Here is a 57,671-nt window from a genome sequence, read left to right on the forward strand (position 1 = left end):
AGAAGAAACCGCAAAAAAATTTGGCGAAGAGCAAGTACATTTGTGGAGAAGGTCGATGAACGAACGCCCTCCTGCTTTAAAGACAACAGATATTCGCTATGAAGCTTCCAACCCTAAGTATAAGGAATTAGCTAAGGGACAATTTCCTGTAACGGAAAACTTAGCTGATACAGAAAAGCGGGTTCTAGAATATTGGAACGAAACTATTGCTCCTTCTATTAAAGCTGGCAAAAGAGTTATTATTTCCGCTCACGGTAATACGATTAGAGCTCTGATGCAGTATTTGGATAACATTTCACCTGATGGCATTGCGAACTTGAATATTCCCACAAGTGTGCCGCTTGTGTATGAGCTTGATGATAATTTAAAGCCCATTAGACATTATTACTTAGGCATCGACGGAGAGATTCCTACACATATTCCTTCTTCATAAAAAACGTGCCTAGATTGTAGGCACGTTTTTTTATGTGTTTGAACGAAAGTATTTTCTATACGCCCAGTGATTAGTAGGACCGTGTCCGGAACCAATTTCAAGCGTATGCTTAATCGCATAGTGAACAAAATCCGAGGCGGTTTGAACTGCTTCAACCACGCTTTTGCCTTTTGCTAGTTCAGCCGTGACGCAACCAGCAAACGTGCATCCCGTTCCGTGTGTATGCTTTGTATTCATCTTTTCATGCGTGATTTCAACGTACGTATGACCATCATACACTATATCAATCATATCTTGATGAGATTGATCATGTCCGCCTTTAATTACCACGTGCTTTACACCCAGCTCATGCATCTGTTTTGCCGCTTCTTTTCTGTCTTCAATCGTGTGAATTTCTTTACCCGTGATGACTTCCGCCTCCGGTATGTTCGGCGTAATGACTTCACAAAGAGGCAACAATTCTTTTAGAGCCTGTACAGCTTCTCTTTGAAGAAGAGATTGACCACCTTTTGCAATCATAACGGGATCAACTACAATATTTTGCAGTCCGTACTGTTTGATTTTACGAGCCACTGCGTAAATAATATCAGCACTGAACAACATACCTGTCTTCACTGCATTGGGAAATAAGTCAGTGGCAATTGAATCTAACTGCGTTTCAACTGCTTCTACTTCTAAAGGATAAACTCCTTGAACGCCAACTGTATTTTGTGCAGTCACAGCTGTAATAACAGACATGCCAAAAACGTCACGCTCTTGAAATGTTTTTAAATCTGCTTGAATTCCTGCTCCTCCACCGCTGTCTGATCCAGCAATGGTTAATGCTTTTGGTACTGTCATGCTTGAAACCTCCATCTCTTTCTTACCCAATATACCGATGATAAAGTGACTTTGCTTCTACTATATCGTTTGTTCCATGGACAAAGACTCGTCCATCTTGAAACATCACTAAACGGTAATCATCTACATAAAAAGAAAGCAGATACGGATTTTGTTCAATTTTATATCCTTTTTCTTTTAATCGTTCACCTAAAGACTGCAGCGGCTGCTTAGCTGATTTGCCCGGACGGATTTGTACCGTGTTTCTTCCGCATAGCACAGCTGTTTTCGTTTGATTTTCATATTGTAAAAAGGGATACGTTTGTTCACTGCCGCATGAGCGGCAAGCAGATTTGCGAAACACGTTCACATTGATGCTCGTATACTCATTTTTCCATACGTCAAACGAAACAAGTTCCCTTCTGAGCGCATTCCAGTCTCCGACTAATATTTTTAACACTTCTGTTACTTGATGAGCGACTACCATTTGTACAGCAGGACTAATAATCCCCACTGTATCACATGTTAACCCTCCAAGCGGTACAGACTCAAGCAAACAGGATAAACACGGTGTTTCACTTGGTATGATAGTATAACTAATTCCATAACTTCCGACACATGCTCCATAAATCCAAGGAATATCATATTTTTGTGATAAATCATTCATTACAAGGCGTGTGTCAAAATTATCGGTCGCATCAATCATAACATCTATCCCCTCAACAAGCTGTTCTAAAACTTGAGGGGTACCGTCTGCTACGTGCGCTTCTACTTTTACATCATGATTAATATCGTGAAGCCGTTTTTTAGCGGCAATTGCTTTTGGGATTCTTTTATCAGCATCTCTTTCACTATACAATTGCTGCCGCTGAAGGTTGCTCCACTCTACATAGTCCCGGTCAATGAGCGTTATTTTCTTTACCCCCGCTCGCGCAAGGGCCTCGGCGTTCCCTGTTCCAAGAGCACCTGCTCCTACAATCAGAACATGCTTTTCTTGAATTTGCTGCTGTCCGCCTTTTCCAATAGGTTGAAACAGTTCTTGGCGGGAATAACGATTAATCAACCGATACTCATCCCTTCTGTTGGACTGCTTGCCGTTGCATATTGTTTCTTTTCAATACGTCCTGCTTCAAATGCTGCTCTTCCTGCTTCAATCGCTAGCTTCATAGCACGAGCCATTTTCACAGGATCTTTTGCTCCTGAAACAGCTGTATTTAATAACACACCATCTGCTCCTAGCTCCATAGCTTGAGCCGCATCTGAAGCCGTTCCAATACCTGCATCTACAATTACTGGAACAGTTGATTGTTCAATGATAAAACGCATGTTCAACGGATTAATAATACCTTGACCTGAACCGATAGGCGAAGCTCCTGGCATAATGGCATGTACGCCTAACTCCTCTAAACGACGCGCAAGTAAAACATCATCTGATGTGTAAGGTAAAACGGTAAAGCCCTCCTTTAACAGCTCTTCACTAGCTTTTAATGTTTCAACTGGATCAGGAAGCAGCGTTTTATCACATCCAATTACTTCTACTTTCACCATGTCACAAAGTCCAGAAGCTTTAGCTAATTTAGCAATACGTACCGCTTCTTCTGCAGTTTTTGCTCCAGCCGTGTTAGGTAACAGAGTGAAACGCTTCACATCAAGCGCTTCTAGTAAATTAGGCTGATTTTGATCAAAAATATCCATTCGTCTAACAGCAAATGTTAAAATTTCTGTTTCCGACTCTTCTACCGCTTGACGCTGAGTCGTAAAGTCCGGAAATTTCCCTGTTCCTAATAATAAACGTGAATTAAATGTATATTGTCCAATTTTTAACATACTCTTCATCCTCCTCCTACAAATGAAACGACTTCTAATGTATCTCCATCTTTTAAACTTGCATCACTATGTTCTTCTTTTTGTAAAATGTTCTTGTTTAGCTCAACAATTACCACTCGTTCATGCAGGTTCTGAGCCTGCAACAAGTGCTCGACCGTTTCAATTTCATCTCCAACAGTAACGTTCTTACCATTAATGATTAGATTCAATGAACTCCCTCCATTACTCTCGTTAGCTGAAATGATGTAAAAAATGAATGATTCGGCTCTTTCCCTACCAAAGCATCAGCCATAATTTTTCCAGTTGCAGCACTTAATAAAATACCGTTTCGGTAGTGGCCAAACGCCATGTGTAGATTCGCTATTTCAGGATGCTCTCCTAAATAAGGCCAGCCATCATTTGTTTGTGGACGAAGACCTGCCCATGCTTTTTCAAATGTGGCTTCTTTAATAGCCGGCAGAAGCACAGCAGCTTTATCCAGCAGAAATTGAATACCTTGTGCAGAAACGGTCTTAGTAAAATCATGCTGCAGCTTAGTTGCCCCGATTACGATTCTTCCACCAGCCTTTGGCACTAAATAAAAACCTTCATCTAAAAAAATCGTTTTAGAAAGCAGCGGCTTATGACTTTGAAGAGCAATACACTCTCCTTTTACAGGAAATACCTGACCTAAATGTTCAGAAGAAATAAAACGTTTAGCCCATGAGCCTGCTGCGATCACTACTTTTCCTCCATAAAAAGAGCCTTTAGACGTCTGTACACCTTTTACTGTTTCATTTTCCGTAATAAGAGAATGAACGTCACAGTATTCAAATACATCTGCTCCGTGATACAAGGCTCCATGAGCAAGAGCATGTGTTAACTTAGCCGGAGCTAGCTGGCCGTCTCCAGGTATTGTAATGGCTCCGTATATGTCTGGAGAGAGCCCCGGTTCTAACAACCGCGCTTCTTTTACGTCGATCCATCTTACATCTTTGTCCCATTGATGATGCTGATCGGCTTTTTTCTTTAATACGTGTGCATCTTCTTCTGTTACAGCGACTTTTAATAAGCCTTTTTGAATAAGCTCTACGTCGATTGCCGTTTTTTCTTTTAGTTCCTTCACCAGTTCAGGAAACATACTTCTGCTCTTAATAGCAAGGTCTAAAAGAGGACCTTCTTCATCAATTTCAGCTTGAGCACCTAAAATACCAGCAGCTGCACTTGAAGCTTCACAACCAATTTGATTGCGCTCAAGAATGGCTACTGACGCTCCTTGTTTTGACAAATGATAAGCGATAGAAGAGCTAATTATGCCTCCTCCGACTAACAGTACATCATAATGCTGCTTCATTTTCTCCACCTCCAGATGTCCATATATGAGAATATTGTTTGATTGCTTTAAGCGGATCTTGCGCAAGCATGACACCAGACATCACAGCTATACCGTGTGCTCCTGTTTGCAGCACCTCTTTGGCATTTACAGGTGTAATTCCACCAATCGCAATAACTGGTATCTTCACAGCGTCTACTACTTCTTTTAACGCTGCTATCCCTCGGCTTTTTAATTCTTTTTTTGAATGAGTTGAATAAATATGTCCGTATAGAATATAGTGAGCTCCATCTTTTTCAGCTTCTAGAGCTTCTTCCACAGAGTGAACTGATTTTCCGACAATAAGAGAAGGAAATGCGTCTCTAACGCACGAAACGTCTAAACTATGATAGGCAAGCTGCACCCCTTTTGCTTTTAAAGCATGCGCTACATCAACTCGGTCATTTACAATAATTTTAGAGCGACAAAATGGCAGGCTTTCTAGTAAACATTGAATCTGCTTTGCTGTTTTCTTTTTTTCTCTAATATGAATGGCACCCGCAAAAGGCACGATAGCCGTTAAAATGTCCCGAACCTCTTCAATTGGCTGCTTATCTGTTGTAATGACATGAAATTTAGGAATATCCATATGATCGAAACCTTTCCATTCAGAATAAAGAGAAATTTCAATCACTTTATCTTGTGTAGAGGGCTTTATTACATACAAAAAAACCACCCTACAACGTAGAGTGGTTAGCATGTATCGTTATGTAAACATGATCGCCACTTCCCTACGCTGGTACAAACCAGATCAGGTTCAAAGGGTCCGAAATGCATTCGTCTCAGCTTCAAAAAGCTCCCCTAGTGATTGCTATTTATTGATTTTGTTTTTGCACTTAAAATTATAACACAACTAGATGTAAATACAATATCTCTTTATGCTCTTACGGCTCTCTTCCTTTTATAGATGTATCTTTTAAGCTTCTTTACTAAGAGGCCCGGCGCACCGCACCATTCTGCTTTTTATATGGTTAGTAATCGGTATAGTCGTCAAATTCTTCTTTGTCTTTTTCCTTTTTCCGATCCCATATAAACAGCAGGAGTAACATAATAAAAGTTAGAATATAAAAACCGTAAAAAATAAATGCCGCCACAACATTTATAAATAAAAATAAAAAACCGATGATCTGACCTGCAACAGCAACAATCAACAAAATGTATTTCCAAACTTCTGCTTTTCTATCCATTCTCTACTTCTCCGTCTTTTTGTTTTTCCCTACTAGAAACGTTCTCTTTATTTAAATAAAAACGTTCCTGCCAGTAAACCCACTGTAAATAAACCAATTGTTCCAAATGCTGAAATCCCCACGTACACCAACATTTTCTGATAAGATTTTTCTCGAATTAACTGCACGGTTTCCACACTAAACGTTGAAAAAGTGGTAAAAGCCCCGAAAAAACCAATGCCGATCATTAGAAATATTGAATCATTATAAGCATGACTCGGAACCTTTCCATAATAACTACCGTAAAAAAGACCAAGTCCAAACGCACCAAGCAAGTTAACAAACAGCATTGATACTGGAAAAGGAGGATTTGAAGCTGTTTTTGTAACCTTTAATCCCAAAAGATAACGGCATATGCCTCCAGCTGCCCCCCAAGTGCCAAGCTCACTATGCTCATTTACTTCACCTCATGTACTTTTACTAAATTTTTTCCTGCCGTTTCACCGCATAGATAGCCTGCTAAAGCAAAAAGGATTCCGCCTACTAAAGAGACAATGAAATAAATGGCTCCACCCCATAAATAATGCTGAGTGAGAGAAACGAAGTCTCCTGCAAACGTTGAATACGTGGTAAAACCGCCGCATAAGCCCACGCCTAGTCCAAGCTTGATCCATTCCTTTGGCTGTTTCCACGCAAAAAATCCCGTTAATAGTCCTAATATGAAGCTACCTAATAGGTTTTCAATTACTGTTCCTATTGGATACCCCGTATATAATAAGGAAAGATTTAGAAAATAACGTGCATACGTACCAGCGATAGCACCAAAGGCAATTGAGATTAAGTTTATGGCTTTCATCATATCGCTCCGTTTCATAAATTCTTCTTTAAGTGTACCATAAGGAATTTATTTCTACCTTAACATTTAACTATATGTTTATTGCACCAAAAGTCATGAAAAAATGAAAGAGAAAATCGTCGCATGAAACTTCCTTTTTACTCCTCGGATATCCCTTAAAAATCCATTTAATCCAAATTCTAAAATCTTTCTGTATCCTTATGACAAACCGTGTATAGAAGGTATATTTCCCTTATTTTAAGTCACATTAATCGTATAAGTTTTTTTTGTTGACTTTTGCTGTGTTCTTGTTTAGTATCACAGAGTATCATTTCCTATCAGAATACTAGGGGGTTTAGAAAATGAAGAAATTTGCTGCACTTTTGTCGCTACTATTAGCTTTCACAGTTGTGCTTGCCGCATGCGGTTCTAGCTCAAAAAATGAAGCAAACAATGGAGACAATAAATCTTCACAAGAGGATTTATATAATAAAGTGAAAAAAGATGGTGTATTAACAATTGGAACTGAAGGTACATACCCTCCGTTCACTTTTCATGATGACAAACAAAAGCTAACTGGGTTTGATGTAGAATTGGCTCAAGAAGTAGCTAAACGTCTTGGCGTAAAAGCTGAGTTCAAAGAAACACAGTGGGATGGCATGTTTGCTGGATTAGATGCTAAACGATTTGACATGATTGCTAATGAAGTTGGTATTCGTGAAGATCGTCAAAAGAAATACGATTTCTCTGATCCATACATCCAGTCAGGGGCTGTATTAATTGTTCGTAAAGACGAAAAAGATATCAAATCATTTAAAGATTTAAAAGGAAAAAAATCAGCGCAGTCATTAACAAGTAACTATAAAGACATGGCTCAATCTTATGGTGCAAACATTACGAGTGCTGAAGGTTTTGCTCAAGCAGTAGAACTAATGAGCGCAAACCGTGTTGATGCTACAATCAACGATAAATTATCGTTCCTTGACTATAAGAAAAAGCACCCTAACGCACCTATCAAAATCGCGGATGAAAAATCCGATGGTGCTGCAAGCGGCTTTATGTTTAGAAAAGACAGCGGTAAGTTAGTGGATGAAGTAAACAAAGCATTGAAAGATATGAAAAAAGACGGAACATACGCAAAAATTTCTAAGAAATGGTTTGGCGAAGATGTTTCTCCTAAATAATATTTTCCCTGATGGAGAGCGATTGAATCAATTGATTTCAATCGCTCAATCATCTCTCTTACCAATGCTAAAGGGAGCTATTCAATATTCTATTCCACTAACATTAATCACGTTTGTACTCGGTATCATTTTAGCTGTCTTAACAGCCTTGGCTCGTTTATCATCTATAAAAGTTTTAAATATAATTGCGCGCATCTATGTATCGATTATTCGAGGTACACCGCTGCTTGTGCAATTATTTATTATTTTCTACGGCTTACCCAATTTAGATATAACAATTGACCCATTTATCTCTGCTATTATTGGATTTTCATTAAGTGTAGGTGCGTATGCATCTGAAATTATCCGAGCAGCGATTCAATCTATTCCTAAAGGACAGTGGGAAGCTGGCTACTCACTTGGTATGACCTATTCCCAAGCGTTAAGACGGATTATTTTACCGCAAGCAGCACGTGTATCGATTCCGCCATTATCTAACTCTTTTATTAGCCTTATTAAAGATACGTCACTTGCATCGCTTATTCTTGTTTCTGAGATGTTCCGTAAAGCTCAAGAAATTGCTTCGACTAACTATGAATTTTTACTTCTTTATAGTGAAGCAGCGCTCTTGTACTGGATTATGTGTACAATCTTATCCATTATCCAAGGACGCATTGAAATAAGACTAGATCGTTACGTATCTAAATAACCGTTTCGAGTAGCTAAAGGAGTTTTTCATATGATTAATATCAAAAATTTGCATAAATCATTCGGTGATTTGCAAGTATTAAAAGGGATTGATTTAGAAGTTGAACAGGGCAAGGTAATTGTATTAATTGGTCCTTCTGGATCGGGTAAAACTACTTTTTTACGTTGCTTAAATCTTTTAGAAATCCCAACAGACGGCACGATTGAACTTGATAAAAAAAGCATGAATTTCACCAAACCTGTTCGTAAAAAAGACATTACTTCATTTCGAAGCCTAACAGGTATGGTCTTTCAAAACTATAACTTATTTCCTCATAAAAGTGCGCTTGAAAATGTTATGGAAGGTCCTGTAATTGTAAAAGGCGTTTCTACTCAAGAGGCAGAAAAAAGAGGTAAAGAATTGTTAACACGCGTTGGCTTAGGCGATAAGCTCGACTTTTACCCTTTCCAGCTGTCTGGCGGACAACAACAGCGTGTTGGCATCGCCAGAGCAATGGCGATGGACCCAAAAGTTATGCTATTTGATGAGCCTACTTCAGCTCTTGACCCTGAGCTTGTAGGAGACGTTCTTCAAGCGATGAAAGACCTGGCAAAAGAAGGAATGACGATGGTGGTGGTAACTCACGAAATGCGCTTTGCCCGTGAAGTAGCAGATGAAGTTATTTTTATGGATCAAGGTGTCATTATGGAAAGAGGTACACCGGATCAAATATTTTCAAATCCTCAACAAGAGCGGACACGTCAATTCTTGAATATGATTCATTAAAAAGGTTGCACATTTTCACGTGCAACCTTTTTCTTTATTTGGCTACTGCTTTTTTCATTAAATCTGTAATGTACGCAAAGAATGCTTCAGCTGTGACGTCATACACGACGTCTACAGGTCGTCCCTCTTCAGAAATTTCTGTTCTTCCTTGTCTTGGTGTTTCTGTATACACAATACTCGAAACGGTTTTTACCTTCACAAGTGTTGAATTCCCTGTAAATGCTGTTGTGAGTACATCCCACAAATAATAAGTCGAATTGGTTTCAACATGCACAAGCGGTGGGCAAGCCGCGTAGCACTGCCCTACAAAGTCTACTCCTTCATACCTGCGAAGTGAAGCCCACATTTGGCGAATAGCCGGCGTTAATGGAACTTGATTCGTGCTTTCTAAAGCAACCATCTCAATTTTAATGCTGCTTTCCCATACTTTTGCTACTGCTTCTGGATCCCAAAAAGCATTCCATTCCGCCGTTCCATCATGTTCAGGCTCCTGCACATTTCCTACTTCTTGAAATGTACCGCCCATCCACACTAACTTGTCAATTTTCTCTTCTATTTCCGGCGCTTTTTCAAGTGCTCTTGCCAAATCAGTTAGCGGTCCTGTAAATAATAAAGTCGTTTTTCCGTCGGTGTGCTGCAATGTTTCAATTAAATGATCATGAGCAGGAAGCTGACTTATTTTTGTTTGCACTTTCCCTTTTTCATTTAAAATCGGGAGCGCATCTACATAAAACGTATGCATGCGCCATTCTTTTGGAAATGGATTCATACCGCGTGACGTAGATTTGGCTACCTCGATATCATAACTTCCAAAACGATCAATAATTTTTTGGCTTGCGCTGATACCTGGCTCTAGATATCCGTCAGCAGGAATAACAGATACCCCCGTTACCTTTACATCATCCATTTGCAGCAGTAAAAAAAGCGATACTAAATCATCAATGCCTGCATCATGGTTAAAATATACGTTTGTGCTCATGTCTCTTCTCCTCTTTTCTATGTATTGCTAACTAATAGCTATACCGCTATTTTATAATGAAATGATCTCTTTCGTAATCAAAGTATTAGGAACTTCTTTTACTATTTTCTATAATGGGTATAGAAATAAGGTAATCTATGTATAGATGTATACATCTCAGTATAGAAAGGAGAAATAAAATGGAGCAATCATTTTCAGCATTAATAGTAGATAAAAAAAGTGAAGACCAAGTGGAGGCGTCTGTCCAAGAACTGACGCTAAACGATTTGCCAGAAGGCGATGTACTTATTCGCGTTCATTATTCAGGGGTGAATTATAAAGATAGCTTAGCCAGCATCGCAAACGGCAATATTGTGACAAGCTATCCATTTGTTCCAGGTATTGACCTAGCAGGAATCGTTGTATCTTCTGACAGCCCTGATTTTAAAGAAGGTGATCGTGTCATCGCAACAAGCTATGACATTGGCGTATCACACTTTGGAGGCTACAGTGAGTATGCGCGCGTACCCAGCGAATGGATTGTCCCTCTTCCTGAAAATTTAACGTTAAAAGAAGCAATGATTATCGGAACAGCGGGCTTTACAGCTGCTTTATCTGTGCATCGCTTAGAGGAAAACCATACTAGTCCATCTAACGGCTCTGTGCTTGTAACAGGCGCTACGGGAGGTGTAGGAAGCTTTGCGGTTGCCATTCTTTCAAAATTAGGCTACAAAGTGGAAGCAAGTACGGGAAAAAGCTCGGAAGCAGCTTATTTGAAAGAGCTTGGCGCTTCCTCTATTGTAGCGCGTGAAGACGTTTATAACGGCAAATTAAAAGCATTAGGCAAGCAAAAATGGGCCGCTGCGGTGGATCCTGTGGGTGGAGAGCCTCTAGCTTCTGTCCTCAGTCAAATTCAGTACGGAGGCTCTGTAGCGGTCAGCGGGCTAACAGCTGGAGGCAAAGTGCCAACAACCGTCTTTCCCTTCATTTTAAGAGGGATTAATTTACTCGGTATCGATTCTGTTTACTGTCCAATGAATACTCGAAAAGAGATTTGGAATAGACTCGCTAATGACTTTAAGCCTGAAAGCTTCGAACCTTTCATTCAGCAGGAAATTTCACTACAACAGCTCCCTGAGGTACTTCCGACTTTATTAGAAGGACAAGCTCGAGGACGAACAATTGTGAAGCTATAAAAAAAACGGAGAAACCTAGGTTTCTCCGTTTTTTACAAACAGAAGCATGTTATTATGCATCTATTTTTGCTATTAAATCCGTCACTAATTCTTTCATGGTCACATCGGCTAAGACTTGTTCCATGGCATCTTGAGAACGTTTTAAAATCAATTCAAGAACACTTTGAATATTGGCTCCTACAGGACACTCCACATTCGGATTTTCATGCATTTGAAACAATTCTCCTTCTTCCACTGCTGCCACCGCTCGATAAACGTCTAACAACGTTATCTCTTCTAAATCTTTCAATAGATAAGCTCCGCCAGCTCCGGCTTTTACACTCACGAGTCCAGCTTTCTTTAACATCCCAATTACTCGTCTTATAACAACAGGATTTGTATTTACACTGCTAGCAATCCACTCTGAAGTACTAGGATGACTGCTATCTACTTTAATTAAAGATAGTATGTGAACGGCCACGGTGAATCGACTGCTAATTTTCATTGCTCTCACTCCTATTTTGTTGTAATCATTATAGTTACAACATTTATGAAAGTCAAGCATGCTTTTTTAGAAAAGAATGTCCTCTTCTACCGCCTCATAAAAACGCAGCGTTTTCTTGATTTCCATTGCTTCAGAACATGCTTTCGTTTTCTTTTTATTCGCTTCTTTATGTTCATTCACATGTTCTTCTCTTGAAATCCAAGCTTGAAAGAACTGTTTTTCTTCCCACTTGGATACAAAGACATATTCAACTTTTTCAGCAGAATCTTTTTTCCAGCATTCGAACGATAAATTTCCTTTAGCTGCTTCAATTTCCGCTTTGTTTTTCTTAGCTTTTTGCTTGAGCTGTTCTTCAAATTTCTTTTCCGTTTCAAAACTTGCGTTTGCAACAAACATCTTATCTTCCTTTCTAAATGAAAGTAATTCTCATTTGATTATTGCATAGTAATTTTATTTTTTCAATTTATATGGATAAGTTACAGAAGCACAAAAAGACCGCTGTTTAAGCGGTCTTCTGTTTTACAAATGTTTTCTATGCACTGTTTTTCCATCATACGTAAAGGCGATTGGCTTGCCTTCCATCATCGTTTCTAAATGAACCGGTCGGCCCCAAAGCTGATGAACATACGGTACCACTTTTTCTAAGTATTTGACATCTAATTCAATTCCTTCATACCAGTGCTTTAAATAAAGCTCTCCATTTTTTAAATAGTCTCCATTCGTTACTGTGATATAAGGAAAGCCTCCGTTTACGCGCATGTTAACAAGCTGGTCTCTGACTTCCGTCCATTCTTTGTCGACGATTTTATAATCTTTTCCTTGCTTTTGGAATAAATACATGTCCTCGCGCATAACTAAATCTTTTGTTAAGTAATTGCGGATGAAGGAAATATCTGATTCAACTTCACGTACCTCAAACATCTTCTCTCTTCCTGACCCCGGCTCTACGCCTCGGCGAATCATATCTTCTGTTGGATTGTTGTAACGTTCTTCAATATCTTCAAATATTTTTAATCCTAAATAATATGGATTGATTCCCGTCTTAGATGGCTGCACAACCCCTGCATTTAGCTTGGCGAATTCTATCGCTTCATCACTCGTTAAGTCCATTTCTCGAATAATGCGCTGATGCCAAAAAGAAGCCCAGCCTTCATTCATAATTTTTGTTTCAAGCTGCGGCCAGAAATAAAGCATTTCTTCTCGCATCATCGTTAAAATATCCCGCTGCCAATCCTCTAAATAAGGACTGTATTCTTCAATAAATAATAAGATGTCTTTTTCAGGCTGAGGCGGAAATTTTTTAAAAGACTTTGGAGGTTTTGGTTTTTTCTTTTCTTTATAGTCCAAATTCCATAAATCATCATAAGGAGAAATGATTTCTTCTTCCGATGATTCTACATCATCTATGCTCCAAGAAAGCTTGGCACGCATAAGAGACGGATCAATATGTTCCTGAATCGATAAGACAGCATCCAAAAACTTTTCTACTTCACGCTTACCGTGCTTTACTTCGTATTCTTTAATTCGATCAGCGGTCGCTGCCATACTTTCTACCATATCCCGTTTCGTGTTGGCAAAACGGCTGTTATTTTTAAAGAAGTCACAGTGAGCTAACACGTGAGCTACAATTAATTTATTTTGAATAAGCGCATTGGAATCCAATAAAAATGCATAACAAGGATCTGAATTGATAACTAATTCATAAATTTTACTCAATCCAAGATCGTAGTGTAATTTCATTTTGTAAAATTGTTTTCCAAAGCTCCAATGTGAAAAACGAGTTGGCATCCCATATGCACCAAACGTATAAATAATATCTGCCGGGCAAATTTCATAGCGCATCGGATAAAAATCCAGGCCGAAACCGCTAGCTATTTCCGTAATTTCATCAATCGCACGGTATAATTGCTTATAATCTGCTTCTTTCACGACAGCTCCCCCTTTCACTCCTTACTTCAATCTATGTACAAACATGTCAATTCATGTGTTTTCATCAAAAAGAAGCTTTATTTTTTCAAGAAAAGGGGATTTTTATTTAGTTGTCTTAAATAATGGATGTAATTTAAGTGTTACGCTGCATCATTCTTTGCCTTTCTTATCATTTAGCTGGTGCTGTACGTTTATTCTTCTTACATAATGACTACAACCTCTTTTAATTATGCACTGGTCTTTTGCCCAACATTTACAGCGTAAGAATTCCCGCAAATATCATACACTAATTTCAACTCCTCAAAAGGAGGAACGTTATTAATGGATGTAATTGATTATGATCGAGCTTTATATTACACACACCGTTCACAATGGGATAACTTATTAATTTTAATGGTTCGAACAGACGACGATTTTCTTTCAAAAAAGATTGAACATTTTTTGCACGCCTACAATTTTGAACGAAACTACCGCATCATTCAAGAAGAGCTCTATTCTTTACTACGCTACATTGATCATGCAACGGAATATTCGGAGCACAACCCGGAGCTTCTGGAAGAATCATTGTACTAGTATTTTTGATACACACACTTGGACAAAGAAGGGATGAATTCCCTTCTTTATTTTTTTATGTTGCACTAAAAATATGCATATTTTATTTCAAAAAACATCAAATAATATATGTAAACATATTTATTTTTATCGTTGACATAAAAGTGAATTCGACGTACAATCTTCAGTACATACGCTAAGATATTTCAGTACATACTGGGAGGAACATATATGAATACTAAAAGGTTTCGCACATTAGATTTAACATTAGCTGGTATGTTTGCAGCTCTTATGGCTATTGGTGCAAACATTACTTCTTGGGCACCTTTTTTACAAGTAGGCGGCGTGCCTCTTTCGCTTCAGCCTTTTTTTGTTATATTAGCAGGACTTTTACTTGGGAGCCGAATGGGTTCTATTTCGATGATTGTATATGTATTAATTGGCATTGCCGGCGCTCCGGTATTTGCTCAATTTAAAGCAGGAATTGGTATTTTATTTGGAAGCACCGGCGGCTTTTTGCTTTCTTATATTGTCGCTGCATTTATCACAGGAAAAATTATGGAAATGCGCGGCAAGCCGACTTTTTCTATCTTTTTAATTTCATCGCTAGTTGGTATTGCCGTTATTTATTTAATTGGTACTACGTATATGTATATAGCGGTTAACTACTGGCTTGAAGCTCCTGCAATGACATATGCAGCTGCTTGGAAGATTATGTCGTGGTTTGCCGTAAAGGATCTTATTTTCACTGTTCTTGGGGCTATGCTTGCTCCGAGAATTTATAAGGCCCTACGATCTTCTTCATATTTGTCAAATACGCAATCAAATAAAGTATCCTAAAAGAAGCCTGCTCAAGTTTGAGCAGGCTTTATTTTTATACCGTTTTCACTTTATCTAGTACACGCTCCACTTCACCCATTACAGCTGTTTGTACAGCTTCTAAATGGGCAATGCTCGTTGCTTCATCTTCTGACACGACGCCAAAATAGAACTTCACCTTTGGCTCTGTACCAGACGGACGAAGGCAGAACCAAGAACCGTCCTCTAAGATATATTTTAATACATTTGATTTTGGTAATGTAATCTCTTCTACTTTTCCTGCTTTAATATGCTGGCGCTCACTTAATGTATAATCCTCTACAACCGAAACATTTAACCCTGCAATGTCAGTAGGAGGCTCATTTCTAAATGTAGCCAAAATATGCTGAATTTGCTCAGATCCTTCTTTTCCTTTAAGCGTTAAAGATTTCAGACCTTCACGATAGAAACCATATTTAGTAAACACTTGCTGAAGCGCTTCATATAGCGTCATGCCCTGCTTTTTATAATAAGCACAAGCTTCTACCGCTAGAATGGCTGCTTGTACAGCGTCTTTGTCACGAGCAAAGTCACCAATTAAATAGCCGTAGCTTTCTTCATAGCCGAATTGGAATGTATACTCGCCCGTTTGCTCATATTGCTTAATTTTTTCACCGATAAATTTAAAACCTGTTAGAGTGTCAACAACTTGCAATCCAAATGAACGAGCAATTTGTGCGCCGATTTCTGACGTTACAATCGTTTTTAACACAACGCCATTAGCAGGCAGCACACCTTTTTCTTTCTTTTGAGAAAGCAAATAGTGAAGCAATAAAGCACCGGTTTGGTTTCCTGTTAATAACGCATATTCGCCGCTTGGATCTTTGACAGCAATTCCTAAACGGTCTGCATCTGGATCCGTTGCGATTAAGATATCGGCATCAATTTCTTTTCCTTTACGAACAGCATATTCAAATGCAGCCGGCTCTTCAGGATTCGGAGATTTAACCGTCGAGAAATTCGGATCAGGAAGTTCTTGTTCTTCAATAACCGTAACATTTCCGTAACCGATGGATTGAAGCGCGTTGCGAACTGGCTTATTAGCTGTACCATGTAGAGGTGTAAAAACTACCTTTAAGTCTTTACCTATTTCAGAAGCTAGCTCTGGATTAATTAAAATCGTTTTTAGCTTCTCATTGTATGCTTCGTCAATCGCTGAACCAATCATTTCAATAAGACCTTTTTCTTTTAGCTCCGCTTCAGATTGAACAGCTAATGTAAGTTCATTTTCCACAGCATTTACAAAGCCAACTAGTTCATCAGCTTCTTTTGGCGGCAACTGACCACCGTCTGGACCATATACTTTGTATCCATTATATTCAGGAGGATTGTGGCTCGCTGTAATAACAATACCTCCAAATGCGTTTAACTCACGCACTGCAAATGAAAGTTCAGGTGTTGGTCTTAGCTCTTCAAATACATACGTTTTAATTCCGTGACTTGCTAATGTTTTTGCTGCTTCCATCGCAAATTCAGGCGATTTGTGGCGAGAATCATATGCAATGACTACGCCTTGCTTGATAGCTTCTTCGCCAGCTTGTTTAATGTACTCAGCAAAGCCTTCAGAAGCTTTTCGGATTGTATATGTATTCATACGGTTTGTACCCGCTCCAATTTCTCCACGCATTCCGCCTGTTCCAAATTCCAATGTTTTGTAAAAACTATCTTCTAATTGTTTTTCATCACCTTTGATTGCATCCAAATTTTGACGTAATTCAGGATCTAAATTTGGGTGATTAATCCAAGATGTATACGTTTCTTTCCAACTCATAAAAAAAAGCCCCCTTATATAAATGTAAATATGTATGAAAAGAGAAAAACGAGTAATCGTCTTTCTCTTTTTTTAACAGTCATATTATATTTCTTCGTCAAAATTTGACTTCCTGCTATTATATTATGGCTGTATTGACAAATTTTGAGGTACTTTTTTATTTTATCATGAAATACCTGTCATACGGTTAACTTTTTCATCTACTGGTACAACTGCGTCATGAAGGTGCTGTTCTAATTCATCCGTATAAGTTTTTGTTTGCTCAGGCGTCCACTTTAACTCTTCGGCCATATGAGCAATCACTTGTTTTTTCCAGCTTCTTACCCAGTTGATATCAAAGAATAAAGCGCCCGTACGTCGAATGAAGAAGTCCACTGGTTTCGAAACCATTTCTTCTTCGATACCATATTGAATTTGCAAAAATACACTAGCTGGAAGGTCGCTGTTTTTTAGCTGATCCGGACGTTCAATCATGTAGCGGTATACTTTGTCTACGTTTGAGCCATAGCGTTTTACAAGCTTTTCAGCAGCGTCACGTGATAACCCTAGTTTGATGCCTTCTTTGACTTTTTGCTCTACAAACGTTGGGAACCCGCCTGAACCTCCTACATTACCTCCAGAAATCGGTAAATGTTTAGTTTGACAGCTTTCAAATTCGCGTCCTTCTGCTTTAAAATCTTCAGCTACGCGATTTACGACAATTTCAGCCATTTTACGGTACCCAGTTAATTTCCCTCCAGCGATTGTAATTAAACCTGATTCTGATGTCCAGATTTCATCTTTACGCGAAATTTCAGAAGGATCTTTTCCTTGTTCGTGAATAAGTGGACGAACACCCGCCCAGCTTGATTCTACGTCGTCTACTGTAATATCAACCGTTGGGAACATATAGTTAATTGCATCAATAACATATTGACGGTCTTTTACAGTCATACGCGGATGTCTAGCGTCTTCTTTATAGACCGTGTCTGTTGTGCCTACGTATGTTTTTCCATCACGCGGAATCGCAAATACCATACGTCCGTCAGGTGTATCAAAGTAAATGGCTTGTTTTAACGGAAAGCGCTCTTGATCAATAACTAAGTGAATTCCTTTTGTTAATTGAAGCTGCTTGCCTTTTTTTGAATTATCTTTTTCACGCAGCGTGTCCACCCATGGACCTGCAGCGTTGACGATTTTTTTTGCATAGATATTATATTCTTTATTCGTAAGCTGATCGCGAACAACAGCCCCTACTACTTTTCCTTTATCGTAGATGAAGTTTTCCACTTTTGTGTAATTGACTAAATCTGCTCCTCTTGCGGCAGCTTCTTTAGCTACTTCAATCGTTAAACGTGCATCATCTGTTTTATATTCAACGTAGTAACCGCCGCCTTTTAACTCTTTAGATTTCACCAGTGGCTCGCGTCTAAGCGTTTCTTCTGCGCTAAACATTTTGCGGCGCTCTGCACGTTTTACCCCTGCTAAGAAATCATATACGCGCAGTCCAATTGAAGTTGAGAATTTCCCAAATGTTCCACCCGTATGGAAAGGTAACAGCATCCACTCCGGAGTCGTTACATGAGGGCCATTTTCATATACAATGGCACGTTCTTTACCAACTTCGGCTACCATTTTAACTTCAAACTGTTTTAAATAGCGTAGACCGCCGTGAACAAGCTTCGTTGAACGACTAGATGTTCCTGCTGCGAAATCCTGCATTTCAACTAATGCCGTTTTCATGCCTCGATGAGTCGCATCAAGTGCAATACCTGATCCAGTAATTCCCCCACCAATTACTAATAAATCATATTGATTTTGTGTCATGTCTACCAATTTATTCGAACGTGTTTGACTTGAAAACATACGTCATTCCCCTTTCATTTTTCAAAGATATCAAAATTTTCCAATATACAAAAAGAGAGACCACAAATCACATATATAGTATGCCTACATATGGATCTGTGGTCTCTCCGATTCTCCAACCAATTTATTAACTTGAATACATTATATCATACATGCGCTTTTAATTAAAGGGTTTTCATCAAATAATTACTTAAAAGCCATTGTTGCATGTACGGCTTTTTTCCAGCCGCTATATAATTCTTCACGTTGTTCTTCTTCCATATTTGGTTCGAAAGATTTTTCCATATTCCACTGCTGCGCAATTTCATCACAATCTTTCCAGTAGCCGACCGCTAGACCCGCTAAATATGCTGCCCCAAGAGCGGTTGTTTCATTCACTTGAGGACGCTCAACAGGAACATTTAACACATCACTTTGGAACTGCATTAAGAAATTATTCTTAACTGCTCCTCCGTCTACACGCAATGTTTTTAATGTAATTCCAGAGTCTGCTTCCATCGCGCTTAATACGTCTCTTGTTTGATAAGCTAGTGATTCAAGCGTTGCACGAATAAAGTGTTCTTTTTTTGTACCGCGAGTCAATCCAAACATCGCTCCACGTACATCGCTATCCCAATATGGAGTTCCAAGTCCTACGAAAGCTGGCACAATATACACGCCGTCTGTAGACTCTACTCGTGTTGCATAGTTTTCAGTTTCAGCCGCATTTTTAAACATTCTTAAACCGTCGCGAAGCCACTGAATAGCAGATCCTGCTACAAAAATACTGCCTTCAAGCGCATATTCTACTTTTCCGTTAATCCCCCATGCTAATGTAGTTAATAAGCCGTGATCGGACTTAACTGCTTTTTCACCCGTATTCATGAGCATAAAGCAGCCTGTTCCATAGGTGTTTTTTGCCATTCCTTTTTCATAGCAAGCTTGTCCAAATAAAGCGGCTTGCTGATCCCCTGCTGCTCCAGCAATTGGAATGTTTTTACCAAAGAAATGATAATCTACTGTATGAGCGTATACTTCAGAAGAAGGCTTTACTTCTGGAAGCATTGATTTCGGTACCCCTAAGATATCTAGCAGTTCATCATCCCATTTTAAATCGTAGATATTGAACATAAGCGTGCGGGATGCGTTTGAGTAATCCGTTACATGCGCCTTTCCGCCTGATAACTTCCAAATTAACCATGTATCAATTGTTCCGAATAACAATTCACCGTTTTCTGCTTTTTCTCGTGCACCTTCTACGTTATCTAAAATCCACTTTACTTTTGTTCCAGAGAAGTATGCATCAATTAATAATCCCGTTTTGTCGCGGAACGTATCGTTTAATCCTTTTGCTTTTAACTCTTCACAAATACCAGACGTTTGTCGAGACTGCCATACGATTGCATTGTATATCGGCTTTCCTGTTGCTTTTTCCCATACTACTGCTGTTTCACGCTGATTGGTAATTCCAATTCCTTCAATTTGATCAGCATGAACACCTGACTCAGATAGACAAGATGCAATAACGGCAAGGATAGAACCCCAAATTTCACTAGCATTATGCTCTACCCAACCTGGTTTTGGGAAGTACTGCGTAAACTCTTTTTGAGCTACATGTACAACTTCACCTTTTTTATTAAATAACATTGCTCGTGAGCTTGTTGTTCCTTGGTCTAAAGATAAAATAAATTTTTCCATATCAATATCCCCTATTCTCTGTATAGTGTCGTTTCTTTATTGTACATAGTTAGATGGTAAAGCGCATTCATTTTTTTGGTACTACTGCTGATTGAATTTGTGCTGCTTTTTGTTTAGAAACAGCGTAAATAACAGCTAAAACAATCACCGCAATGCTTAAGACAATCCATAAGCTGCTAGACGTTTTATTTAAGAATGCCGCTTGATAAAATACTGCGCCAATTGATCCGCCTAATAAAGGACCCACTACTGGCACCCAAGCGTATTTCCAGTTCGAGCTGCCTTTGCCAGGTATCGGCAAGATAGCATGAGCGATACGTGGTCCTAAATCACGAGCAGGGTTTATGGCATAGCCTGTTGTTCCTCCTAATGATAAACCGATACTTACGATTAAAAACCCTACTACTAAAGGATTTAATCCATCTGTAAATTTATTTGCTCCAATTGCTAAGATTCCTACAACTAATACAAACGTCCCAATTGCCTCACTTAAAACGTTTGCAAATGGGTTAGCAATTGCTGGTCCCGTTGCGAATACGCCTAATTTTGTACCGGCATCTTTTGTTTCTTTCCAGTGTGGAAGATAGTGTAAATAAACAACTGTTGCACCAAGAATCGCTCCAATAAACTGAGCTAAGATGTACATCGGTACTTGTGACCACGGAAAATCACCTGTAATAGCAAGAGCTACGGTTAACGCTGGGTTTAAGTGTGCCCCACTCATATTACCAACCGCATATGCTGCCATCGCTACCGCCATTCCCCATCCCATTGTGATAACGATCCATCCTGAATTAGCAGCAAACGATTTTTTTAAATTGACGCCCGCACATACACCAGCGCCAAGGATAATTAAAATCATTGTTCCAATTATTTCTCCTAAGAATGCTTGCATATAAATAACCTCCCCTTTGTATGAAAACGATTAAAATAACAAGAAAATAAGAAAATCCACCATACATCCCCCTAATAAAATCATTAAAAGGCTATACCGTGGATCTCCTATTCTCCCTCACATCTATTAACTTATCTAGAAGTTTACTAGATGATGAAAGCGTTGTCAAACAGTTTTTTTAAGTTGAAATACTCCACAGTTCTCTATTTGATGTTGTAACAGCAGAAGCCCCGGCTTCTAAAGCATTATGAACTTCTTCTGCCGTTCGTATTAAACCTCCAGCTAACACAGGAATGCCCGTTTCAGCTTTAACTTCTTGGATTAAAGTGGGCACAATTCCAGGAAGAAGCTCAATATAATCCGGTTTTACTTTCTTCATTAACTCGTAGCTTTTCTTCAAAGCCGTGCTGTCTAATAAAAAGACCCGTTGAATGGCATAAATCCCTCTTTGTTTAGCTTTTAAAATAACGTTTGTTCTTGTCGAAATAATTCCCGCAGGCTTAAACTCCTGACACAAAAAATCAACCGCATATTCATCGTGCTTTAAGCCATGAATTAAGTCTAAATGAATAATTAGCTTTTTTTCATGCTTATGGACTTCTTTCATGATTCCTTTTAGCATGCCCACTTGATTGTCTAAAAGAACTCCGTACTCATAATTACTTGCTAAAAACTTTTCCAATTGCTTCATATCTCGAACAGCGGGTAATACCGATTGTCCATGAAAACTCATGTTTTCCCCTCTTTTCCATGGTTAGTCCACAAAATTCATTGTAATAGTTTTTATTATGGCAAAAGTTGAAATAAAAAACACCATGCATTTGCATGATGTCTTTAGAAACTGCGTTATTTTTTATATTTAATATTGTAAACGTCGTGGCGTCGGTCTTTTAATTGACGAACCGTTCCTGATTGACGCTGGCGGCGAAGAATTTCTAAATCTACATCTCCAATAACCACCATTTCAATATTAGGATTACATTCTCCTACAATACCGTCTCGTGCAAATTCAAAATCAGACGGTGCAAAAATAGCAGACTGCGCATACTGAATATCCATGTTTTCTGTTTCAGGCAGGTTTCCAACTGTACCTGCGATAACCGTATAAATTTGGTTTTCGATCGCGCGCGCCTGAGAACAGTATCTTACGCGCAGATAGCCTTGACGGTCTTCCGTACAGAATGGCGTAAAAATAATATTTGCACCTTTATCGGTAGCAATACGAGCAAGCTCCGGAAATTCAATGTCATAGCAAATTTGGATGGCAATTTTACCACAATCTGTATCAAACACTTCAACTTTATCTCCTGGACTAATTCCCCACCATTTTCTTTCATTAGGTGTAATATGCACTTTATACTGCTTTTCAATTGTTCCATCTCGGCGGAATAAATACGCAATATTAAAGATATCTCCATTATCTTCTTCGACGAAGTGGGATCCTCCAATAATATTTACGTTATATTTAACCGCTAAGTTGGTGAATAGCTCAATGTACTCTTCTGTATATTCTGCTACGCGCTGAACCGCTTTGCTTGGAATCTTTTCATTCAAGAAAGACATTAGCTGAGTTGTGAAAATTTCCGGGAATACGCAGAAGTCGGCTTTTGCGTCATAAGCAACATCTGTATAATATTCTACCTGTGTTGCAAACTCTTCAAATGAATTGATCTGTTTCATCATATACTGAACAACACAAATACGCACTGGGAATGACGTTTTAAAATGGCGTTTTGAACGGCGAACGTAATCTACGTTGTTCCATTCCATCAGCGTTGCATACTTATTAGAAGCTAGATCATCGGGAAGATAACCAGGGTTTATACGCATAAGCGTAAATCCGTTCATTAGCTGAAAAGATAGCACTGGATCATAAATTTTATGATGAATAACTTGCTCTACATACTCTCTAGGCGACATTTCAGCTGAATGCTTATGGTAATTAGGAATTCTTCCTCCGATGATGATACTTTTCAGGTTCAATTCACGTGCTAAATCTTTACGCGCTTCATATAAGCGGCGTCCTATTTTCATGCCGCGATACTTTGGATGAACCATTACTTCAATCCCATACAGATTGTAGCCTTCCGGGTTATGATTTGTAATGTATCCTTCGTCCGTAATATCGTCCCACGTATGCTGATCATCGTACTCATCAAAGTTCACAATCAAGCTTGAACAAGATCCGATAATTTCCCCGTCGTACTCTGCACATATTTGTCCTTCTGGAAAAATGGCCAGATGACTTTCAAGCTGTTCTTTTTTCCACGGCTCCATTCCCGGGAATGATAGCTTTTGAAGTGCTAAAATTTCATCTATATCGTCCGGTTTGATGTTACGAATAATCATTTTTTTCTCGAATTTTGATAAATCTATTGTAGACATACGCTAAAACAACCCTTTCTCTCTCTTCATTAGGCAATTAGTTTCCCTGTTTTTTATTATAATAAACATTATTAAAAATTCAAAAAATGAGGTTAAGATATAACGAAATGAATCCAATCTAAAGACGAACAAATGGATACATTACCTCGTATGGATAGCTTGTGACACCGCTGTTGATTTCCGTGCAAGACTCCGCTTTCCGCGGGAGTCTTCGCCTTGCCCTCCCATCAACTGCTAGAAGGAACGAAACAGATGAAACCTACGTTCACCATAATAAAAAAACGAACCAAGAATCAAACATTTTGATCAATGGTTCGTTTTTCACTTAGGCTAAAATACTTTTGCCTCAGCCTCATTTTCTATTTGCAAATATCTAATTTTATGGATGTCTTTTTATTAGGATAATTTTCAATAAATCCTGGTCCTAAAGAGACTTTAATGCCATTTATTTTATATACATTATAGCGTTCACCGCGATTTAACGTGCGAATCTTTACCCATTTTCCTTTTTCTTCTTTTAACAAAACCATCGGTGATTGAATCGTTACAAAACCAATTTGGCCTTTTGAGAGCTTTTTTGTTTTACAAAGATTCTGGGCGACTGAAGCACTGCTTACTTTGTATTTGTTTTTAACAGCGATTGAATCAAAACTTTGAGAATGAAATTGACCAATAACCACTTTTGTACCGGTTTGAACGCGGTCAAACAGCCAGCGTACCTCTTCATCATACATACGAATGCACCCTGAACTTGCGTAAGTCCCGATAGAACTTGGATTATTATTTCCATGAATAGCGTACGTCGTGCCATACGTTCCGCGCGCATTTAATCCTAGCCAGCGATCACCTAGCGGATTTCTAGGATCTCCTCCCCGAATGTTGTCTTTATAATAAGGCCGGTTTTTAATTTTATTCACAATGCTAAAGGTACCTTCTGGTGTATAACTCATCTGCCTCCCTGTCGCAACTTTGAACGTCTTTACCAATTTGCCTCCATCATAAAAAGCAAGTGTGTTAGTAGATTTGTTAATGATAACAAGTTGATTGGACGCCGCAGAAGCGTTGCCTGTCAGACCCATCCCCGCGAGTAAAAAAACAAGCCCAACAAAAAAAACAGCCACCTTTTTCATTTATCGACTCCCCCAATTTCTCTTATATCTATATAAGAAAAGTATAGGATGAAAGGCAAACCATCAGAACACTTTTTACCTTATAAGTCAAAATACAATAAAATCTTTCACGCACCCCTTTTTACTGACAAAAAGCAATAATGTACATAACAAAAAAACGGCCCTTTAAAGGGCCGTTTCATTTGTATTTAAAGCTTCACTTCAACTTTTGCATTTTTCTTGAGTTCTTCAACTTTTTTCTCTAATGCTTCTTGTTTCTTTTGTTGTTCAAGCTGCTGCTTAATTTGAGGCTTTACGTCTTCAAGCTTTGGCATTTGAGATTGTTCTTTACCGCCGCTTGCTTGACTTTGGCTTTGTTTTGCAAATTGATCGTAATAATCTTGAATTTCTTTATCTGTTACTTCTGGTGTTTGGATGTCTTTATCTACGTACTGCTGATATTTAATGCTGTCAGCCAGCTCAGACTTTAATTGTGATTGAGTTATTCCTGCATCTTTTAATGCCGCTTTAAACTGTTTATCTGTCTTGAACTGCTTTTTCGTTTCTTTGAACTTTTTATCTACTTCTTCATCAGTTGCTTTATAGCCTTTGTTTTCAGCTTCTTGCAATAGCAGCGTTTGACCTACTAAATTGTCAATTGTTTGCTGCTTTACTTGTTTAGCTGCTTCTTTAGAAGTTGGGTCTTGTCCCATTTGTTGGTACTGATTTTGTGATGTAGCCAGGGCTGCATTATATTCTTCACCCGAAACTTTTTTACCGTTTACAACTGCTACGGTTTTCTTTTCATCTACTTTTTGTTTATCTAATTTCTTCTGCATTTCTTTTGCTTGCTTTTCCTGCTTTTCCTGCGCCTCTTTTTGCTGCTCAGTTTGTGCAGTTTTTTGATCATCGCTCTTTGATTGCTTTGCATCATCGTTTGAACCACAAGCTGTTAAAGCTGCAGCAATTAACCCAATGAGCAATGTATACATCAGTTTTTTCATGATTAATCTCCTTTCATAATCCCAAACGATTATTAGCTATTCGAAAAAATCATCTAGGGGGCATTGTATATGATATAGGCGTAAAAAGAAACCATTTAGGCTCATTTTAAACATATGTAATAAGATTGAAACGTTCTGTAATCTTATGAAAGGTAAATGCTTTCGTTTATACGACCTGTCTAATCATAACATTATTTAGTATGATTTACATAATTTGCAGTTAGTTATTCGTGGTACATTTTCTTTAAGTCGAGTTTTCAGTAACTTTATAGCTCTCGTTACATTAAAGATGACAGTATTTGATCACATAATCTCATCGTTTTTACATTGTCGCTCCCACTGGAAAGAGGTTCTTTTTCACTTACACAACACTCAATAAAATGAGCCATCTCTCCAACAAACCCACGAAGATAAAGATCTCGATAAGCTCCCGACATTGGAGAAGCAGAAGGTGTAAACACACGATCGTTTTCTTTTAATGATTTCCACGGTAATTCATCAAAAGTCTGGGATTCGTGAATAGTTAATGAATTTATTTCGTCAACAAAAGCAAAACCATCATCAAATGTCACTAATAAGTTTTCACTTTCTCGAGACCACGCTGTCATGCCGGTAAAATAAAGACTCCCGACCGTACCATTTTCAAACTTTAGCGAAATACTATTTGAAATATACTCACGATGATTATTTCTAAAACCTGTCACGTGAACAACTTCTCCGAACAAGTGACGAACAAGATCGACAATATGTATAGCAGCCAGCTTCACAAACTGTTCTTCATTTTTACAAAAAGGGGTGCTGTCTACAGCAAATCTTGCTTGAAATGAACGAACACTTCCTAGGCTACCTTCTTCAATTAATTCTTTTAACTTCATATAACAAGGCGCATAGCGCTTCATAAAACCTACCATAACTTTTACGCCAGCTTGCTTAGCAGCATCTGAAATCTCTTTTGCTTCTCTTTCATTCATCCCCAAAGGCTTGTCCACATAAACATTTTGTCCTGCTCGAATGCAATCAAGCACCAAAGCAGGATGATCTTTAGGCTGTGCCACAACCACTACTCCATCGCACTTTTCTTGTTTTAGCATTTTCTTATAATCATCGTACGGCGTACCGCTGCTCCCAAATCGTTGAAGAGCAGTTTTTGATCTTTCGATACTGCGTGTGGAAATTGCTTTAATTTCTGCTCCCGCTTCAATAACAGAGGGGTAAATGTTCGTTGATGCGTGAAAGCCTGCACCGATAAAACATAATTTTGCTTTCGTCATGTTTTCGCTCCTATTTATTTTTTGATGGATTTATACAAGTTTGACCATATCACAAGCTCTTTTTGAATGTCCAATAGAAGTCTGAAATATATGATTCAAAAGAAAAAAAGCATGTGATACATGCTTTTTTTCTTTAATTTATGTATGAATTGTAAAACGATTCATACGAATACGTAATCAAATTGTTTTCTTTTGCAAAACACTCAATGGAAACAGGAAATAAGAACCCGTATTTTTTTAAAATTGCAATATTTTTTTCGAATTGCTCGCAGTCGCTTTCTTCAATCGGCCGATGTTGAATCGCTTCAATCACGGCAATTATTGTCTGAAGGCTACTAATGACTTGCAATGCTTCATCGAGTAAGCCATTATATAAATGGTCTGTACAATAATCTGGATTTAATAATTGATCAGGATTAAGCTTATCTACAGATACATACCGAGGTAACAAGTCATAGCGAAGCTGTTCAGTCAACTCTTCTATGTAATTCTCCATTTCTGGCGGAGCTGCTTGGGCAATTTTCATGGTTACCCCCCCTTTTTTCTCTTAACTTATGTCTCTTTATTTAGCATAACATAAACATAAAACGAGAACTTCAGGTAGTTATTTCCTCCTAATTATTTACAAGTTCTTTTTAAAGATTAAAGGATATTTACTAGTATGTAAGGAAGGGATTAAATATGAGTATACACGGCCAATGGCTAGAAGATAAAATCACAAAAAATGATGCAGGGCAAACAATTGAAGATTATTTAAAAACGAAATGGCGTATTCCCAAAAAAACGTTGCATCAGTTTCGGATGAATAAAAATGTGCTTATAAACGGTGAGCCTTTACCATGGAGGAATACTCTTAAGGAAAATGATAGAGTATCACTCCCTTTTTTTGAAGCAGAATCTAATGAAATAACACCTTACAATGTTAATATAGAGATTTTGTTTGAAGATGAACACGTGCTAATCGTAAACAAACCAATAAACATAGATACTCATCCTTCATCAGAGCAGGACCAAAAAACTCTTTTAAATGCTGTAGCTGCTTATTTTCAAAAAATAGGCCTCCAAACAAAACCTAGACACGTTCACCGTTTGGACAGCGATACATCAGGTGCTATCTTATTCACGAAGCATTTTGTAGCAAGCTCTGTGTTTGACCAGCTGCTGGCTGAACGTAAAATTAATCGGACTTATGTTGCTCTTGTCCAAGGAATCATGAAAAAAGAGCAAGGAATCGTTAATGAACCTATTGGACGCGATCGCCATCACGCTACGAGAAGAAGAGTATCTAGAACGGGACAAGCTGCCAAAACATCTTATCGGGTGTTAAAGCGCAATACGGCCAAAAATGAAACGCTTATTGAACTTTCGCTCGAGACCGGACGCACTCACCAAATTCGTGTTCATATGAGTCACATCGGCTATCCATTACTTGGTGATACTCTTTATGGCGGAAAGAGATTAAAAGATCAGCAGCAAGCTTTACATGCCATTAAGCTTTCTTTTATACACCCGTTTACACATCAGCGCGTGTCAGCCGTTGCACCTCCAACTCAGCAGGTTTTTTTACCGTATAGCAACTTGTTTTCCTATTAAATAAAAAAGAGCGCCAATATGTTATTGGCGCTCTTTTTTATTTAATTTTAAATTGACGAATCAAGTTCGCCAATTCTTCACTAATCTCTTGCAGATGTTCAGCCGATTGAGAAACAGTAGAAATAGCTCTAATTTGTTCTTCTGTAGAAGCCGTAATTTCTTCAGTTCCCGCAGCTGATTGCTGTGCAATAGCTGCTATGCTTTGAATGGCCGCTACCACGTCTTCCTTATGCTCATCAATACTATCCATGCTGCTTGTCACATGTTCGACAGCCGCCGCCACTTGTTCAATCGTGGTTGCAATTTCATGAAAAGCTTGTTCTGTATCTCCTACCACAAAGTCTTGAGACTTTGAAAGCTCTTCTGTACGGTTGCATTCTTCACGCGCAGCTGCGACTTCTCCTTGAATCGCTGCAATCGTATGGCGAACTTGTTCAGTGGCCTGAGAGGACTGTTCAGCAAGTTTTCGCACTTCTTCAGCTACTACCGCAAATCCTTTGCCATGTTCTCCTGCACGAGCTGCTTCAATACTAGCATTTAATGCAAGTAAATTTGTCTGGTCTGAAATACTATTAATCGTGAAAATAATAGATTCAATTTTTTTCATCTTATTTGTTAATTCTTCCATTACAGCTTGAACAGCGTGAATCGTTTGAGATGATTCAGTGGTTTGGTTGCGAAGGAGCTGCATTTGTTTTAAACCTTTTTCATTAATGCTTACAGCTTCAATCGTCATTTTATTAATCTGTGCGTTTTGTTCAATGACTTCTTCAATTTGCGAAGATAAACTCATCGTTTTATGATTAGTAGAGTCAGCATCAGAAGCTTGCTGCGTCGCCCCGCTCGCAATCTCATGGATAGCCCGGCCGATTTCCTCACTGGATGCAGTTGCTTCTTCAGATACGGCACTCAAATCTTCAACAGACGTTTTTACTGTCTCAACAGACGTCTGAACTGTTCCAATCAACGTTTTCATTTTAGCAACCATATCATTAAATAAATGAGTAAGCTCCCCAATTTCATCTTTTGACTTCGTCTTCACCTGAACCGTTAAATCGCCCGCTGTTACTTTCGCTACTTCATCTTTTAAGCGGCGAATCGGGTTAGTAATGATTCTTGAGAAAAAGATGGTTAACACGACTGATAATAAAATACCAATTAACGCAATCCAAATAATTACATTTAATAAATGATGAGCGCTTGCGAGCATTTCATTATAAATAAAGGCATTCCCTATCTTCCAATTCGTCCCTTCAAGAGTTTCGTATGCCATCACTCTCTCTTCGCCTTGAAAGGTATATTTCATGAAACCACTATTTCGATCTGCTTCATACATTTTTTGTATAAATGGCTGTTCCATTAAATTCTTTCCAGTTTCTGTTGGATGGACAAGAGCGGTAGCATTTTTGTCAAATAAAAATGCATATCCACCATAATTTACTTCCGCTTTTCCTACGATTGCTTTTAATGCATCTAAATCTAAATCAGTAGCTATAACGCCCAGCACCTTTTGAGTATCTGGGTCCAAAATGGCCTTTGCAATCGTCACGACTGTCTTTTTTGTTGCTGCATCCTCATATGGATCCGTATAAATTACTTGATCAGGTGATGCCACTGCTTGTTTGTACCAAACTCTTGAAGTCGGGTCATAACCTGATCCGTACTCTTGCTTAGGAACAGAATACATTCCTTTATTTTTTGTGCCTATGTATTCAAGTACTAAGTTAGGATACTTTTCTTTAAACTGTGTAAACTCTTTTTGAACTGTGTTCCATGTAAAATACGGATTTTTCTCTTGGTTTGTTTGATCTCCTTCTTGCTTAACAAAATTAACAATTACATCATTTTCACTATACGTCAGCAAAGAACGACTATACATGTCTAAGTACGTATGAATCGTTTCTCTTAACTCTTTCACTTGACTTTGAGACTGAACTTCTACATCTTTTTCTATTTGTGTTTTGGTAAATTGATAAACAGCCCCTGAAACAACTAATAATAAAATAGCTATAAAAATACTAAAAAATACTACGAGTTTTGCACTTAACCTCTTCATTCCCTCACCCTTCTACAAAAATCTTTATATTACTAATAACGGCTTTTCATTTTCACTTTTGAAGAAGTTTTTGTGATTTATTTCAAATTTCCCCAAAAATAAAACCAGCCCATCCTTTCATAACGAAAGAACGTGCTGGTTTTATTTTTGCTTTTCATATGCATCAGGTTCAATATGAACAAGAGTATCTTTAATCTGATGCTCATCGTTCATCATATGTTCAATTTGATCAGCAATTTCATGGCTTTTAATAACATTTAAATGAGGATCTACTTTAACAGTTACATCAATCACGACTTGATTACCAAGCTTACGCGCTTTCACATCTTCTACTTCTTTTACCCCTTCTACAAGCCCAATGCTTTCTTTGTAGTGTCCTAACTTTTCTTCATCAAATCCGTCCGTTAAAGAATGAGCCGCTTCTTTAAAAATCTCGATGGCTGTTTTACAAATAATAATTCCCACAGCAAAAGCAGCTACCACGTCCAGCCAGGGCAAGCCGAATTGCGAGCCGAAAATTCCCACAACAGCCCCTATGCTCACAAGTGCATCAGACAAATTATCTTTAGCAACCGCATATAAAGACTGGCTATCAAGTTTTTTAGCAAGCTTAATATTATATCGGTAGACACCACCCATAATAGCAGCCGCTCCAAGACCTACCCAAGCAGCCAGTAAATTAGGCGCTTCAGATTTGTCCATAAATAATGACTGACCCGCATCGACCAATACTTCTAGTCCAATGACCATCATGATAAAAGAAGCAATAAGTGAAGAGATATGTTCCGCTCTGGAATGTCCATAGGGATGATCATTATCACGAGGTTTTTTAGAGATTTTTAAGCCGACTAAGACGGCAATTGATGCAATAATATCTGTAACATTATTAAGACCGTCGGCTTTTAATGCAGAGGAAGCGGTGACACCCGCAATAATAAGTTTACCTGCTGATAAAAAGATATATGATAAGATACTAACCCAAGCGCCTTTTTGGGCTTGCTCATAGTAGTTCTCCATCCCTTCAACTCCTTTATTCAAAATAAGCAAACTTAGTGTAACAAATGGATTTCGTGTGGGTCTATAGAAACATTATTGGCTGTTAACATACAAATAGAGAATGTTAAACTCTTTAGCTTTCTGCAAAACAAGTTGCCTTTACTCAACACTTTAAACGTTTGAGATCTTTCTAAATGTGGCACTTCATGTAGAAGGACCCTTTTTTTAAATCGCCCTGTAAAATTGTTTACTATTTTTTAAAGGGTGTGATTTTTATCACAGCCGAGGGTATTTATTCTTGTTACACTAACATTGTGAAAAACATCACAAAATAAAATTCAAAGGATGATACAAATGAAAACACAATTTACACCAAAAACACGAAAAGTTGCTGTTATCGGAACTGGTTTTGTTGGCTCAAGCTACGCTTTTTCAATGGTGAATCAAGGTATTGCCAATGAATTAGTGTTAATCGATATGAACAAAGAAAAAGCGGAAGGTGAAGCACGCGATATCAATCACGGTATGCCATTTTCCACACCGATGAAAATCTGGGCTGGAGATTATAAAGACTGTGCTGACGCTGATTTAGTAGTTATTACAGCGGGCGCTAATCAAGCTCCAGGGGAAACGCGCTTAGATCTAGTTGAAAAAAACGTTAAAATTTTTGAATGCATTGTAAAAGATATTATGAACAGCGGATTTGACGGCATCATTTTAGTCGCAACAAATCCAGTTGATATTCTCGCACACGTTACACAAAAAGTATCAGGATTACCAAACGAACGGGTAATTGGTTCAGGAACGATTCTTGACACAGCTCGCTTCCGCTACTTGTTAAGCGACTATTTCGAAGTAGATTCTCGCAACGTCCACGCTTATATTATGGGGGAACATGGAGATACGGAATTTCCTGTTTGGAGCCACGCGCAAATTGGCGGCGTGAAGCTCGAACATTTTATCAATACTGCTGCTATTGAAAAAGAACCGGATATGAAGCATCTATTCGAACAAACCCGCGATGCGGCTTACCATATTATTAATCGAAAAGGAGCGACTTATTACGGAATTGCAATGGGGCTTGTACGAATTACCAAGGCTATTTTAGATGATGAGAATTCTATTTTAACGGTATCTGCTTTATTAGAAGGACAATACGGTATTTCTGACGTGTATATCGGCGTACCAGCTATCATTAATAAAAACGGCGTGCGTCAAATTATTGAATTGAATTTAACTCCTCACGAACAGCAGCAGCTCGAGCACTCTGCTAGCATTCTTAAGCAAACTCGCGACAGAGCTTTTGTGTAACATCAAAAGATTTTTGCGGGGACTCCCCCGCTCCTTTGTTTTAAATATGTAGTAGAGGTGTATGAATATGACGTGGACTCAGGTATATAATCCGTTAAATAATATTTGGCTTTCTGCACTAATTGCACTTATCCCCATTATCTTTTTCTTTATTGCTTTAACTCTTTTGAAATTAAAAGGACACATTGCTGCTGGTATTACAGTACTTCTTTCTATGATTATTGCTATTTATTTGTATGATATGCCTGCCTCAATGGTCTTAGGAGCCACAGGCTATGGGTTTCTGTATGCACTTTGGCCCATCAGCTATATTATTATCGGAGCGGTGTTCTTATACAAACTAACTGTCAAAAGCGGACAGTTTACTACCATTAGACAGTCTATTATTTCAATAACCGATGACCCCCGCTTGCAAATGCTGCTTGTTGCTTTTTCCTTTAATGCTTTTTTAGAAGGGGCAGCGGGATTTGGAGCTCCAATTGCCATTACAGCAGCGCTTCTAGTTGGACTTGGGTTCAAACCGTTAAAAGCAGCGGCGCTATGTTTAATTGCTAATACAGCTTCAGGAGCGTTTGGCGCTATGGGGATTCCTGTCATTGTCGCAGGACAAGTATCTGGCATAGATCCAAAAGAAATTGCTCATTTTCTTGGCACGCAGCTTCCGATTATTTCTTTTCTTATCCCTTTTTTACTTGTCTTTATTATGGATGGGATAAAAGGATTAAAAGACGTATGGAAAGCAACGAGCATCACAGCCGTTTCCTATGCACTAACACAGTATTTAACTGTTACATACATCGGCCCTGAACTTCCAAATATCACATCTTCTATTGTGAGTTTGCTTGCTCTTGCTTTTTATATTAAACGAACAAGCCCGGCAGCAGCTAAAAGCTTCAGCCTGTCACCAAAACAGATTTTAAAGGCTTGGTCTCCTTTTATTCTATTAACGATACTCGTTACGGCTTGGAGCATTTCTTTTGTCAAAACGATGCTTGAACATATGAACCTGCTTATTAACGTCCCATTTTTACACAATCACGTAATTAAAGCAGCGCCTTTAGTAAAGGATCCTACGCCTTACGCTGCTATCTTAAAAATAGACGTATTCGCAGCAACAGGTACAGCAATTCTTATCGCTTGTATCCTTTCAGTTTTCTTGCTTAACGTATCGCCAAAGGTGGCATGGACTACTCTCTTAGAAACCGTAAAAGAACTAGCAAGACCTATTATTACGATAATGATGGTCATTGCGTTTGCCTTTATTTCAAATTATTCAGGACAGTCTTCTACACTTGGATTGGCACTCGCTACTTCAGCTGCTTATTTTCCATTTTTATCTCCATTTCTTGGCTGGATTGGCGTATTTCTAACGGGGTCTGTCGTATCAAATAATGCGCTGTTCGGCAACTTACAGCTAACTACAGCTCAGCAAATTAATGTCTTGCCAGTTATTCTTGTAGCTGCTAATACTGCCGGCGGCGTAATGGCTAAAATGCTTTCTCCTCAATCAATTGCTGTCGCTGCCGGAGCAGTGGGACTGGCTGGAAAAGAAAGTGAATTGTTTAAATACACGCTCAAATACAGCATGGGATTTTTGATACTAGGGGGATTTGTTACCTTTTTGTTAGCTTGGTGGTTATGATAAAAAACTGCTGAAAATCCTGTTACTACCTTGTTTCTTTCATTTAAACAAACGTTTGATTATATAAAAAGGTCCTCAGTTAGCGCTGGGGACCTTTTTATTCTGAAATAAGTAAACCTATATTGCCAAATTGTTTTCCTTTATCTAATCGTTCGTAAGCTGCGACTGCCTCTGACAGCGGATAGAATCTATCGACGATTGGTTTAATTTGATGTTTCTCTATAAAATCCATCATGTCCACAAATTCTTCCTGACTTCCCATAGACGTGCCAAGTATATTGAATTGAGGATAAAAAATAGTTCTTAGAGGCAATTCAACTTCATTTCCAGAACTCGCCCCAAAATTAACAATTCTTCCATTTGGCTTTAGTATTTCAAGATACGTCGGAAATAAAGCTGCCCCCACACTATCAAGTATGATATCTACTTTTCTATTGTTGATTTCTTCTGTTAGGTTACTTCCACTGTCTAATGCATAATCAGCTCCATACTTTAGGGCTTGCTTTCTTTTTTCATCACTTCTAGAAGTAACCGTTACGTCAGCTCCGATAGCTTTTGCGAATAACAAGCCATAAGTTGCGACTCCGCTCCCTATACCAGGAATAAGTAGATGTTCTCCTTTTTTTAACTGCCCTTTTGTAAAGAGAGCTCTATACGCAGTTAAAGCCGATAATGAAAGAACGCCCGCTTGTTTCCATGATAGATAAGGCGGCTTTTGCACAACATTATCCGCTTTTATGATTACATACTCTGCAAACGTTCCATTCGATGGACCACCTAAAATTTTAGGCGTAAACGGAATGTCCTCTATACGATCCCACTCCAGACTTGGATTAATGATCACTTCTATTCCAGTTTTTAAACCTTTTACGCCTTCTCCCACTTCTTCTATAATACCTGCACCGTCTGAACCGGGAATAAACGGCTTATCTCCTTTGCCTCGATTATTCATAACAAATAAATCTCTCCGGTTTAAACCTGCTGTTTTTAACCTTACTTTTACTTCTCCTCTTTCAGGGGGCACCTCCTGAAAATCTCTGTAATTCATGCCTGCTATCCCGCTTTTCTCACTATGTATAATGGCTTTCATGATTTCGCCTCCTCTTAATCTACTCTACTAAAAAGCTCAAAACCGCAAAAGAAATATGCCCAAAAAAAGGAAAATAAACTTTTAGAATCGCTTTTTCACCGTTTTATCTTTATTTTTCTGTATCGTAAAAGTATTCAGCTTCTTTTGTTACATTTTTGTTACAAAAAGATTGTTTGTAACAAAACGAATGCAAAACAGAAAAATCGGTTTGAAAAACCTGATAAATCAACATTTATCCGCAATTTATTTATTATATCTACTTCAGAAACTAGTAAAAATCTAAAAAAATTTAAGAAAAAAAGACAAAACACTTTCTTTTATTATAGATTTATTGTAATATAAATGTAACAAAAGAAATATAAAACACATAATTGTTACATAAATAAGGTTAATTAATTAGGAGTGAGTTAGAAATGAAAAAAATTGGACTAGTTTTATCATCAATCGCTATTTTCTTTACACTAAGCACTGGAGTTACAGCACAAACAACATCTACAACACTAACGGATGCAAATGCTGTCAAAATTGCAGCTAGTGCCAGCAATCATTTCTGGAGTGCTCTGCACGGTTATAAAAACAAACCATGTACAGAACGTACATTTGAATATAAAGGAACTGAGTACGTGTATCTTTGCCCTGAATTTGATACAAAAGCTGAGCTATCAAGCTACTTATCTGAAACATTTACAAATAGTGCAGTAGAAAAAGGACTAACAAATTACGGCTATATCACATATAACGGCAAACTTGCACACCCAATCGGCGACGGATTCAGCATGTTAGAATGGTCAAAAGCAAAAACAAAGCTTGTGTATCAAACATCAACAGTTCGCTCTTATGAATTCACAGTCCCAACTGTAGATGGAGGTAGCGTAAAACGCACTGTCACATTCTATAAATCTGGTTCACAGTGGAAAGTAAATAAATTTGACGCTGTTCAATAAGAAAAAAGCAGGCCTGCTTGAGCAGACCTGCTTTTTTCTTTTTTATCGATAACATAAATAAAACTTCTACTTACAGCGCTCTAATAGCTGTAAATAGAAGTTGAGATCACAAGTTTAAGTAAATCAAATTTTGTCGAATCCTGTAGAAACAGTGATAAGTTACGTTTTATATTACAGGCTAACTTGCTTATTGTCAACATAATTCAGCAAAAAGATAGGGCAATATATTCAGAGCATAATAAAGACATTAACTTGGATTTTGTTCATGTTCCTCTGGGTTATCATGTACAGGATGAGCGCCTGGAAATAATCTTTGCGCTTTTTCATGAAGATTTTTGTTTTCATAATTAAATGCGCTATACGTTCGCTGCCCTTCTTCCCATGAAGTAGATTTCCCCAGTTTTTGATTAACAGGAGAGCCGAAAGGACCGTCTGGAAATTCTTCAGCGGTTATATACTCATGGCTTTTTTCTACTGTAGAGAAATCATCATACGATGGCTGTTTGTCTTCTTTCAATGATTTCACCCTTTCTTTCTAGAAGATTTTTTACTAGTATGCACACTTCTTTGTAAAAAACCCTCTTAAATTAGTCCAAATCAGGGTATGATAACTATACATTTATTTTTAAAAGGAGTTGAACAGCTTGGAACCTAGACCTCAGAAAGGAACTTTTTTCCGAGAAAAAATCTTAAATAATAAATTTGTTGTATATACAATTATTATTTTTATTCTCAGCATGACTATTTTTTCGTTATCAAAAATCGGATTTATTTTAATTCCTATCTCTATTTTTATTAAAACAATCGCACTGCCGATTATCTTAGCAGGAATTTGCTTTTATTTATTTAATCCGCTTGTTGACTTTTTAGAACGAAAAGGTGTAAAACGAATTATTTCCATTCTTGTTTTATACATAGTGATTATCGGCGCATTAGCCATTATTATTTCATCGGTTATTCCGCCTCTAAAAAATCAAGTTGACCGTCTTATTGATAATATCCCAGAGCTGACGCATGACGTTCAGCATGCGGTGACGAACCTTTCGAATAACCGATATGTCGAACAAGGTCTTCAGTCGGCTAACACGGACCTAGATAAGATTTCAAAAGATGCATCAAAACACTTGAGTAAATATGTTTCTGGATTTTCAAGCGGTATTGTAAACTTTGTCGGCACCATTACAGAAATTATATTATCGGTTGCCGTTTTACCCTTTATTCTTTTTTACTTATTAAAAGATGGGAAAAACTTACCTAATTACATTGTAAAACTGCTTCCAAACCGCTCTCGTTCTGAAGCTAAATTCATTTTAGCCGACATGAACCACGCATTAAGCGCATATATTCGCGGGCAAATTTTTGTTGCGATTTGTATAGGTGTACTGCTTTTCATTGGCTATCTGATTATTGGATTAGACTATGCGTTACTTCTAGCGATCATCGCCATGGTGACTAATGTTGTGCCTTACCTTGGTCCGATTATCGCCATTATCCCAGCCATTATTATTGCGTTTATTACGTCTCCTTTTATGCTTGTAAAACTAGCCATTGTCTGGGCGGTTGTTCAATTGCTTGAAGGGAAAGTAATCTCTCCGCAAATTATGGGAAGAAGCCTAGACATACACCCAATTACGGTCATTTTTGTCATTCTAACGGCTGGAAACTTATTCGGAATCGTCGGTATTATTTTAGCCGTCCCTGGATATGCCGTTTTAAAAGTTATTATTACGCATATTTACCAATTCATCCGTTTAAATTCTACTATGTATCCAGATAAAAAAGCATAATAAAAAGCCCATCGAAAATCGATGGGCTTACCTTTTTACTTTTGTTCTTCTTCATCTTCACGATCAAACCAAAGGAGCTCTTGATCATCTTCATCTCCATTATAGTTGATGAGAATTTCTTCTCCTGCTTGGATATCCGTATATGCATAAAAATCAAAGGTATGATTGTCAAAATTAATTTCATACGTAGCATTCGGTGTATACGAGTGATTAAACAGCATACCGTATCCCAAAAGAATAGCCGTATGATTCACTCCATATTCAAAAGCATAATCCGCTAGTGTTGTTTTCTCAATAAAATCATGCTCTTTATTAGGATAAGCGATAACAGGAGCTTCGTGAATAAGCGTTCCTTTTTTAATATCTTGCTTAGCAAATACACCTCTGTTAAATTCTCCGTCGCTTATCGCAGACGCTTTTATTTCGATCATATTCGTCACCTATATATTCTTTCCTCTAAGATTTTTTTCTTCCTTAAGCTTGACAGTTTCTAATGGGGAAATCAACTGTTTTTCATAACCACTTGAATATAAGCTGAAAGAGTGCTTATCATGCACACTTGTGTAAGCACTTACCTTGTTAGAAACACGCAATTTGATTTTATTTTAGACATGGAAAAGCAATGACCTTGCGCATAGCGTTTGAGCCATTCAACATGTGAAGAATCGTTTTTCTCTGTGATATAATCGTTTATGCTGCTTTTTTATGTTAATCTATGACTTTTATTACTGATTTTATCTTATGTTAGAAAGAAGGTTTCACATGAACTTAAATCACGACAAAGATGGTGTGATGTATGCGGTCCTTTCTTATCTTATGTGGGGGCTCACGCCAATTTATTGGAAGCTGGTTCACCACGTAGCACCAGGTGAGATTTTGGCTCAGCGCGTTTTTTGGTCTTTTATTTTTATGCTTATTCTTTTATTAATAACAAAGAAATGGCGTACATACATTACGTTTGTAAAACAAATAGTGAAAAAACCATCCTTATTTTGGTCTCTTTTTATTGCATCTGTACTTATTAGTGCAAATTGGGGCATTTTTATGCGGGCTGTCATTAATGGAAAAATAGTAGAAGCGAGCCTTGGACAATATATTAATCCCCTAACAAGTGTTTTATTAGGTGTTATTTTCTTAAAAGAGAGATTAAGCGGGGCTCAAATTTTTGCCTTTATACTAGCAGGAATCGGAGTATTAACACTCAGTCTTCATTATGGTGTAGTTCCGTGGATTTCACTTAGTTTAGCTCTTACCTTTGGATTATATGGGTTGGCAAAGAAAAAGATTAAAGCTGATTCAACAATTGGATTAACTCTTGAAACGATGGTCATCTCTCCTATTGCATTAGCATACATAGGCTACCTCACGTTTCAATCACACTTGCAGTTTTTTGATTCTTTTTCAACAAGTCTTTTATTAATGGGAAGTGGAATGGTCACAGCTCTACCACTCTTATTATTCACAAAAAGTGCTAAAAAAGTATCATTATCAATGCTTGGTATTCTTCAATATATTTCACCAACCTTGTCTTTACTAGCAGGAGTGGTTCTATACCATGAATCGCTAACAAAAGCTCATGTTATTGCTTTTAGTTTCATTTGGTTAGCTCTTATTATTTATACGTTTGCATCTATTACCAAACGGGGGAACGCAAGTAAAAAGCAAATAAAGAATGAGATGAAAGCCTAGCAGAATTATACATTTTTTTACGTATTATCTCTAAACAAATTGGGGCTGGAAGGAATGGGAATTATGAAACAAATCATTGACTCTCATATTCATCTCGATCAATATGATCAGAAAAGTTGGAAAGACATAATTGAGCACGACCCTTCGTTACAAGCTCTTATTTCTGTATCTTCTACTCTACACTCTTGCCAACTTAATCAAAAAATCAGCAAGTTGTATTCCTGCGTGAAACCCGCCTACGGATTTCATCCTGAACAAATGCTGCCTTCTTCAAATGAATTAGCGGAGCTGTTTGCCTGGATTGATCAAAACAATGAAGAAATGATTGCGGTTGGTGAGGTAGGTCTACCTTATTACTTAAGTCAGACATATACTCTTTCTCTAGAGCCCTATTTGGAGCTGCTTGAAGCTTTTATTATTCATTCAAAAAAGTGGGGAAAGCCGTTAATTCTTCATGCTGTATATGAAGATGCTGAGATCGTATGCGACTTACTAGAAAAGCATTCCGTGTCTAAAGCTCACTTCCACTGGTTCAAAGGAGCTAAAAAAACAGTTGAACGAATGAAAAACAACGGCTACTATATTTCCGTTACACCCGATATTGTGTATAAGCCTAAAATCCAAGCCCTTGCCACGGATTATCCTCTTGACTACTTGATGGTCGAAACAGATGGTCCGTGGCCATTTGAAGGACCTTTTCAAAACCAGACAACGGTTCCATCAATGATACATCAATCCGTTCAGGAAATAGCACGTCTCAAAAGGGTTTCTGTAACGGAGACATATGATTTTTTATATCGGAATACAGCTCGTTTTTATAATCTCTCCACATAAAAAGCCTTTCCCTAAGGAAAGGCTTTTCATATCTAAATTCGTTTCACAAGTTTTACGATCAGCACAATCACTGCAATGACAAGAAGAATGTGAATGATGCCGCCGCCAATATGAAAAACTAATCCTAATAACCAAAAAATAAATAAAAGTCCAATAATCGTCCACAACATAATTTTTTCTCCTTTTTTTTATATGTAGTATTTGTTATAATTTTATATTTCCCTAAATGTGCATAAATAAACGTATTTCATATACATCTTTTCACTGAGGAAGGTTCACATAATGTACAAAAAGCACTCATGTTCTCTGTGGTAAAATAAGTATGTAATCTTATTTCATTTAAACTATAGCGGAGATGATTAACTATGACGTGGATTGTATTACTTTCCATCATTCTTGTAAGTGCACTCAAAATATTAATAACGTGTCTTCCAACTCCAGTGGTCAAATGGCTTATGACTAAATTTCAATTACACCCAACACTTGATGATCAAAACGTTACTGTCACAGTTGATGGGAAACATTTAGAAGGCAAAGACAAAATGCAAGTGATTGATTATTTTAATAAAGCAACATTTTTAAAACAATATTACGTCCACGAAGGAAATAAGGACTATTATAAACACCTAGAAGACAGTGAAACTCCACTGATTATCGATACGAAAAAAGGGAAAAACGATGTTCGATTATGCGTATACAGTTATCATGATCACGTCGATGTCGTAAAACAGTATAAAAGGAAAATTATTGCTTACAGCCTGCTGTCTGATCACCTTCAAAAGCAGTCCATAACAGCTGACCTAGCTTAAACCAGTCGCCTATAAGGCGGCTTTTTTAGTTTTTAGTTTTAGGTTAAAGCTATCTTATTTAAAAATACCAAACTTTAACATTAAATCTAATGCTATAATATAAATTAATAGAATTTTCTAACTTTTTAAGAGGTGATGGATAATGCTTTCTTTGTTAGGGTTTGGCATGATTGCAACTTTTCTTTCTTTTCAAGTGGGCATTCGGGACCACTATTGTCATGACGATTACAGCCATTTTAACGAACGCTATTTCCCTTTAGACTTCTACTATAAAAAAAGGAAGCCGACTACCATAAGGCAATCGGCTCACACATGTAGGATATTGATTTAACACTAACAAAGTACAACACAACACTAGTAATTATATAATATATTTCATTATTTTGAAAGCGATTTCATATATATTTTTAAAAATATTTTGTTATTTGTTTTTCATAGAAAAAAACCACGTTTCAGCCAATTCGAAACGTGGTTCTTTTCTGTAAGGACTTGCCCTACAGGCTATAAATGTAAGTTACCTTCATTATAGCATGAGCCCATATACAGATTCCATGGTAATTACTGTATGATCTCGTTACATTACAACTCGTTGTATTCTTCTGTCCATGTGCAGCGTATTCCAAGGCTCATCCTGTTCAGCTAGCCTTTTGATAAAGCCTTGTGAAGCCCAAAAAGGAATAGCGCCAGGTAAAAAAGGATGAGTATGCAGATACAACGTGTCATAAAAATGATTTTGGGCAAATTGTTCCACTGCCTTTAACAGCTGCTGTCCGATACCTAGACGCCGGTACGCTGGATCCACATAGCACTTTACAATCTCGGCTGCAGTTCTATGTTCATATCGCTCTTTTAATGCATGAAACCGTCCATCGTAAGCGTATAAACCAATGGTACCAATTACTTGTTGATTTTCCGTGACAGCTGAAAAAAAAGCAGCGCCTTTCGCTTGAACATAATGTTCATTAAAATAAAGCAAATCCACAGGAAGCTGATTTTTTTCCAGCATAGGAAATAGCTCATTCCGCATATTCATGACAAACTGAATCACTTCAGCATCCTTTTCTTTTACTTCTTTAATTTGATACATTTGTACTTCTTGCACGTCTACTGTCACATCCTTTTATCTGTCATTGTATACTTTCTCTTTTTCCTATAGGAACAAAAATATTGACTATGGCATTATGTCTAAATGCTGAGTCAGCATATAATACTCGCTTGGATTTGTTGTCCAGTTTTTCACTTTTTGATTATAAGCAACAACAATGTTTGGATGTACAATCGATGACGTCAGCATTTTCCCATTAATCAAAGCGGTTGCTTGCTTAGCTAACTGATCTCGCTTTGCGTCTTCTACGGTTGAATTTAACTGCTGAATCATTTTTGTTAGTTTATCATCATTAATTCGGCTGGCATTTAAACCACCGCCCGGCAAATAGTTCGTACTCAAATAATAGCTGGCATCTCCTCTAGGTGCTGTGATAAGGCTATACAATGCTAAATCCCAATCGTCTTTTGCCATTAAATATTCATCGCTGTCCTCAACGAGATGAATCTTAATATTGATTCCTAACTCTTTCGCATTAGACTGTATAAGCTGCGCAATTAAAGGAAGTTCTGGCAAAGAACTGTATGTGACAAGAGAGAGCGATAATGGCTTTCCGTTTCTGATTGTTTTTCCGTTTTTGATTTGATAACCTGCTTTCTCTAAGTATCTTTTAGCAGATGCGATACCTCTTTGATCACTAGCTGTATTATCGGCAAACGGAAATTGGGGTAAAAATGGCCCTCGAGCCGCTGCCGCTTGATTGTTCATGATGCTGCTGACAACTTCTTTTCGGTTCAATAAGGCATCGATAGCTTTTCGTACATTTTCGTCTTCTAATGCGTCATTGGTTTGATTATAAAGCAATAAATGAGTGCGCACACTAGGTACTCCACTTACCTTAAAAGACGGATCTGTTTGTAAAGTGCCCAAGCTTTCTAAAGGCGGGCGATAAATAATGTCGGCTGTTCCAGATTGAAGAGCAGCAACTCGCGCATTAGCATCTTCGTTAAATGCAAAGATCGCGCTTTTCAACTTTACTTTTCCATTCCAATAATCCTTATACCTTTCTAATTTCACTTGATTTCCTTGATCAAAAGATAAGACGTGAAATGGACCTGTGCCAATGGGTTTCTTAGCTATATGAGAAGCATCAACGTCTATAATAGCTGTATTTGGATGCACTAATTCAGAAGGAAATTTAGGCATTTGCTCTTTTAATGTAATTGTGAGCGTATGACCATTCGCTTTCATTTCTTTGATTTTTAAAGCGTTTCCCATCGCATAGTTTTGAGTTATTGCTCTTTGAAGAGAAGACCTCACGGCATTTGCATCCAGCGCTTTTCCATTTTGAAACGTGATGTTCTTTTTTATCGTAAATGTCCACGTAAGACCGTTATCTTTTGTTTCCCACTTTTCAGCAAGCCAAGGCTTTATTTTTAAATCGTCGCTGATTTTGACAAGCGTCTCCCCCACTCCTGCACGGACTGCCGTATAATCATCATCGGTATGAGGATCAAGGGTTGCAGGGGTGAAATTAAATAAAAATGTAGCGCTTTTATTCGTTTTCTTTCCTTCTTTTATACTCATACTCTCTTCATGAGGCGTACAAGCAGTAAGACAAAGTAAAACAAAAATTAATATAGATACGAGCTTTTTATTATTTATCATTCATTTTTCCACCTTCTATTTTAATACACAAAAAAAAGCACTTCTAAAAAGAAGTGCTTGTCTTCACAACAAAATTAGATAAACATATCCCCTTGTTTATCCTATTTTTCATTCTGCCAAAACACCTCCCTATCCTCGTAGGTTATTGTGTGCTGTAATTTATGGCAGGTCTCCTGGCTTCAAGTCACTGCCTTATACCGCCTTCCCGTCTCTAAATAGACAGTGGCTTTTTGACATAAGGCTCCTTGTTACAGTGGCGGGACCGCTCCGGATTTGCACCGGATTCCCTTTTAAGGCAATTGAAAAACAATTGCCACCATAAAAGCTGGTTATTTAATTTAGTAGCGTGCTCTTGAAACTCTAGAAGTAGAAGCTGATGGTGAAATATCTTCATCATCAAATCCAGTCGCAATAACGGTTACCATCATTTCGTCCTTTAAATCTTCATTAATCACAGATCCAAAAATCATATTTAAGTCCTGATCAGAAGCGGACGTGACAATATCTGCTGCTTCCTGTACTTCGTAAAGACTTAGGCTGCTGCCGCTCGTAATGTTCAACAGCACGCCTCTTGCTCCATCAATCGATGCATCTAGCAGCGGACTAGAAATCGCTTTTTTCGCTGCTTCAATTGCCCGGTCTGATCCGGAAGCTCGTCCGATACCCATAAGCGCAAATCCTTGATTAGACATGATGGTTTTTACATCAGCAAAGTCAAGGTTAATCAGGCCTGGAACAGCAATTAAGTCTGAAATACCTTGAATACCTTGGCGAAGAACATTATCTGCTTCACGGAATGCTTCAAGCATAGGCGTCTTTTTATCAACAATTTCAAGCAAACGGTCGTTTGGAATGACAATAAGAGTATCTACTGATTCATTCATAGCAGTAATACCGCCTACTGCTTGCTTGGTACGTTTATTTCCTTCAAACTTGAACGGGCGAGTAACGACTCCAATTGTTAAAGCATTTAGTTCACGGGCAATTTGAGCAATAACCGGAGCTGCTCCAGTACCGGTTCCTCCGCCCATGCCAGCTGTTACGAATACCATGTCTGCACCTTGCAGCACTTCTTGAATTTGTTCTCTACTTTCTTCGGCTGCTTCTCTTCCTACTTCTGGATTAGCTCCTGCACCTAATCCTCGCGTTAATGCCGCACCAATCTGCATTTTCACATCTGCTTTAGATAAGTTAAGCGCCTGAGCATCCGTATTAACGGCGATAAATTCTACTCCTTGTACACCGTGTTCAATCATACGGTTAACGGTGTTATTTCCTCCACCGCCGACCCCAATTACTTTAATTCGCACTAGTGGCGATACATCTGCATCAAATCCAAACATTCTAAGTTCCTCCTCAATGATCAAAATTACTTTCTCTTCTTATCCGAAAAAACATGTGAAGAACCTTTTACTCCTATGTGTAACGCGTAACTGTTCTTTTGTTTTACAGATTTTGTACATTTCTCTTTTAACCTTTAAATCTTTACATCTTTATGTAAATTTATTGTTGTTCTAAAATTAGTACGCCGAACTCTTTTATGGCTTTTCCACTCAAAACGGCATATAAGCTTATTGTATCATTCATTTGACAGATGTCTGTATTTAATTTTGAGTAAGATGTGACTAAGAGAATAATATTTTTATAGGCAAAATGAGAAAAAGCCCTTAGAAATAAGGGCTTCTCTAAATAATAAACCGTTTTATAATTTCCCAGTTAAGAATTGAGCTTCTCCCATGCCAAAGCTCCAGTCAGCATTACCGTTCTCAACAATTGAAATCATAATGTCGTTTGGCTGAATACCGCAGCTTTCTCCCAGCTCTTTTACAATTAATCTGTAAAGAGCTTGTTTTTGCTCTTCTGTTCGCTGTTTGCTCGTTACGCTTATAATAACCAAATCCTTGCTTCTCTCAAAGCCCAGACCTGTATCTTCAATGATCATTTCATGAGCAGGATGCTGATGTACAATTTGATAACGATCGCGCTCCGGCACGCCAAAGGCTTCTAGCATCGCTCGGTGCGTAGCGTCTAGCAGTGTTTTTAACTCTTTTTCATCTCTTCCTTCTATTACATCAAATCTAAGTAATGGCATACTAAGTAACCTCCAGCCTTTTGTCTAATGTATTATTGCTTCATCATATCACAACTATCATTTGTAAAAAAAAGATATGCTATTCATAATGTGCTCTCTAGTGAAAGAGACCTCAAACACTTTAATAAAAGCTGAACCTAATAAAAAGAAATGAGCAGCATAACGGCTCATTTCATTAGTATAAAAACATTTATAATAAGAGCTAAAATACATACAGATACAATGGCAATGAGTACGTTCATCACAAGGTTTTGCGAGGATGTTTTGGCTTGTTTTTTCATATCAGCCCGACTCATCTGTTGCTTTTCATGATCACTTTTAGACATCACGTAGCCTCTCCTATTCATCAAAATGTCAGCAGTGTGTAAATGATTTTTTGAGAAACCTTATTTCAGTTCTTTTGTATAAACAGCAGCATATGCAGGTTACCATCAGTTATTTTAGCATGTTTTGTCAAATAAGTGGACTATGAAGCGCTTCAATTTAGTATTCACGGCCAAATATATTTAAATTCGTTGCTTTTCTCTTCTTTTCTCGCTATTGTTTGAGAAGAAGGATAATTAGATACGATAAAGGATGATACGATATTGAATAACCATACGCAGCTGCCTCAGTATATCTACACATACGCATGCAGCGAAGAGGAACTCTCACTATGTCAATTAGAGAGACGCTCTCTTTTTGAAATTGAAACTGAGAAACCTATCATAAAAAGTGCCGTTAAACTTGATCCAAGCAGAAGCCCTTTTATCAAAGAGCGATTAGATATTATGTATGAATCAGATGACCTTGCAGATATTTGTAAGCAAGTAGAAGATATTGACCTTGGAGACAAAACATTTAAACTCATTTTCATGAAAATTAATGACTTGGAAAAAGATCAAAAAATAAGTTATAAAGGTCAGCGTGCGATTGAACGTGATGTGGGTTGGCATTTTGTAGCAGAAGCAGACCTGCATAACCCTGACCATTTGTTTGGCATTGTTCCATTTGAAGGACGCTGGTATTTTGGGAAATACCAAAAAAGCGAAGCTGTATGGCTGCATCATTTGAAGAAACCGCGTGAATACTCTACAGCACTCAGTACCCGCCTTGCAAGAGCTGTAGCTAACATTGCCGTTCCAAACCCTGAAGGAATCAAAGCGATCGATCCATGCTGCGGTATCGGTACAGTCCTTGTAGAAGCCCTGTCAATGGGCATTGATATTGTAGGACGCGATATCAATCCACTTGTGACCGACGGATCTCGTGAAAATATTGCGCATTTCGGCTTAAGCGGTGATGTCAAAACCGGACCGATTTCAGAGGTTACCACTCACTATGACGTAGCTATCATCGACATGCCTTACAATCTCTACACCCACGCGACGCCTGAAGATCAGCTTTCTATTTTGAAACACGCTCGCCGCTTTGCGGATAAAGTAGTCGTGATTACAGTAGATACGATTGATCATATGATTCATGAAGCTGGCTTTTCTATTTCAGATCGCTGCGTAGCGCGTAAAAGCGTATTTTCTAGACAAGTAGTTGTATGCGAATAAAAAAGACACCAGTCTAACAGGCTGGTGTCTTTTGATTTACCACTCTTTAGGTTCATAGTCTAATTCTTTGAATAGCTGCGTACGCTCTTTTTTCGTTAAATCTCTCCATTGCCCAACCGGTAAGTTGTTTAAATGGATATTCATAATACGCGTGCGCTGAAGGCGGTATACCTCATATCCGAGCACTTCACACATACGGCGAATTTGACGATTTAAACCCTGTGTTAAAATAATTTGAAACTCATACTTAGACAGCTGTGTCACTTTACAAGGAAGCGTTTTTGTGCCTAAAATTTTTACTCCCTCAGACATGTTTTTGATAAACTCTGGTGTAATCGGCTTATCTACTGCAACAATATATTCTTTTTCATGCTTGTTTTCTGCACGTAAAATTTCGTTAATAATATCGCCGTCATTTGTAAGTAAAATTAAGCCGTCTGAATCCTTATCAAGTCGTCCAACGTGGTGAATACGCAAAGGGTGATTGACTAAATCAATGATGTTTCCCTTTACTTTTTTTTCACTCGTACTTGTAATGCCGACTGGTTTATTAAGCGCAATATATACATTATTTCGAGCAATCCGAAGCTGTTGGCCGCTTACTCGAATATCATCGCCAGGCTTAACTTGATCTCCGATTTTTGCAACCTTTCCATTAACGGTTACTCTTCCTTCACTAATTAACTTATCTGCCCCGCGTCTTGACGCCTTTCCAGATTCGCTAATAAATTTATTCAGTCTCAGGTGAATCACAACCTTACATTTAAAAATTTTAAAATTTGTCTCTTCTATTAGAAAAAGACATATGCCAATTTCTATACCGTCCCTATCGTAACATGCTATACGCTTCTCGTCTTCTTTTAATTTCATTACTTAATCATATTTTTTTAACAGTAATAGAAGTATAGGTCCAAAATACTTTGTAACCTTATTCTTAACATTTCAATCAATGCTTACACCTGTGAAACCTGCATCAATCTTCACTCCTATACAAGACCTAGACGTCTGGATTGACTGATCAGTATAGAGTTGCTACCATCAGGTTTTCTTATGCTTCCAGGAGGAGTAACGCTGGCTTTAACAGCTATGGCCGGAGGACGTTTGTTTGATAAAATTGGATTTAAACGGCAGCTATTTTATACGCTGCCTTTACAATTGGCGTAGGTTTAAGCATAGGACCCGTGATGACGCTTGCTTTAAATCAAGTGCCAAAACCGCTTCATGCTCATGGTTCAGCTATTTCAAATACGATTAACCAAGTTTCAGGCGCGATTGGTCCTGCTTTGTATACAAGTATTATGACTATGGCTTCTCAGCACTTTATTCAACAATCAAATGAAACGAATAAAACGCTATTATAAATAAAAAGCATGACAAGCGGAGTTCATACCGTCTATTATGTAGCCATCGCTTTCGCTGTCGTCTCGTTCCTGCTCGCTCTTACGTTAAAGAAAAAAGATCAACAGATTGAAACACAATAGATAAGAAACTACCAGGAGCTGCTCATGATTTGAGCAGCTCCTGGTACGTTTGGAATTTATATTACAAATGTAAGAGCAATCATAGATACTATGAAAACAAGGATAACAATACTTCTCTTTCTTTCTGTTTTCCATGCTTCAACAGCGCCCACGATACCACCAATAGCTAAAATAAAAATACCTATAACGTGCAGAGGCAGCAGAGATAATACTCTACCTAAACTCGCCATCACTCCTCCAATCAATATAAACCCTATTGTTACAATAGATTTTAAAGATGTTAAGTCTCGTATAGCTTCTTTTTTTTCAGTTTTACTCAGTTTAAAATACTCTATTATACTAAAAACAGCCGGTGTTCCCCATAAAATGAAGAAGCTAACTAATCTATCCGTGTCTACACTCACTGTTCATTCACCACCGCTATCAGTTTCTTATACACTTTTCCTAACCCATTTTTTAGAGATAAAAAAAGCGGCTGTAGCTGCTAAAACGGGAATTACAAAAGCAAAGCTAGGTGAATGACTGCCGAACATTACTTTACTTGCTAAACCTTCACTTGAGCTCCACGTATACGCGCTTTCTGGAACATACAAAAACGTAAGAATCATGCCTGATAGCAGTTGAAAGCTACCGAGCAACACAATGAAGCTAATGATAAATAGTCCGTATCTCTTCAATGAAATCTCCCCCTTGGTTTATATACGATTTCACACCCTTTAAGTTCCACTATTTAACAAATAGCTTTCTATTATTCTCGCTTCAAAGATCCTCCAAAAGAAAATTGATGGTAGTCATCAAGTTCATTCCAATATCCTATGCACTTTACGTCAGGCTCATCAATAGCTAACGCTTCTTTATTAGTTCCTTTATAAGGAAGAAATGCAGTTAACTTTACCTTTTGTTTTGGCTTAATATTTAACTTATTGCCTTCTGCCAACACCTTAAATTCATTGTCAGAATAACCGTTTTTCATTTTTAAAGGATAGGATAAAAAGACATTATTTTGTTTGATGGTCAAATCGCTCTTGTTTACTAATTCCATTTCATATGAAATCCCTTGCTTCATCTTTTGTTCTTTGATGACGTTAATATGGATCTTTTCTAGCTCTTGTAAAGGAGCTTTGCCTTCTTCTTTTGAACATCCGGAAAACACGATGGCTAACGCTAATAAAACAAGAAGTCCTAACTTTCTGCTCAAAAAATAATCCCCTCTCTCGTAACAAAAATCACCTTACAATTATAACTCAAAATAGTAATTTAATGGTAAAAACACACAATTAAAAAAGCAAACCGTCATCGGTCTGCTTTTTTAATTGCTACGCATAGGTAATGTGTTGTTGTGCGAAAAACTTTTCGATAAGGAGTTTGCCAACCATATGTATATCGTAACAAAAGAAAAAAGTATGCGCTGTGAGATTTGTCACTCCTTCTTTCAAAATAATTTAATCGGCTATTTCCTTACGCAAAAAGAGCAGAACGCAAACGCGACCTGCTCTTTTTACATGCTAGATATGGGTAATTTGTCCATGCGTGAAAAGCTCTTCAATAATAAGGGGTTTATCACTACACTTATAGAATAACAAAGAAAAAAAGATGTGGCTGTGAGATTTATCACAGCCATATCTTTTTATCCAACTAGCTTATTAAATTGTACACGTTTATTAATTGCCGCCATAATTGGTGCTCCAACAAGCATAACCACAAACTCACCAACAGCTGTTGTTAACCATGTAAAGAAAAATGGTAAATCAAATGCTAGGTGAAGTTCAAACGCAATAATAAACATCGTAAATGTAAATACAAGTGTATTAACAAGCATACGAGCCCACATATTTTTAATGTAGCGCATAGAAACAATGGTAATGAGTAATGATAGTACGGATTGTCCTACCCCAAACACCAGGTCATAAGCGACCATTGGTGAAAAAAACAAATTCGTCAGAAATACCCCTAGTACAATGCCGTACACGTACTTTTTATTAAATACAATCAAATGATTGAACATTTCTGATATACGAAATTGGATATTGGTGAAGCCAAACGGCTGAATTAGCATGCTGACAGCAATATACATAGCAGCTAAAAGACCGTTGACGCAAAGTGTTCTTATATTCATCTTACTATTCTCTCCTTAGTTTTTTAACGTGGGATGGTTACGAACCACGTAAACACTCAAAGAATCATACAGCAAGCTTAAGCTTTCGTCAATCGAGCTGTTTACAAACTACTGCTGCTTTCATGTCTTCCATATTGACTGCTCTTTTTTCTTACTTTCCCTTAGTATAAAATAGAAGACGTACCAGTATACATAGGTGACATAAAGTAGTTAACCCTTTTGATTTGAAATACGAAAGGATTTGTAGCGATGTTAGATAATACAGATAAACGCATACTAGAAGAGCTATCAAAAAATGGACGTATAAAGATGAAAGAATTAGGAGAAAAAGTGCATTTAACCGGACAAGCCGCTTCTGCTAGAGTATTAAAGTTAGAAGATGAAGGCATTATCAAAGGCTATACAATTAACATTGATGAACGGAAACTTGGCTACACCACCCATGCATTTTTAAATATCTATACGCAGAGCATTCATCACCACCCCTACCTTACATTTTTAGAAAGTCAGCAGGAGTACGTTATCAACAACTTTAAAATCAGCGGTGATGGTTGCTACTTACTAGAATGCAAATTTCATTCAAATGAAGAATTAAATGATTTTTTGACAGAGCTAAATCAGCATGTCAATTACAAACTTTCAATCGTCATTAACCAATAATTTTTTTAAAAATAAAGGTATATTAATTTATGAAAATGGCAATTCTAATAACGTATTCCCCCTATTCCAATAAATTTGAAAATCCTTTGCGCCGTCGCAAAGGATTCTTTTTTTATGTAGGAAACCGCCTTCTATTTTTTGAAAAGTTGAACATCTCTCATAGCGTTGACATAGCGGTCAGAGGTTTATATAATCGGTGACATCGAAGCATAGAAACGCAGACTCAAGACATATACACGTATCGTAATTCTTCGTCTTAGAAGTTGATCAGTTTTATAACTAGACAATTTCTAAGACGTTTTTTATTTTATCATTTGTGAAACACTAGTAAAAACAAGATTCCACATGAAAATATCCTAATGATCAGGGAGGTTTGCATATTGAAAACAATCTATAAAGACATCATTTTAATTATTGCCGGAGCGCTTTTAGTTGCTGCATCGATTGATTTTTTTGTCATTCCAAATAAATTAGGTGACGGAAGTACGGTTGGTATTGCTCTTGTTTTATATTATTTGTTTCATATACCTACAAGTATCAGCACATTTCTTGTGAACCTTGTATTCATTGCCTTAGCTTATAAATTTCTAACTAAAAAAACCATTCTTTATACGATTCTAGGAGCTGTCATGACGTCCGTTTTCCTCGGCTTAGTCAGTTATATTCCCTTTCACGTTCACGACATGATTTTAGGAATTGTATTCGGCGCCTTACTCATGGGAACAGGACTGGCTCTTATTTTTATCGCGGATGGATCTACCGGTGGAACAACTCTTTTAGCTTATTTATTAAACTACACAAAAGGCTATAATATCTCGAAAAGCATGTTCTACATGGACAGCGTCATTATCTTAGCATCGATTTTTGCCATTGGCGTCAACAATACACTCTATACTTTTATATTCGTCTATCTTTGTGCCAAAATCGTCGACATCGTTATCGAAGGTTTCCACAACAAAAAAGCAATGACCATTATGTCTGATCAGTACAAAGACATCGCACAAGTTATTACCAGTGAATTTGGAAATGCAGCCACCATCTTTTACGGATATGGCTACTACGCCAATAAAGATAAACGTATTATTTACGTTGTTATTAAAAAGAACGAGTTATTAAAAATTAAAAAGAAAATCCAGCAAATTGACCCGAATTCTTTTATTGTCATCCACGAAGTAAAAGAAGTTGTCGGCGGAAAATTTGGATTCATCGGCAATTCGCCTCATGAAACAAAAGCCGCTGCTAAATAAAAAAATCCACCTCTTGGTGGATTTTTTTATGAAAAAACCGTTAGAAAAAACGAAAAGATACCTGCTAAAAAGTAAACCGACCCTAACGCAATTGCTCCTGTAACGACCGTAAATACACTTAATCCGATAGCCACCTTCATTTTCATCCACATCCCTTTTTAGATTAGTAGTATAAGTATGTCCAAGGATAGAAGATTTATAACTATGCCATTCTATTTATTTCATATATCGATGCAACAATTGTCTATTCAATGTGTTCTAAAACCACCCCTGACGACATAATATATAGGAAGAATTTCATATACACATCTTTGTATCACACATATCATATGAAATTAGGTGAGATAAAATGGTGGCTGTCCACTTTTTTGAAAACAAAAAGCTTCTATTAAGCCAGCTGCGGGAAAACATTCCTTCTACGGGTGATGATTTAAAGATTAAAGGACGAAAAGGAACCGTCGTGCTTGTGAATGATATCGATGAAAAAAATGTTCACGTGGAAGTTACTTTAGAAAAAGTAGTGAAAAAGAACTTAGCATTAGATAACGCTAAAAAGAAAAGGAGATAAGCGGCTTACGCTTATCTCCTTTTCTTTTTAATTTACATGCGAATTGTCTGTATCTTTTGCTTCTGTTTCCAAAAAAAGAGACTCCTAAAAAGGAATCTGCAGCAAAGAGCGATATCATCGCCTGAATATTAATACAAGCTATATTTTAACATATAAAAACATATTTTACAAAAATAAACTATTATTTTACGCATAATTATTTTTTATTCGAGTTTTTCAACATTTGAAAACCATTTCTTATAAAGATCTTTATTTATTTTTCAGGCCAAATTTTTGCATCCGGCTCTAATAACCACTTATGCTCTTCTTCCATAATACGGTCTGTCCACGGATTATTGTCAAGATGGCGAATCATCCAGCAGAAGTACATCGCATAGCCGGGAGCCGTTGCTTGAGGGTGATCCAATTCACCAGGAATTGTAATAAAACTATTATCAACTACACGGTATGCATCTTCTCCAACCATTGCACAGCCAAATCCTTGCGGCTTGTCAAAACGATAGTAATATACTTCAGGCTGATCATGATGATGAGGCGGATAGCTCGACCATCTTCCTGGATAAGAAATAACTTCTCCAATAACAAGGTTAGAATAAGGAGCGTTGTTGTAATCAAATATTGTCCGAATGACACGCTGAGCAGTACCTTCCCATACTCCTTCACCAGCCACTGTGTTTTGACAATCTTCAGGCATATATAATTTTGATGAAAATTCTTTTTCATTGTCCGTTTTTTGAACTAGTACTTCACTATCGGCAAGCCCAGTAATTTTAACCTCCACATTTTTTGAAACGTGCAAACACCAAGGCTCTTCTTCAAAAAGAGATTGACGCTGAATTTCCTTCGAATGGCCTTCCCATTCTAGCTTTACCTTTCCTTCTAGTAAAAGAATAGCCGTTTCACTGCTGCTGTCTAGCAAGGTTTCCTCTTTTCCTTGGGACATTTTATAAATTCCAATATCCATCAGCATATCTTTGTGCTGACCGGTCATTTCTGTAAGTACGTTGTATCCTTTATTTAATTCACCTAATTTACCTAACATACTTAAATTCCTCCTTTATGTAGTAGCGCAATCAGAATTTACTAATCACTCATTTTTTCTTCATAGACTCTATAAATTCTCTTGAATATGTGACTATGAGGATTTTTTATTAACGGCAATATTCTTGATTGTGTTCAATTATTTGTAGCTGGTGTGGCGCCCCTTCGTAACGGAGCCGTTGATTTCCGAACAATCAATTTTGGCTCAAGAAGCAAATGTTCTTTATGCATCGTTGGATATTCCATTTCTCTAACCAGCAAATCCACTACGTTTATAGCCATTTCTTTTGTCGGCTGTGCTACCGTCGTCAACATGGGCGTGATGGTAGTAGAAAGAACCGTATTATCAAAGCCAATCACTGATAAGTCTTGCGGCACATCAATTTTGAATTCCTTTGCGGCTTGCATAACTCCGATAGCCAGTAAATCGTTACAAGCAAAAATAGCCGTCACTTTCTCCTTCATTGAAAAAATTTGCTTAGCACTTTCATATCCTTTTTGAATACTTGCTTCGGTCGTAATAACGTGCTGAGGCGGCACAATGATTCCATTTTCTTGCATAGCGTCTCGAAAAGCATCTAAACGAGCGTGATTACTTTTTGCATTTTCTGTAATAATCGCAATTTTTTTATGATGCAAAGATAGCAAATAATCAGTCGCCAAATAGCTTCCCTTATAGTCATCCACTGTCACTGTATTAACGGATATGTGAGGAATTTCTGAAGCAATAACGCTAATCGGTATATCTTGCTTCAGCATATCTTTTAAAAGATTAGCATTGCGAAAAGCAGATGCTACAATTAAACCATCGATTCTCTGACGAATTAATAGCGATAAATACTTTTTCTCTTTTTCCGCATTGTTATCGGTATTACACATTACAACATGGAAACCTCGCTCATGGCTTCGGTCTTCTATGCTTCTCGCCAAATCGGCAAAAAAAGGATTGGAGATGTCGGGTACGAGAAGCCCAATCGTTTTAGTGGGTTTTCCTGTTAAAGCAGATGCTACGACGCTTGGGTGGTAATTCAACTGCCCCATAACCTCAATTACTTTTTGTCTTGTTCTTTCACTAATATGACCGGTTTGATTGATAACTTTTGATACGGTGGAAATTGATACACCTGCTTCTTCAGCCACACTGTAGATGGTTGGCTTCATTTCATCTCCTCCTTTCCTTTCATAAACACATAAAAGGCGTAAACCTTTTACAATGGAAATTAAAGACCGCTTTTTTCTTTAATAAAGTTTCTTGCTTTTAACGCATATTCAAAAGGGTTAGCAAGCGCTGGATCCTGTTCTGCTTCTACGACAAACCAGCCGTTATAATCAGAAGCGGCGAGCGTAGTAAATACTTCATCAAATTCAATAACTCCGTCGCCTGGAACAGTAAAGGCTCCTTCTTTTACCGCTTGCAAGAAGCTCAGGTCTTGTTGTTTGACTCGATCAACTACTTCTTGGCGAATATCTTTTAAATGAACATGCTTAATACGATGAAGATATTTTTTTAAGATATAAAGAGGTTCTTCGCCTGAAAAAACAAGATGACCGGTATCGAATAGGAGCGAAACAAGCTCCGGATTGGTAAGCTCCATTAACTGCTCAATTTCTTCTGTTGTTTGTACGCCTGTTCCCATGTGGTGATGATAGACAATATGCATATCTTTCTCTCTTGCTAGTTTCCCAAGGTGGTGCAGGCCTTCTATAAGGCTGCTCCACTCTGTTGGCGTGAACACAGGCTTTTCTTTGAATAACGGAACATCCATTAGCCCTTGAATGCTGTGTCCTTGTTCAGATACAACAATTACTTTTGCTCCCATTTCGTATAAAAAATCGCGATGTTCAATAAATGGCGTCACCGTTTCTTCCAGCGGCTTTGTCGTTAAAAATGTACTAAACCATGCGCTTGCAATTTCCAAATTCCGAAGTGATAATGCCTTCCTTAAGATCGAAACATTCCGCGGATATTTGTTGCCGATCTCGCTTCCTCTAAAACCGGTTAAAGCCATCTCACTGATACATTGTTCAAATGTATTTTCAGCTCCCAGTTCAGGCATATCATCATTTGTCCAAGCAATTGGAGCAATCCCCAATTTTACCGTGTTTTCCTTGAACATCTCTTCCTCTCCCTTGTATGAAATTAAAACCTGTTTTATATTTATCGGATGTTTCTCTTCAACAATCTCATTTTCTTCTGCTTCTTAATAAACTCTTGCCATTTCAAGGTTTTTCACCTTATCTTTATAAGCTTCCTGTACATGCTGATTTTTAGATACCTCTGCTACTCCTACATGCCACCATGATTCATAACCGTTTGTCATAGTTTTTGGCAGCACTTTAATATCAATTAGCGTAGAAACCTCTTGTTTTTGTGCATCTTCTATCGCCGTTTTTAATTCTTCAAGAGAACTTACGCGATACGTTTTCACACCGTAGCCCGCGGCGCTGGCTGCAAAATC

General features: G+C 37.8%; 63 protein-coding genes and 3 riboswitches (2 of these 66 only partly in view). Of the genes, 20 read left to right on the forward strand and 43 right to left on the reverse strand.

From position 1 onward, the window contains the following. Positions 1-433, forward strand: the 3' portion of a protein-coding gene (gene gpmA, locus ACO1DI_RS16940; protein ID WP_014461694.1) for a 2,3-diphosphoglycerate-dependent phosphoglycerate mutase. The gene continues 293 nt to the left of window position 1, outside the view; the window shows 433 of its 726 coding nt (coding positions 294-726); the start codon falls outside the window, past its left edge; it ends in the stop codon at positions 431-433. Positions 434-463: 30 nt separating this feature from the next. Here the strand turns inward: gpmA and thiD are convergent, their stop codons facing one another. The 9 genes from thiD to ACO1DI_RS16985 form a co-directional block, all read right to left on the reverse strand. Then, positions 464-1,273 carry a bifunctional hydroxymethylpyrimidine kinase/phosphomethylpyrimidine kinase gene (gene thiD, locus ACO1DI_RS16945; RefSeq protein ID WP_042992349.1) on the reverse strand — a complete coding sequence of 270 codons (810 nt, stop codon included), beginning with the start codon at positions 1,271-1,273 and terminating at the stop codon, positions 464-466. 22 nt (positions 1,274-1,295) lie between these two features. Further along, positions 1,296-2,315 carry a thiazole biosynthesis adenylyltransferase ThiF gene (locus tag ACO1DI_RS16950; protein WP_423145484.1) on the reverse strand — a complete coding sequence of 340 codons (1,020 nt, stop codon included), beginning with the start codon at positions 2,313-2,315 and terminating at the stop codon, positions 1,296-1,298. Beyond that, entirely contained in the window at positions 2,312-3,079 is a 768-nt protein-coding gene (locus ACO1DI_RS16955; RefSeq protein WP_014461697.1) for a thiazole synthase, read from the reverse strand. Before ACO1DI_RS16955 ends, ACO1DI_RS16950 begins: the two co-directional genes overlap by 4 nt. Positions 3,080-3,084: 5 nt before the next feature. Then, positions 3,085-3,288 carry a sulfur carrier protein ThiS gene (gene thiS, locus ACO1DI_RS16960; protein WP_182421535.1) on the reverse strand — a complete coding sequence of 68 codons (204 nt, stop codon included), beginning with the start codon at positions 3,286-3,288 and terminating at the stop codon, positions 3,085-3,087. Next, positions 3,285-4,412, reverse strand: coding sequence for a glycine oxidase ThiO (gene thiO, locus ACO1DI_RS16965; protein WP_115653020.1), 1,128 nt, complete (start codon positions 4,410-4,412; stop codon positions 3,285-3,287). Before thiO ends, thiS begins: the two co-directional genes overlap by 4 nt. Next, positions 4,396-5,019, reverse strand: coding sequence for a thiamine phosphate synthase (locus ACO1DI_RS16970; RefSeq protein ID WP_140451899.1), 624 nt, complete (start codon positions 5,017-5,019; stop codon positions 4,396-4,398). Before ACO1DI_RS16970 ends, thiO begins: the two co-directional genes overlap by 17 nt. 122 nt (positions 5,020-5,141) lie before the next feature. Further along, a riboswitch (TPP riboswitch) is annotated at positions 5,142-5,243 on the reverse strand. Positions 5,244-5,401: 158 nt separating this feature from the next. After that, the gene (locus ACO1DI_RS16975; protein WP_013055279.1) at positions 5,402-5,617 is read right to left on the reverse strand and encodes a hypothetical protein; all 216 of its coding nucleotides are present in this window, start codon (positions 5,615-5,617) and stop codon (positions 5,402-5,404) included. Between the two features lie 47 nt (positions 5,618-5,664). Then, positions 5,665-5,997, reverse strand: a complete 333-nt coding sequence (locus tag ACO1DI_RS16980; RefSeq protein WP_423145485.1) for a fluoride efflux transporter FluC — start codon at positions 5,995-5,997, stop codon at positions 5,665-5,667. Between the two features lie 56 nt (positions 5,998-6,053). After that, positions 6,054-6,452 carry a fluoride efflux transporter FluC gene (locus ACO1DI_RS16985; RefSeq protein WP_116740308.1) on the reverse strand — a complete coding sequence of 133 codons (399 nt, stop codon included), beginning with the start codon at positions 6,450-6,452 and terminating at the stop codon, positions 6,054-6,056. Between the two features lie 341 nt (positions 6,453-6,793). On the opposite strand from ACO1DI_RS16985, the gene ACO1DI_RS16990 reads away from it, so the two are divergent. From ACO1DI_RS16990 to ACO1DI_RS17000, 3 genes are read left to right on the forward strand one after another with little or no spacing between them, the layout of a single operon-like run. Next, on the forward strand, positions 6,794-7,615 hold the full coding sequence (locus ACO1DI_RS16990) for an amino acid ABC transporter substrate-binding protein (RefSeq protein WP_013081647.1): 822 nt from the start codon (positions 6,794-6,796) through the stop codon (positions 7,613-7,615). Continuing rightward, positions 7,599-8,303, forward strand: coding sequence for an amino acid ABC transporter permease (locus ACO1DI_RS16995; protein WP_013055275.1), 705 nt, complete (start codon positions 7,599-7,601; stop codon positions 8,301-8,303). Before ACO1DI_RS16990 ends, ACO1DI_RS16995 begins: the two co-directional genes overlap by 17 nt. Positions 8,304-8,333: 30 nt before the next feature. Beyond that, positions 8,334-9,068 carry an amino acid ABC transporter ATP-binding protein gene (locus tag ACO1DI_RS17000; protein WP_013081645.1) on the forward strand — a complete coding sequence of 245 codons (735 nt, stop codon included), beginning with the start codon at positions 8,334-8,336 and terminating at the stop codon, positions 9,066-9,068. A gap of 34 nt (positions 9,069-9,102) precedes the next feature. Here the strand turns inward: ACO1DI_RS17000 and ACO1DI_RS17005 are convergent, their stop codons facing one another. Next, on the reverse strand, positions 9,103-10,047 hold the full coding sequence (locus ACO1DI_RS17005; RefSeq protein WP_014461703.1) for a nucleoside hydrolase: 945 nt from the start codon (positions 10,045-10,047) through the stop codon (positions 9,103-9,105). A 179-nt stretch (positions 10,048-10,226) separates the two neighbouring features. Here ACO1DI_RS17005 and ACO1DI_RS17010 point away from each other — a divergent pair, with 179 nt between their 5' ends. Further along, entirely contained in the window at positions 10,227-11,222 is a 996-nt protein-coding gene (locus ACO1DI_RS17010; RefSeq protein WP_014461704.1) for an NADPH:quinone oxidoreductase family protein, read from the forward strand. Positions 11,223-11,274: 52 nt separating this feature from the next. Here ACO1DI_RS17010 and ACO1DI_RS17015 read toward each other — a convergent pair whose 3' ends face one another. The 3 genes from ACO1DI_RS17015 to ACO1DI_RS17025 form a co-directional block, all read right to left on the reverse strand. Next, positions 11,275-11,706 (reverse strand): Rrf2 family transcriptional regulator, encoded by a 432-nt coding sequence (locus tag ACO1DI_RS17015; RefSeq protein ID WP_423145486.1) that lies wholly within the window; start codon positions 11,704-11,706, stop codon positions 11,275-11,277. 66 nt (positions 11,707-11,772) lie between these two features. Continuing rightward, entirely contained in the window at positions 11,773-12,102 is a 330-nt protein-coding gene (locus ACO1DI_RS17020; RefSeq protein ID WP_423145487.1) for an antibiotic biosynthesis monooxygenase family protein, read from the reverse strand. Positions 12,103-12,225: 123 nt separating this feature from the next. Next, entirely contained in the window at positions 12,226-13,635 is a 1,410-nt protein-coding gene (locus ACO1DI_RS17025) for a SpoVR family protein (RefSeq protein ID WP_014461707.1), read from the reverse strand. A gap of 321 nt (positions 13,636-13,956) precedes the next feature. Between ACO1DI_RS17025 and ACO1DI_RS17030 the strand changes: the two genes are divergently transcribed. Continuing rightward, positions 13,957-14,208, forward strand: a complete 252-nt coding sequence (locus tag ACO1DI_RS17030; RefSeq protein WP_013055267.1) for a YhdB family protein — start codon at positions 13,957-13,959, stop codon at positions 14,206-14,208. Between the two features lie 210 nt (positions 14,209-14,418). After that, the gene (locus tag ACO1DI_RS17035; RefSeq protein ID WP_014461709.1) at positions 14,419-15,027 is read left to right on the forward strand and encodes a biotin transporter BioY; all 609 of its coding nucleotides are present in this window, start codon (positions 14,419-14,421) and stop codon (positions 15,025-15,027) included. A 34-nt stretch (positions 15,028-15,061) separates the two neighbouring features. On the opposite strand, the gene ACO1DI_RS17040 is transcribed toward ACO1DI_RS17035, so the two are convergent. From ACO1DI_RS17040 to ACO1DI_RS17085, 10 genes are all read right to left on the reverse strand, one after another. Further along, complete coding sequence (locus ACO1DI_RS17040; RefSeq protein ID WP_014461710.1) at positions 15,062-16,816, reverse strand: phospho-sugar mutase; 1,755 nt, start codon at positions 16,814-16,816, stop codon at positions 15,062-15,064. 165 nt (positions 16,817-16,981) lie between these two features. Continuing rightward, complete coding sequence (locus tag ACO1DI_RS17045; protein WP_115653016.1) at positions 16,982-18,661, reverse strand: glycerol-3-phosphate dehydrogenase/oxidase; 1,680 nt, start codon at positions 18,659-18,661, stop codon at positions 16,982-16,984. 186 nt (positions 18,662-18,847) lie between these two features. Further along, positions 18,848-20,338, reverse strand: a complete 1,491-nt coding sequence (glpK, locus tag ACO1DI_RS17050; RefSeq protein ID WP_014461712.1) for a glycerol kinase GlpK — start codon at positions 20,336-20,338, stop codon at positions 18,848-18,850. 67 nt (positions 20,339-20,405) lie between these two features. Beyond that, positions 20,406-21,233 (reverse strand): MIP/aquaporin family protein, encoded by an 828-nt coding sequence (locus ACO1DI_RS17055; RefSeq protein WP_115653014.1) that lies wholly within the window; start codon positions 21,231-21,233, stop codon positions 20,406-20,408. Between the two features lie 178 nt (positions 21,234-21,411). Further along, on the reverse strand, positions 21,412-21,966 hold the full coding sequence (locus tag ACO1DI_RS17060) for a glycerol-3-phosphate responsive antiterminator (protein ID WP_028412593.1): 555 nt from the start codon (positions 21,964-21,966) through the stop codon (positions 21,412-21,414). Between the two features lie 113 nt (positions 21,967-22,079). Further along, a complete protein-coding gene (locus tag ACO1DI_RS17065; protein ID WP_014461716.1) occupies positions 22,080-23,618 on the reverse strand; it encodes a carbon-nitrogen hydrolase family protein in 1,539 nt (512 codons plus the stop codon). A gap of 359 nt (positions 23,619-23,977) precedes the next feature. Next, a complete protein-coding gene (locus ACO1DI_RS17070) occupies positions 23,978-24,748 on the reverse strand; it encodes a L,D-transpeptidase (protein WP_014461717.1) in 771 nt (256 codons plus the stop codon). Positions 24,749-24,936: 188 nt separating this feature from the next. Beyond that, positions 24,937-25,731: a SurA N-terminal domain-containing protein gene (locus tag ACO1DI_RS17075; protein ID WP_014461718.1), complete on the reverse strand. Its 795-nt coding sequence runs from the start codon at positions 25,729-25,731 to the stop codon at positions 24,937-24,939. Positions 25,732-26,009: 278 nt separating this feature from the next. Further along, on the reverse strand, positions 26,010-27,002 hold the full coding sequence (locus ACO1DI_RS17080; protein ID WP_014461719.1) for a Gfo/Idh/MocA family protein: 993 nt from the start codon (positions 27,000-27,002) through the stop codon (positions 26,010-26,012). Positions 27,003-27,135: 133 nt separating this feature from the next. Continuing rightward, a complete protein-coding gene (locus tag ACO1DI_RS17085) occupies positions 27,136-27,528 on the reverse strand; it encodes a YhcU family protein (RefSeq protein WP_014461720.1) in 393 nt (130 codons plus the stop codon). Positions 27,529-27,683: 155 nt separating this feature from the next. Between ACO1DI_RS17085 and ACO1DI_RS17090 the strand changes: the two genes are divergently transcribed. After that, complete coding sequence (locus ACO1DI_RS17090; protein ID WP_014461721.1) at positions 27,684-28,595, forward strand: RluA family pseudouridine synthase; 912 nt, start codon at positions 27,684-27,686, stop codon at positions 28,593-28,595. A gap of 37 nt (positions 28,596-28,632) precedes the next feature. On the opposite strand, the gene ACO1DI_RS17095 is transcribed toward ACO1DI_RS17090, so the two are convergent. Further along, positions 28,633-30,651 (reverse strand): methyl-accepting chemotaxis protein, encoded by a 2,019-nt coding sequence (locus ACO1DI_RS17095; RefSeq protein WP_423145488.1) that lies wholly within the window; start codon positions 30,649-30,651, stop codon positions 28,633-28,635. A 141-nt stretch (positions 30,652-30,792) separates the two neighbouring features. Continuing rightward, on the reverse strand, positions 30,793-31,668 hold the full coding sequence (locus ACO1DI_RS17100) for a cation diffusion facilitator family transporter (protein WP_014461723.1): 876 nt from the start codon (positions 31,666-31,668) through the stop codon (positions 30,793-30,795). Between the two features lie 333 nt (positions 31,669-32,001). Here ACO1DI_RS17100 and ACO1DI_RS17105 point away from each other — a divergent pair, with 333 nt between their 5' ends. Both ACO1DI_RS17105 and ACO1DI_RS17110 read left to right on the forward strand, forming a co-directional pair. Then, on the forward strand, positions 32,002-32,958 hold the full coding sequence (locus tag ACO1DI_RS17105; RefSeq protein WP_014461724.1) for an L-lactate dehydrogenase: 957 nt from the start codon (positions 32,002-32,004) through the stop codon (positions 32,956-32,958). 61 nt (positions 32,959-33,019) lie between these two features. Continuing rightward, the gene (locus ACO1DI_RS17110) at positions 33,020-34,600 is read left to right on the forward strand and encodes a lactate permease LctP family transporter (protein ID WP_423145489.1); all 1,581 of its coding nucleotides are present in this window, start codon (positions 33,020-33,022) and stop codon (positions 34,598-34,600) included. 97 nt (positions 34,601-34,697) lie between these two features. Here the strand turns inward: ACO1DI_RS17110 and ACO1DI_RS17115 are convergent, their stop codons facing one another. After that, entirely contained in the window at positions 34,698-35,690 is a 993-nt protein-coding gene (locus ACO1DI_RS17115) for a zinc-binding dehydrogenase (RefSeq protein ID WP_014461726.1), read from the reverse strand. Positions 35,691-36,103: 413 nt separating this feature from the next. On the opposite strand from ACO1DI_RS17115, the gene ACO1DI_RS17120 reads away from it, so the two are divergent. Continuing rightward, positions 36,104-36,634 (forward strand): IseA DL-endopeptidase inhibitor family protein, encoded by a 531-nt coding sequence (locus tag ACO1DI_RS17120; protein ID WP_014461728.1) that lies wholly within the window; start codon positions 36,104-36,106, stop codon positions 36,632-36,634. Between the two features lie 247 nt (positions 36,635-36,881). Here the strand turns inward: ACO1DI_RS17120 and ACO1DI_RS17125 are convergent, their stop codons facing one another. Continuing rightward, entirely contained in the window at positions 36,882-37,151 is a 270-nt protein-coding gene (locus ACO1DI_RS17125) for a hypothetical protein (RefSeq protein WP_014461729.1), read from the reverse strand. Between the two features lie 127 nt (positions 37,152-37,278). On the opposite strand from ACO1DI_RS17125, the gene ACO1DI_RS17130 reads away from it, so the two are divergent. Beyond that, positions 37,279-38,421, forward strand: coding sequence for an AI-2E family transporter (locus tag ACO1DI_RS17130; protein WP_014461730.1), 1,143 nt, complete (start codon positions 37,279-37,281; stop codon positions 38,419-38,421). Positions 38,422-38,456: 35 nt separating this feature from the next. Here the strand turns inward: ACO1DI_RS17130 and ACO1DI_RS17135 are convergent, their stop codons facing one another. Next, positions 38,457-38,852 (reverse strand): SET domain-containing protein, encoded by a 396-nt coding sequence (locus tag ACO1DI_RS17135; RefSeq protein ID WP_025753011.1) that lies wholly within the window; start codon positions 38,850-38,852, stop codon positions 38,457-38,459. Positions 38,853-39,183: 331 nt separating this feature from the next. Between ACO1DI_RS17135 and rarD the strand changes: the two genes are divergently transcribed. Together rarD and ACO1DI_RS17145 are read left to right on the forward strand one after the other, a co-directional pair. After that, positions 39,184-40,110, forward strand: a complete 927-nt coding sequence (gene rarD, locus ACO1DI_RS17140; protein ID WP_115653010.1) for an EamA family transporter RarD — start codon at positions 39,184-39,186, stop codon at positions 40,108-40,110. Between the two features lie 63 nt (positions 40,111-40,173). Beyond that, positions 40,174-40,944, forward strand: a complete 771-nt coding sequence (locus tag ACO1DI_RS17145; protein ID WP_042992590.1) for a TatD family hydrolase — start codon at positions 40,174-40,176, stop codon at positions 40,942-40,944. 32 nt (positions 40,945-40,976) lie between these two features. Here the strand turns inward: ACO1DI_RS17145 and ACO1DI_RS17150 are convergent, their stop codons facing one another. Then, the gene (locus ACO1DI_RS17150) at positions 40,977-41,114 is read right to left on the reverse strand and encodes a lmo0937 family membrane protein (RefSeq protein ID WP_013055244.1); all 138 of its coding nucleotides are present in this window, start codon (positions 41,112-41,114) and stop codon (positions 40,977-40,979) included. A gap of 195 nt (positions 41,115-41,309) precedes the next feature. Between ACO1DI_RS17150 and ACO1DI_RS17155 the strand changes: the two genes are divergently transcribed. Next, on the forward strand, positions 41,310-41,753 hold the full coding sequence (locus tag ACO1DI_RS17155) for a YfmQ family protein (RefSeq protein WP_014461735.1): 444 nt from the start codon (positions 41,310-41,312) through the stop codon (positions 41,751-41,753). 574 nt (positions 41,754-42,327) lie between these two features. Here ACO1DI_RS17155 and ACO1DI_RS17160 read toward each other — a convergent pair. The 5 genes from ACO1DI_RS17160 to ACO1DI_RS17180 form a co-directional block, all read right to left on the reverse strand. Beyond that, on the reverse strand, positions 42,328-42,855 hold the full coding sequence (locus ACO1DI_RS17160) for a GNAT family N-acetyltransferase (protein WP_014461737.1): 528 nt from the start codon (positions 42,853-42,855) through the stop codon (positions 42,328-42,330). A gap of 69 nt (positions 42,856-42,924) precedes the next feature. Next, entirely contained in the window at positions 42,925-44,466 is a 1,542-nt protein-coding gene (gene nikA, locus ACO1DI_RS17165; protein ID WP_423145490.1) for a nickel ABC transporter substrate-binding protein, read from the reverse strand. Positions 44,467-44,612: 146 nt separating this feature from the next. Beyond that, positions 44,613-44,802, reverse strand: a riboswitch (cobalamin riboswitch). A gap of 2 nt (positions 44,803-44,804) precedes the next feature. After that, positions 44,805-45,809, reverse strand: a complete 1,005-nt coding sequence (gene ftsZ / locus ACO1DI_RS17170; protein WP_014461739.1) for a cell division protein FtsZ — start codon at positions 45,807-45,809, stop codon at positions 44,805-44,807. Positions 45,810-46,168: 359 nt separating this feature from the next. After that, positions 46,169-46,558 carry a tautomerase family protein gene (locus ACO1DI_RS17175; RefSeq protein WP_014461740.1) on the reverse strand — a complete coding sequence of 130 codons (390 nt, stop codon included), beginning with the start codon at positions 46,556-46,558 and terminating at the stop codon, positions 46,169-46,171. 167 nt (positions 46,559-46,725) lie between these two features. Further along, a complete protein-coding gene (locus ACO1DI_RS17180) occupies positions 46,726-46,884 on the reverse strand; it encodes a hypothetical protein (protein WP_014461742.1) in 159 nt (52 codons plus the stop codon). Positions 46,885-47,145: 261 nt separating this feature from the next. Here ACO1DI_RS17180 and ACO1DI_RS17185 point away from each other — a divergent pair, with 261 nt between their 5' ends. Further along, positions 47,146-48,099, forward strand: coding sequence for a TRM11 family SAM-dependent methyltransferase (locus ACO1DI_RS17185; protein WP_042992352.1), 954 nt, complete (start codon positions 47,146-47,148; stop codon positions 48,097-48,099). A 36-nt stretch (positions 48,100-48,135) separates the two neighbouring features. Here ACO1DI_RS17185 and rluF read toward each other — a convergent pair whose 3' ends face one another. Next, positions 48,136-48,852 (reverse strand): 23S rRNA pseudouridine(2604) synthase RluF, encoded by a 717-nt coding sequence (gene rluF / locus ACO1DI_RS17190; protein WP_014461744.1) that lies wholly within the window; start codon positions 48,850-48,852, stop codon positions 48,136-48,138. A 428-nt stretch (positions 48,853-49,280) separates the two neighbouring features. On the opposite strand from rluF, the gene ACO1DI_RS17195 reads away from it, so the two are divergent. Continuing rightward, a complete protein-coding gene (locus ACO1DI_RS17195) occupies positions 49,281-49,460 on the forward strand; it encodes a hypothetical protein (protein WP_423145491.1) in 180 nt (59 codons plus the stop codon). A gap of 176 nt (positions 49,461-49,636) precedes the next feature. On the opposite strand, the gene ACO1DI_RS17200 is transcribed toward ACO1DI_RS17195, so the two are convergent. The 4 genes from ACO1DI_RS17200 to ACO1DI_RS17215 form a co-directional block, all read right to left on the reverse strand. Then, positions 49,637-49,984: a hypothetical protein gene (locus tag ACO1DI_RS17200; RefSeq protein WP_115653006.1), complete on the reverse strand. Its 348-nt coding sequence runs from the start codon at positions 49,982-49,984 to the stop codon at positions 49,637-49,639. 27 nt (positions 49,985-50,011) lie between these two features. Beyond that, a complete protein-coding gene (locus ACO1DI_RS17205; RefSeq protein WP_115653005.1) occupies positions 50,012-50,257 on the reverse strand; it encodes a hypothetical protein in 246 nt (81 codons plus the stop codon). Between the two features lie 71 nt (positions 50,258-50,328). After that, complete coding sequence (locus ACO1DI_RS17210; protein ID WP_115653004.1) at positions 50,329-50,778, reverse strand: hypothetical protein; 450 nt, start codon at positions 50,776-50,778, stop codon at positions 50,329-50,331. 429 nt (positions 50,779-51,207) lie between these two features. After that, on the reverse strand, positions 51,208-51,696 hold the full coding sequence (locus ACO1DI_RS17215; RefSeq protein WP_014461750.1) for a QueT transporter family protein: 489 nt from the start codon (positions 51,694-51,696) through the stop codon (positions 51,208-51,210). Positions 51,697-51,705: 9 nt separating this feature from the next. Beyond that, positions 51,706-51,750, reverse strand: a riboswitch (PreQ1 riboswitch). Between the two features lie 195 nt (positions 51,751-51,945). Here ACO1DI_RS17215 and ACO1DI_RS17220 point away from each other — a divergent pair. The 3 genes from ACO1DI_RS17220 (at position 51,946) to ACO1DI_RS17230 (ending at position 54,171) form a co-directional block, all read left to right on the forward strand. After that, positions 51,946-52,356 (forward strand): Lrp/AsnC family transcriptional regulator, encoded by a 411-nt coding sequence (locus ACO1DI_RS17220; RefSeq protein ID WP_014461752.1) that lies wholly within the window; start codon positions 51,946-51,948, stop codon positions 52,354-52,356. A gap of 380 nt (positions 52,357-52,736) precedes the next feature. Then, positions 52,737-53,603 carry a YitT family protein gene (locus tag ACO1DI_RS17225; protein ID WP_014461753.1) on the forward strand — a complete coding sequence of 289 codons (867 nt, stop codon included), beginning with the start codon at positions 52,737-52,739 and terminating at the stop codon, positions 53,601-53,603. Between the two features lie 349 nt (positions 53,604-53,952). Then, positions 53,953-54,171 (forward strand): hypothetical protein, encoded by a 219-nt coding sequence (locus tag ACO1DI_RS17230; RefSeq protein ID WP_014461754.1) that lies wholly within the window; start codon positions 53,953-53,955, stop codon positions 54,169-54,171. A gap of 253 nt (positions 54,172-54,424) precedes the next feature. Here the strand turns inward: ACO1DI_RS17230 and ACO1DI_RS17235 are convergent, their stop codons facing one another. From ACO1DI_RS17235 to iolD, 4 genes are all read right to left on the reverse strand, one after another. After that, entirely contained in the window at positions 54,425-55,213 is a 789-nt protein-coding gene (locus tag ACO1DI_RS17235) for a 5-deoxy-glucuronate isomerase (protein ID WP_423145492.1), read from the reverse strand. A gap of 134 nt (positions 55,214-55,347) precedes the next feature. Next, complete coding sequence (locus ACO1DI_RS17240; protein WP_115653000.1) at positions 55,348-56,373, reverse strand: LacI family DNA-binding transcriptional regulator; 1,026 nt, start codon at positions 56,371-56,373, stop codon at positions 55,348-55,350. A 59-nt stretch (positions 56,374-56,432) separates the two neighbouring features. Beyond that, on the reverse strand, positions 56,433-57,329 hold the full coding sequence (iolE, locus tag ACO1DI_RS17245) for a myo-inosose-2 dehydratase (protein ID WP_140451896.1): 897 nt from the start codon (positions 57,327-57,329) through the stop codon (positions 56,433-56,435). 84 nt (positions 57,330-57,413) lie between these two features. Next, positions 57,414-57,671 carry the 3' portion of a 3D-(3,5/4)-trihydroxycyclohexane-1,2-dione acylhydrolase (decyclizing) gene (gene iolD, locus ACO1DI_RS17250; RefSeq protein ID WP_423145493.1) on the reverse strand. The gene runs 1,677 nt beyond the window's last position, so 258 of the gene's 1,935 nt are visible here — the last part of the coding sequence; the start codon falls outside the window, past its right edge — the gene reads right to left on this strand; its stop codon occupies positions 57,414-57,416.

This window comes from Priestia sp. 40 (genome assembly GCF_049368575.1).
GTDB classification, from domain to species: Bacteria; Bacillota; Bacilli; order Bacillales; family Bacillaceae_H; genus Priestia; species Priestia zanthoxyli.

Coding starts and splice junctions, on each gene's coding strand:
- ACO1DI_RS17135 (WP_025753011.1), bottom strand. CDS start 38,852: ATGATCGAAATAAAAGCGTCTGCGATAAGCGACGGAGAATTTAACAGA.
- ACO1DI_RS16975 (WP_013055279.1), bottom strand. CDS start 5,617: ATGGATAGAAAAGCAGAAGTTTGGAAATACATTTTGTTGATTGTTGCT.
- ACO1DI_RS17075 (WP_014461718.1), bottom strand. CDS start 25,731: ATGAAAAAACTGATGTATACATTGCTCATTGGGTTAATTGCTGCAGCT.
- ACO1DI_RS17145 (WP_042992590.1), top strand. CDS start 40,174: ATGAAACAAATCATTGACTCTCATATTCATCTCGATCAATATGATCAG.
- ACO1DI_RS16990 (WP_013081647.1), top strand. CDS start 6,794: ATGAAGAAATTTGCTGCACTTTTGTCGCTACTATTAGCTTTCACAGTT.
- ACO1DI_RS16985 (WP_116740308.1), bottom strand. CDS start 6,452: ATGAAAGCCATAAACTTAATCTCAATTGCCTTTGGTGCTATCGCTGGT.
- ACO1DI_RS17175 (WP_014461740.1), bottom strand. CDS start 46,558: ATGCCATTACTTAGATTTGATGTAATAGAAGGAAGAGATGAAAAAGAG.
- ACO1DI_RS17045 (WP_115653016.1), bottom strand. CDS start 18,661: ATGTTTTCAAGTCAAACACGTTCGAATAAATTGGTAGACATGACACAA.
- ACO1DI_RS17090 (WP_014461721.1), top strand. CDS start 27,684: ATGAGTATACACGGCCAATGGCTAGAAGATAAAATCACAAAAAATGAT.
- nikA (WP_423145490.1), bottom strand. CDS start 44,466: ATGATAAATAATAAAAAGCTCGTATCTATATTAATTTTTGTTTTACTT.
- ACO1DI_RS17010 (WP_014461704.1), top strand. CDS start 10,227: ATGGAGCAATCATTTTCAGCATTAATAGTAGATAAAAAAAGTGAAGAC.
- ACO1DI_RS17015 (WP_423145486.1), bottom strand. CDS start 11,706: ATGAAAATTAGCAGTCGATTCACCGTGGCCGTTCACATACTATCTTTA.
- rarD (WP_115653010.1), top strand. CDS start 39,184: ATGAACTTAAATCACGACAAAGATGGTGTGATGTATGCGGTCCTTTCT.
- ACO1DI_RS17215 (WP_014461750.1), bottom strand. CDS start 51,696: ATGAATATAAGAACACTTTGCGTCAACGGTCTTTTAGCTGCTATGTAT.
- ACO1DI_RS17105 (WP_014461724.1), top strand. CDS start 32,002: ATGAAAACACAATTTACACCAAAAACACGAAAAGTTGCTGTTATCGGA.
- ACO1DI_RS17055 (WP_115653014.1), bottom strand. CDS start 21,233: ATGCAAGCATTCTTAGGAGAAATAATTGGAACAATGATTTTAATTATC.
- ACO1DI_RS17240 (WP_115653000.1), bottom strand. CDS start 56,373: ATGAAGCCAACCATCTACAGTGTGGCTGAAGAAGCAGGTGTATCAATT.
- ACO1DI_RS17085 (WP_014461720.1), bottom strand. CDS start 27,528: ATGAAAATTGCCCAAGCAGCTCCGCCAGAAATGGAGAATTACATAGAA.
- ACO1DI_RS17150 (WP_013055244.1), bottom strand. CDS start 41,114: ATGTTGTGGACGATTATTGGACTTTTATTTATTTTTTGGTTATTAGGA.
- ACO1DI_RS17095 (WP_423145488.1), bottom strand. CDS start 30,651: ATGAAGAGGTTAAGTGCAAAACTCGTAGTATTTTTTAGTATTTTTATA.
- ACO1DI_RS16995 (WP_013055275.1), top strand. CDS start 7,599: ATGTTTCTCCTAAATAATATTTTCCCTGATGGAGAGCGATTGAATCAA.
- ftsZ (WP_014461739.1), bottom strand. CDS start 45,809: ATGTTTGGATTTGATGCAGATGTATCGCCACTAGTGCGAATTAAAGTA.
- ACO1DI_RS17000 (WP_013081645.1), top strand. CDS start 8,334: ATGATTAATATCAAAAATTTGCATAAATCATTCGGTGATTTGCAAGTA.
- ACO1DI_RS17230 (WP_014461754.1), top strand. CDS start 53,953: ATGGTGGCTGTCCACTTTTTTGAAAACAAAAAGCTTCTATTAAGCCAG.
- ACO1DI_RS17020 (WP_423145487.1), bottom strand. CDS start 12,102: ATGTTTGTTGCAAACGCAAGTTTTGAAACGGAAAAGAAATTTGAAGAA.
- thiO (WP_115653020.1), bottom strand. CDS start 4,412: ATGAAGCAGCATTATGATGTACTGTTAGTCGGAGGAGGCATAATTAGC.
- ACO1DI_RS17005 (WP_014461703.1), bottom strand. CDS start 10,047: ATGAGCACAAACGTATATTTTAACCATGATGCAGGCATTGATGATTTA.
- glpK (WP_014461712.1), bottom strand. CDS start 20,338: ATGGAAAAATTTATTTTATCTTTAGACCAAGGAACAACAAGCTCACGA.
- ACO1DI_RS17120 (WP_014461728.1), top strand. CDS start 36,104: ATGAAAAAAATTGGACTAGTTTTATCATCAATCGCTATTTTCTTTACA.
- ACO1DI_RS17235 (WP_423145492.1), bottom strand. CDS start 55,213: ATGTTAGGTAAATTAGGTGAATTAAATAAAGGATACAACGTACTTACA.
- ACO1DI_RS17035 (WP_014461709.1), top strand. CDS start 14,419: ATGAATACTAAAAGGTTTCGCACATTAGATTTAACATTAGCTGGTATG.
- ACO1DI_RS17100 (WP_014461723.1), bottom strand. CDS start 31,668: ATGGAGAACTACTATGAGCAAGCCCAAAAAGGCGCTTGGGTTAGTATC.
- ACO1DI_RS16955 (WP_014461697.1), bottom strand. CDS start 3,079: ATGTTAAAAATTGGACAATATACATTTAATTCACGTTTATTATTAGGA.
- ACO1DI_RS17110 (WP_423145489.1), top strand. CDS start 33,020: ATGAATATGACGTGGACTCAGGTATATAATCCGTTAAATAATATTTGG.
- ACO1DI_RS17220 (WP_014461752.1), top strand. CDS start 51,946: ATGTTAGATAATACAGATAAACGCATACTAGAAGAGCTATCAAAAAAT.
- ACO1DI_RS17030 (WP_013055267.1), top strand. CDS start 13,957: ATGGATGTAATTGATTATGATCGAGCTTTATATTACACACACCGTTCA.
- ACO1DI_RS17180 (WP_014461742.1), bottom strand. CDS start 46,884: ATGTCTAAAAGTGATCATGAAAAGCAACAGATGAGTCGGGCTGATATG.
- ACO1DI_RS16970 (WP_140451899.1), bottom strand. CDS start 5,019: ATGGATATTCCTAAATTTCATGTCATTACAACAGATAAGCAGCCAATT.
- ACO1DI_RS17065 (WP_014461716.1), bottom strand. CDS start 23,618: ATGTCTACAATAGATTTATCAAAATTCGAGAAAAAAATGATTATTCGT.
- ACO1DI_RS17115 (WP_014461726.1), bottom strand. CDS start 35,690: ATGAAAGCCATTATACATAGTGAGAAAAGCGGGATAGCAGGCATGAAT.
- ACO1DI_RS17080 (WP_014461719.1), bottom strand. CDS start 27,002: ATGACGAAAGCAAAATTATGTTTTATCGGTGCAGGCTTTCACGCATCA.
- thiD (WP_042992349.1), bottom strand. CDS start 1,273: ATGACAGTACCAAAAGCATTAACCATTGCTGGATCAGACAGCGGTGGA.
- ACO1DI_RS17060 (WP_028412593.1), bottom strand. CDS start 21,966: ATGAGTTTTCATGGACAATCGGTATTACCCGCTGTTCGAGATATGAAG.
- ACO1DI_RS17155 (WP_014461735.1), top strand. CDS start 41,310: ATGACGTGGATTGTATTACTTTCCATCATTCTTGTAAGTGCACTCAAA.
- ACO1DI_RS17040 (WP_014461710.1), bottom strand. CDS start 16,816: ATGAGTTGGAAAGAAACGTATACATCTTGGATTAATCACCCAAATTTA.
- ACO1DI_RS17070 (WP_014461717.1), bottom strand. CDS start 24,748: ATGAAAAAGGTGGCTGTTTTTTTTGTTGGGCTTGTTTTTTTACTCGCG.
- iolE (WP_140451896.1), bottom strand. CDS start 57,329: ATGTTCAAGGAAAACACGGTAAAATTGGGGATTGCTCCAATTGCTTGG.